This window comes from Neomicrococcus lactis (genome assembly GCF_014200305.1).
GTDB classification, from domain to species: domain Bacteria; phylum Actinomycetota; class Actinomycetes; order Actinomycetales; family Micrococcaceae; genus Neomicrococcus; species Neomicrococcus lactis.
Genome location: NZ_JACHBL010000001.1, coordinates 514140 through 571616 on the forward strand (window position 1 = coordinate 514140; position 57477 = coordinate 571616).

Sequence of the window (57477 nt, forward strand, 5' to 3'; positions counted from 1 at the left end):
AGGAACCGTCAGCGAAGCATCCATGTTGGTGGCGACTGCCTTGGCGACACCCTTGAGGACGGTGACTTCGTCAGTACCAGGATGTCCGGAAGCCTTGGCGTTCTTGTCAGGCAACTGTGCTGGGATTGGACGATTTGCAGAAGCTGCGGCGCTAGCGTTCTTGGCTGCAGGGGCCTGGGCTGGGGATGCCTGAGCCTTTACTTCTGCCTTAGCGCCGGTTTCACCGGAAATTGCGGATGGGGCTGGGTCGTTGACGCGAGCCTGCGTAGCAGCGCGAGGGCTTGGAGCGCTCTGCGTGGCTGAAGAAGCTTGCTGTGCAACGGAAGTCTGTGCGGCAGCGGATGCCGGAGGATTTGCAGGCTTTGCAGGTGCAGCAGAGGCGGCTGGGGACTGCGAAGAGGTGGCTGCAGCAGGCTTGCCGTCAGTAGAGTTAGCGGATTTCGAGTCACCCATGGACTCAAAAATGTTCCACCACTTCTTGTCTACCGAGTTCTTGTCCTGCAGAAATTGCTGATACAGCTCCTCAACTAGCCATTCGTTGCCGCCGAATTCTTCCGCGAGCCGGCTAAGTGATTGTTCTGGCACGGTAAAAACGCCTCTATTCCTCGGTGTGGTGCAGCTGGGGACGGATCCGTTCCACTCCAGCGACCATAACTGCATAGGCAGCGGTCCCAAGTGCAGAACGCAAGCGATCTCAAGTCTAGTGAGTTCGTCAACCTTTATGGCAAGTTTTAGGACGCGCGTCTCAGGTATCCTTCACGAAATTCTGTAGACTAACTCCGCACGTACTGATCGTTCTTAGTGCGATCCTAAACGAATGGCGAAGATTCGCCGGAAGGAACTACTGACACTTTGGAGTCCTCTAGACCCCGCTCACTTGTGTTTGTTGTCCATTTTTCTCGGGCCTGCATTGGCTTGAGCCTGCCTGTTGAAGGTGGTGTTCGCTAGTGGAATGGCTCTATCTCTTTATAGGTTTACTCCTCATCTTGGGCACAGGATTCTTCGTTGCCGTGGAGTTTTCGCTGCTGGCTGTTGATCAGGCCCAAGTTCAGCGATCCATAGATAACAAGGAACGTGGCGCTGAAGCGCTCATGAAGTGCTTGAAGTCGCTTTCAACGCAGCTCTCTTCCTGTCAGCTCGGCATCACGCTGACCACGTTGCTCACCGGTTTCGTCATGGAGCCGAGCGTCGGCAAGCTCTTGACGCCCATCTTGGAAGGCTGGGGCCTGGGTCCCGCATCGGCGCCCATTTCGCTCGTGGTGGCCATGGTGCTCGCCACGTTGCTTTCCATGGTGTTGGGTGAGCTGATCCCTAAGAACCTCGCCATCGCCGCCGGATTGCCACTTGGCCGCATGCTTGCAACTCCTCAGCTGATCTTCACCGCCGTCTTCAAGCCCTTTATTTTCATGTTGAATGGTTTCTCCAACCGAGTGCTGCATTTGTTTGGGATGGAAGCGAAGGAAGAAATTTCGGGTGCCCGCACCCCAGAGGAATTGAACTCTCTGCTTCGCCGGTCCGCAGAACTGGGCACGCTGGACCAAGACACTGCACGGTTCTTGTCCCGCACGCTCGTCTTCTCGGATCGCACGGCCGCAGACGTGATGACTCCACGCATTCGGATGGAAACCGTTCACGCGGATGACCCACTCGACGAGGTCATCGAAGCGTCTCGTCGCACTGGCTTCTCCCGTTTCCCTGTCATCGGAGATTCGCCGGATGACATCGTGGGTGTTTGCCACGTGAAGAAAGCTGTTGCGGTCCCGCGCAAGAAGCGAGAAGGCCTCGTCGCAGCGAACATCAAGTCGGACGTCGTGTCCGTCCCTGAGACAGTTCACCTCGATGACTTGATTACTGAGCTCCGCGAGGCGAACCTTCAGATGGCCGTGGTGCTGGATGAATACGGCGGAACCGCCGGCGTGGTGACCCTTGAGGACTTGGTTGAGGAAATCGTCGGCGAGGTGACGGACGAGCACGACCCCGTCAAGCCTGGCGTTCTTCAGTCGGCAACGGGCCAGTGGTACTTCCCGGCCATCATGCGCCCGGATGAAGTCAACGAGCAGGTTCCTGCTCTCAAGATTCCAGAAGATGGCTCCTATGAAACTGTCGGTGGGTTTGTGATGTTCGCACTTGGCCGCATTCCCGCCGTGAGTGACGAGGTAGCTATCGAAGGCGGTCGCGTTATCGTTTCCCGCATGGACGGACGTCGTGTTGACCGCGTGCGGTTTGTTCCGTTTGGAGAGGACGACGACGCCTCGGCCGAGTCTGAACGCTCAGGAGGTGCCCGATGAGTGATTGGACGGGCATTGTTTGGCTTGTAGTCCTGCTCTTCGCGAACGCCTTCTTTGTTGCGGGCGAATTCGCGGTCATGTCTGCACGTCGTAGCCAGATCGAACCGCTGGCAGAAGCCGGAAATAAGCGCGCCATGAACGCGCTGAAGGCGATGGAAAACGTCTCGATCATGCTGGCTATTTGTCAGCTGGGTATCACGGTCTGTTCCTTGCTGATCCTGAACGTGGCTGAGCCGGCTATTCACCACTTGTTCGAGGTTCCACTTCACATGGTGGGAATTCCGGACGCGTTCGTGGATACGGTGGCCTTCTTGCTGGCGCTGCTGATCGTCACGTTCTTGCACGTCACCTTTGGTGAAATGGTGCCGAAGAACATGGCTGTTTCTGTTGCAGATAAAGCTGTCTTGCTCTTGGCGACACCTCTGTTGTGGCTGTCCACGATCACGAAGCCGATTGTGTACTCGTTGAACTGGATCGCTAATCACGCACTGCGTCTCATGGGAATTGAGCCCAAGGACGAAGTCACCTCGAGCTACACCATTGAAGAAGTTCAGTCGATCGTGGAGGAATCCACGAAGCACGGAACGCTCGAAGACGACGCTGGCATTCTTTCGAGCGCGCTGGAGTTCTCTGACTACACGGCCGAGAACATCATGGTGAAACTGGATGAAGTGGTCACGCTGCCTGCTGACACCACTCCACGAAGCTTTGAAAAGGCCGTGGGCCGAACTGGCTTCTCGCGCTTCGTCATGCTTGATGAGGATGACGCCTTCGCTGGCTACCTCCACTTGAAGGACGTCCTGGCGATTCCGGATTCGCTCTACGGAGAACCCATCTCCGTCACTCGGTTGCGCTCTATGGCGAACCTGAAGGCGAACACTGAAGTTGAAGATGCGCTTGCGGTCATGCAGCGTACGGGCTCTCACGTTGCTCGTGTGCTGGGGGAGAACAACTCCACGATCGGCATCCTCTTCTTCGAAGACGTCTTGGAGCAGTTGGTTGGCGAAATTCATGACGCCACGCAGCAACAAGGTCTGCGTCGAAAGAATCTGGCCGAGCATGAAGAGGGCGCGAACGGGAACGCCACGGCGACCTCCTAAGTCGCTAATGCAAATCGTTCGCATTTGCGATACGATGGGACCTCGGCGACGCAAGCTAGCGTCGTCGTACTTTCTGAAAATCTAGTAGCGCATGCGCGCACTGACCGCGGCACTCGCCGCTTAGAAAGGTCCTTTTGTGATCTCTCAGCACACTTCAGCTTCCCGGCTGAAGCGACGCACCCTCATGACCCTCGCCGTTCCAGCAATGTTGACCCTGGCTGCTTGTGGCCAGCAAGGCGGCACTGCAGGCGCATCCTCAAGCGGTTCCTCGAATTCTGGAATCTCTGTGGTTGCCTCCACCAATGTGTACGGCGATATTGCCCAGCAGATTGGTGGAGACAAGGTCCAAGTTTCGTCCATCATCACGCGCGAATCTCAGGATCCGCACTCGTATGAGGCCAGCGCTCAGGACCGCTTGGCCGTGTCTAAGGCCAAGCTCGTGGTGGCAAACGGCGGTGGCTACGACGACTACATGGATCAGCTCGCTGGCAACGGCTCGGCGTCTGTCATTCATGCCGTGGATTTCTCCAAGGAAGACACCACGCATGACCATTCGGGCGAGGCCCACGCTGAACACGAACATGGCGCCGAGGGCAACGAGCACGTCTGGTACGACCTCCACGCCATGGAGGCCCTAGCGGAGGGGATTAAGGACGAGCTGATCAAGGTTGATGCTTCGAACGAAGCAACTTATGTGGCCAACGCCAAGAAGCTCGTGGAGTCGCTGAAGCCGCTCGCTGACCGTGCACACGCTTTGGCTTCGGCGAATGCGGGCAAGAAGTTCGCGATGACGGAACCTGTGCCGCAGTACCTTCTGTCGGAGACTGGCTTCGAGGATGCCACTCCTGCTGGTTTTAGCTCCGCGATTGAAGCCGGGAATGATGTCCCGCCGCTCGTTGTTCTGGACATGGAAAAGGCGCTCGAAGCTAAGTCTTTCTCCTTCCTCGCGTTCAACCCGCAGACGGCCACGCCACAGACGGATTCCATCAAGGCAACCGCCGAGAAGAACGGCGTTCCGGTGCTGAATTTTCTGGAGTTGTTGCCGGAAGGTAAGGATTTTCAGCAGTGGATGAGCGAGAACATCTCAAGTATTGAGGGCCTGAATGCCAAGTAGTACCTCCGCCCAGGAGCCAACGCAGTCTGCATCCGCAGCACCGCGGCCGGCTATCGATGTGCAGGACGCATGTCTGAGCTTTGGCAATCGCACGTTGTGGGACAACCTGAGTTTTTCAGTAAACCCCGGCGAGTTCGTGGCTGTGTTGGGTCCCAATGGCTGCGGTAAGACCACGCTCTTGCGAGTTCTTTTGGGACTTCAAGAACTGGACCGTGGCACCGTGCGTATCGCCGGAAAGCCAGCTACCCGCGGCTCGGCCGACGTCGGATACATTCCGCAACAGAAGATGCTGCCGGAAAACACCCCACTTCGCGGCCGTGACCTCGTGGCTCTTGGACTTGAGGGTTATCGCTGGGGACCGGGCTTGCCCTCTCGCAAGACCAAAGACCGCGTGCAAGAACTCATCTCGCTCGTGAAAGCGGAGAGCTTCGCGGACCGTCCCGTGGGACTGTTGTCCGGCGGCGAGCAGCAACGACTGCGCGCGGTGCAGGCTGTCGCATCCCACCCGCCGGTGCTGTTGTGCGATGAGCCATTGCTCTCACTCGATTTGAATCACCAGCGTGCCGTGACCTCTCTGATTCACCAGGAGACGGTGGACAATGACACCGCCGTCCTGTTCGTCACCCACGAAATCAACCCGGTGTTGCCGTACGTGGACAAAGTGTTGTTCTTGGCTGGCGGCCGTTTCAACGTGGGCCACCCGGATGAGGTGCTGACCTCGGAAGTCCTCTCAGATCTCTACGGTTCTCATATTGACGTGGTGCGCTCCGAGGACCGCGTGGCGATCATCGGCCTGCAGGACGGCATTGTGCACAAGCATCAGGAAGGAGCGCTCTAGACGTGAACTTCAGTGACATGTGGAGCACCATTTTCTCCTTCGAAAACTACGCCGAGCTGCTTCCACTGGTTTCTAACTCTTTGTTGGCCGGCGCCATTTTGGGCGTGGTCGGCGGCTTGATCGGCGTCTTCGTGATGACCCGCGACATGGCGTTTGCGGTGCACGGCATCGCCGAACTGAGCTTCGCCGGAGCAGCCTTCGCGCTGCTGATCGGTGCGAACGTGATTTGGGGATCCGTGGGGGGTTCCTTGATTGCAGCGCTCTTGCTAGGAGCGTTAGGCACCAAAGCAAGCGACCGAAATGCCGTCACTGGCGTCCTCATGCCCTTCGGGCTGGGCCTCGGCATTTTGTTCTTGTCCCTGTACGAGGGCCGAAGCGCCAACAAGTTTGGCCTCTTGACTGGTCAGATCGTGTCCGTCGATTCCGTGCAACTAGGACTTTTGGCTGGCGGAGCCGTCATCGTCATTGCCGCTCTGCTGGTGATGTGGCGTCCCCTCATGTTTGCCTCCGTGGATCCAGCTGTCGCGATGGCTAAGGGCGTGCCGGTGCGCGGTCTTTCGATTGCGTTCATGCTGGTGCTCGGCCTTGCCGTGGCGTTGTCCATCCAGGTGGTGGGCTCGCTTTTGGTGCTGGCGCTACTGATTACGCCGGCTGCCGCCGCATTGCTCGTGTCTTCACGCCCGCCGATTGTGGTGGGGTTGAGCGTGCTTTTTGCCATGACCAGCGTGGTGGGAGGCATTCTGCTCTCGCTCGCGGGCCGCTTGCCAATTAGCCCGTACGTGACCACGTTGAGCTTCTTGATTTACGCGATCTGCCGCACGCTCAATTGGGTACGACGCCGCAGCTACCGTGCGAGGGCACGTGCAGAACACTCCGCACACAGTCCGGAGATTTCCACGACGTGAGTGGCTTGCGTAAAGCCATATTTAGCAGCGATTGAGGCCGCCCACTCTTCGACGTGGGGGGCCTCAATTTCTACCGTCTTGCTGCAGTTGCGGCAGAGCAAGTGGTGATGGTGTTCGTCCATAGCGCAACGCCGGAACACGGACTCGCCGTCATTCGAACGCACGACGTCCACTGAACCTTCATCCGCCATGGATTGCAGGACGCGGTACACGGTGGCAAGGGAGACTTTGTCGCCACGATTTTGGAGCCACACAAAGAGCTCTTGAGCGCTCATGAAATCGGGTACTTCGCCGAGGGCTGCCTCGATCGAACGGCGTTGACGCGTATTGCGCACGGGGGCGCCGCGAAGTTCAGCGGAATTCGACTCTTGAGATGACGCCTGCGGGGTGGACATATTCCTCCTTGGACATGAACTTCCAGTTTACCCGTGGCTGGGAGTTTCCGCTGTGGAGGTTGTCACGATAAGCCACGGGCTTAGGGTGGAATCATGAAGCTTACGAAGTTTGGACACTCCTGCATTCGCCTCGAAAAAGACTCCGGAGTACTGGTTTTTGATCCCGGTACCGAAAGCGACGTCGAAGCCGCCCTTGCTGGCGCCACCGCTATTCTCATCACGCACGAGCACGCGGATCACTTTGACGCGGAGCGGGTCCTACCGTTTCTGGAGTCCAATGAGAAGCTGGAGATCTACGCGCCACCGAGTGTCGCAGCGAGCATTCATGAGAGCGCTTCTGAGCAGGTATCCGAGCGCGTACGCGTTCCTCATGTGGGGGAGCCGTTCGAAGTTGCCGGTTTCAATATTCAGGTCTTTGGCGGTCAGCATGCGCTGATCCATCCCTTGCTTTCGGTGGTAGCAAACTACGGCTATCTGGTGGACGGCGACGTTTTCCACCCGGGCGATTCATTCACTGTTCCTGAGACCGTGGCGAAGAGCCAGCTCAAAGTACTTTTGGTCCCGTTCCAAGCGCCGTGGTCTAAGACCTCTGAAGTCATTGACTTCGTCATTTCAGTGCGCCCCGCGCGGGCCCTTCCGATTCACGACGCCATGGTCAATGACAGTGGCCGCGGCGTGATCGAGAAGCACGTGAAGATGATTTCCTCTCGATTCGGCACCAGCTACGAGGTTCTTGAGAATGGAGTGACTCTTGACCTCGCATGAGACTTCTCACGCTGACGCACACCGCCGCCAACCAGCGCTGATTGATGCCGGTGAGCTTGCGGCCCGATTGCAGCGCGGTGACCGAATCGTGGTACTTGACGTTCGCTGGTCACTGGCTGCCGCCGCAGCGAAGGACCCGGCGTCCGACGTTCCCGTGGGCTTCGACGAGTACCGCGACGGCCACATCCCAGGTGCTCTCTTCGTTGACTTGGAAACGGAGCTAGCCGCCCACGCTTCACCCGATCACGGTCGCCACCCACTGCCATCCAAAACGGACTTTCAAGAGACCGTTCGCTCGCTCGGCCTCCAGAAGGACGACTTCGTGGTGGTCTACGACGACCTGGCGGGCATGTCAGCCGCACGCGCCTGGTGGCTCCTCGGGTTTGCAGGCTTCCGAACGGCCGTACTCGATGGAGGTCTCACAGCATGGGTCGCCTCCGGAAGAGAACTAGAAACCGGCAGTATCCCGCGTCCGCAAGCTAGCGGCGTCGTTATCGATTGGAACCGTAAGCCAGTTCTCAAGCACCGCGACGTTGATCACTTCGCGCAGTCAGGCTCACTCTTGGACGCGCGAGCGGGGGAGCGCTACCGCGGCGAGACGGAGCCAGTGGATCCGCGCGCGGGCCACGTTCCGGGTGCCATTAGCGCCCCCACCAGCGAGAACGTCAACGAGAGCGGTCACTTCAAGACCACCGAGGCGCTGCAAAAGCGATTTGAGTCTTTGCTCTCGGCCGATGTTCCAGTCGCTGTGTACTGCGGTTCCGGTGTGACTGCGGCCCATGAGATTTTGGCGCTGGATATCGCAGGCATCGATGCTGCGCTGTACCCGGGGTCGTGGTCTCAGTGGTCAAATGACGAGTCCCTACCACTGGAAACAGGTTCCCACAAGTCACTTTGAGACAGGGAGAACCGGCGCACGGATTCAAGTGGTAATTTCGAGACATGACTCCTCAATCAGGCCGACCAGTGCCTCCAGCTATGTCAGATATCGCTGCTTTGCGCGAGAGCGTCAACCAGCAAGCATCCGCCAACGCCTCCGCCGGACGTACCGCCCACGCTGTGGGTATGGTTCAGACGGGCGGCCAGCTCGAAAAGCTCGACATCGAACGCCGTGCCGTAGGCCCGCGCGACATCGACATTGAGATTGACTTCTGTGGACTGTGCCACTCAGACATTCACTCCGCTCGTGGCGAATGGGGTGCGAAAGAACTTCCTTTGGTCACCGGCCACGAGATCGTGGGTCGTGTGGTTGCTCTCGGTAGCGACGTCGAGGGCTTCGAGATCGGCGAGCGCGTGGGCGTTGGCTGCCTTGTTGACTCGTGCGGTCAGTGCGAATCCTGCGAGCAGGGCTTGGAGCAGTACTGCCTCAACGGCGCTGTGGGCACCTACGCCTCGACGAACCCGAAGACCGGCGAATACACGCAGGGTGGCTACTCCACCTCGATCGTGGTGGACCAGGACTTCGTGCTTCACGTTCCTGAGTCTTTGGACCCAGCCGCCGCTGCACCGCTCCTGTGCGCAGGCATCACCACCTACTCGCCGTTGAACCACTTGTTCGTGGATCAGGAAGACGCCGTGGGCGTTGTAGGCCTCGGCGGCTTGGGCCACATGGCCGTCAAGCTTGCCAAGGCCATGGGCGCGGTTGTCACTGTCTTCACCACGTCCCCCTCCAAGGTGGAGGCTGCCAAGGAACTCGGCGCCGATCACGTGGTGTTGTCAAAGGACGAGGACGCCATGAACGCTGTTCGCGGAACGCTTGATGTCATCATCGACACGGTCGCCGCGCCTCACGATCTCAACGATTACTTCAAGACCCTCAAGGTAGACGGAGCGCTGGTTCAGGTGGGTCTCCCATCTGAAGCTATGCCAGCCATCCGCCCGGGCTCGCTCATTTCCCGCCGCCTCACCTACATGGGTTCCAACATTGGCGGCATCGCCGAAACCCAGGAAGTCTTGGACTTCTGCGCCGAGCACGGCATCGTGAGCGACATCGAAATCGTCACGGGTGACCAGCTCAACGAGGCGTGGGAACGCATGGTTGCCGGAGACGTCAAGTACCGCTTCGTCCTGGACGTCAACAGCTTGCGTGAGGCTGAGACTGCGGGAGCGTCGGCATGAGCACGGTCTTTTCCAAGATCATCTCGGGCGAGTTCCCTGGCCGCTTTGTCTGGGCTGACGAGAAGGTTGTTGCCTTTCTTTCGATCGGTCCGCTGACCAAGGGACATACTCTGGTGGTTCCTCGCGAAGAGATCGACAAGTGGACGGAAGCTCCCGGTGACTTGGTGTCTCACGCGACGTCCGTGGCTCAGATCATCGGTCAGGCCCAGGTGGAAGCCTTCGGCGCCGAGCGCGCTGGTCTCATGATCGCCGGCTTCGAGGTCCCACACATGCACGTGCACGTGTGGCCCGTGAATTCCCTCGAGGATTTCAACCTTGCGAATGTGCGCAGTGACGTTCCAGACGCCGAGTTCGACGACGCAGCTCACCTCTTGCGGGTCGCCTTGCGTCAAGCGGGCCACGAGCAATTCGTTGCCGACGCTGGGCCGCTTCCGGCTTAGCGAGGGCTGAGGACTAGAACGAACGAAGTAGGCCACTCCGGTGTTGCAGTTACCTGCGGCCGGAGTGGCCTACTTTTGTGCCCTCTAGGTGTGGACTAGTTCTTGGCTACCGCTTGACGTCCTCTTGACTACTTCTTGAGTTCCGCGAGCGCTTCCCGGAGCGCGGTCCGAATGCGTTTCTCCGAGACCGGATGAGCGGTTCCGAGTTCTTGCGCAAAGACGCTCACGCGGAACTCTTCGATCATCCATTTGATGCGAGCAAGGGATGCTGGAGTGCTCTGGTTCGGCAATAGCTGATCCAAAGCGGCGTCGTAGTCGTCCTCGAGGGCTTGCACGATGCCGATATTCTGCGCCTCGCGAGGAGCCGCACCCGATGCCAGCTTTTCCAAACGCGTCTCCATGCCAACGAGGTATCTCGGCATATGCCGCAGCTGTGCGGATCCGGTGCGCGCAACGAACCCGGGGTACACCAGCAACTCCAACTGGCTACGAACGTCAGCGACGCTCGCGGCGACGGCTGGAGAGGTCAGCGAATTCAGTCGCTTCGTGAGGCGAAGTGACGCTGAGAGCGTCTTTTCCACCAGCGCGGTGATGGTGAAAACGCTGTCGATCAGCTCTGCACGGACGGCATCGAAGAGTTTCTGGAAGTCCTGACGCGTGTACGGCAGATTCGCAGGCACCAGCGAGTCGATCGCGGCAAGCGAGCTGTCGCGGATGAGCTCTTCGACAGAACCGTGCGGGTTCTGTGAAAACACCAGCTTCTCGTTGTTCTTCAGGTGATCCAACACGTAGCGGGCGGGCGAGGGGATAGTGAGTTGCAAGAGACGCACCACGCCGGTTCGGTGAGCAGCCTGCTGCTCTGCCGCGCTGCGGAAGACCGTCAAGCGAACACTGGAACCTTCGTCCACGAGGGCAGGGAAGGCGGTAATGGTCTTACCGGCAACCGTTGATTCGATCTTCTGGTGGATGGTGCCCTTGTCGCCCAGGTTCTCATCCCACGAGGTCAGCCCGGCACGCTCCCACGTTCCCGTGACCTGAGCGGATCCCGGTGCGCCAGCCTTCTTCTGAGCACCTCGAGCGTTTTGCTTCTGCGGTACTGCGGTTCCGGGCTTAGCGGGCACACTGGATCCGTTGCCTGATACTTTGCCGGACTGGCGTGGCTCAAGGCTAGAGGCGATCGCCTGACGGTTTTGGGTGGCCAAGGAGACCTGCAAGTACTTGAGGTCCTCGGAGCGTGCGAGCATCTTGTTCTGCTGCCCGATCACTTCAAACTTTGGCTTGAGGTGCGGCGGGATGGCATCCCAATTCCACGATCCCGGCGGAATGACAACGCCACGCAAACGGCGCAGGACGAGTTCTAGCGAGGGCTCGAGAGCATCAACAGTGGGGTCGAAATCGGCGTTCAGAGCGGCAGTCGCTTGGCGCGCTACGTCGGGTGCCGGCACAAAGTTCTTGCGGATGTTCTTCGGCAGTGACTTGATGAGCGCCGTGACAAGTTCTTCACGGAATCCAGGTACCTGCCATGCAAACCGGGCAGCGTCCAACTGGTTGAGGAAGAGCACGGGAACACGGACTGTCACTCCATCGGTCTCGTCGTCACGGGCCGCCGGGTTGAATTCGTAGCGAAGATCCAATTCCAGATCGCCATGCTGGATGGTGCGCGGGTAAGCGCTCTCATCAATGTTCTCAGCTTCGTCGCTGCGCAATGCGTCTGGATCAAAATCCAAGAGCTTTGGATCGTCCCGCTGAGCGACCTTCCACCAGGCATCGAAGTGGCGTTCGCTCGTGACGTCCGGCCCCAGACGAGCATCGTAGAAATCAAAGAGGTCTTGGTCAGAGACGCGGAGGTCACGGCGACGCGTACGAGTCTCAAGTTCCTCGATGTCCTCGAGTAGCTTGCGGTTGCGCGCGAAGAACGCGTGACGCGTCTTCCAATCACCCTCGACGAGGGCATGCTGGATGAACATTTCGCGGGCAAGCCGTAGGTTCACTGCACGGAACTGAATGCGACGTTGGGCCACAACCGGCAAGCCAAAGGCCGTGACTTTCTCGTATGCCATGACGGAGCCCAGTGAGGACGACCAATGCGGTTCTGAGTAGCTCTTCTTCACCAGATGCGGTGCGACAACTTCTACCCAGGCGGGGTCGAACTTCGCGTTGGTTCGTGCCCAGAGCCGTGAGGTTTCCACGAGCTCTGCGGCCATGACCCAGTCCGGGCGCTTCTTGAACAACGCCGAACCAGGGAAGATCGAGAAACGTCCGCCACGGGCGCCTTGGTAGTCGCGCTTGCGCTCGTCCCAAAGACCGATGTGGCTGACAAGACCTGACAACAAGCTCATGTGCACGTTGTCAGCCTTGGCGACGGGATCGATGGGTGCTGCTGCAATCTTGATGCCCACGGACTTCGCGAGCTGACGCAATTGCGTGAACAAGTCCTGCCACTCACGCACACGAAGGTAGTTGATGAACTCTTGCTTGCAGAGGCGGCGGAACGCTGAGGAGGACAACTCTTGCTGCTTCTCTTGCAAGTAACGCCACAAGTTCAGCAGGCTCAAGAAGTCCGAGTTCTCGTCTTCAAAACGCCGGTGAAGTTCCGTGGCGCGCTCGCGCTTGCCCGTCTCTTGAGAAGGCCGTTCGCGAGGGTCTTGGATACTCAGCGCAGCAGTGAGGACCATGACTTCTTTAGCGCAGTCTCGGCGTCCAGCTTCGAGGATCATGCGGCCCAAGCGCACGTCAACGGGAAGCTTGGCTAGCTGCCGGCCCGTGCGGGTAATGCCGCCGGAATTGCGTCCGCTACCGGAACCCCCGCCCATCGCGCCGAGTTCGCGAAGGAGGACGACGCCGTCGTTCACCGCTTTGTCATCTGGCTTCTCCACGAAGGGGAAGTCGCCAACGTCCTTGGGCGAGGCAATGATGCCCATGGCGCTCATGCTCAATATGACGGACGCGAGGTTGGTGCGCAGGATTTCGGGGTCCGTGAATTCGGGGCGGGATTCGAAGTCCTCTTCCGAATACAAGCGGATGGCGATGCCATCGCTGACACGACCACAACGGCCCGAGCGCTGGTTGGCGCTGGCCTGTGAAACGCGTTCGATCGGCAATCGCTGGACCTTAGTGCGGTGCGAATAGCGAGAGATGCGGGCGACGCCGGTGTCGATCACGTACTTGATACCGGGAACAGTCAAAGAAGTCTCAGCGACGTTCGTGGCCAGAATTATGCGGCGGTGCGGGCCGGGATTGAAAACCTGATGCTGCTCGGCAAGCGACAAACGCGCAAACAAAGGCAGAATCTGTGTTCCCGCGAGGCGTCGATTGCGCTCTACGAGTCCGCGCAAGGCATCGGCCGCATCGCGAATCTCGCGCTCGCCGGAGAGGAACACCAGAATGTCGCCAGGCGCCTCTTTGGAGAGTTCCACAACGGCATCGCAAATGCCGTCCACGGGATCCTTGTCCTCTTCAAGTACGGACTCAGGATCGAGCTCGTCCGCCTCAAGTTGCTCATTGGCGGCAAGCGGACGGTAACGAATTTCCACGGGGAAGGTACGGCCGGACACTTCGACGATCGGGGCCGGCTTCTCTTCGGAGCCAAAATGCTTAGCGAATCGCTCAGGGTCAATGGTGGCCGAGGTAATGACGATCTTGAGGTCTGGGCGCTGGGGGAGCAGGCGCTTGAGGTAGCCCATCAAGAAGTCGATGTTGAGGGAACGCTCGTGAGCTTCGTCGATGATGATGGCGCTGTAGCGCTCAAGCTTCCGGTCCTGCGGAATCTCGGCAAGCATGATGCCGTCCGTCATGAGCTTCACCTTGGTCTCCTTCGAGACCTCGCCGGTGAAGCGCACTTGGTAGCCGACTTCGTCGCCGATCTTCACGTCCAACTCTTCGGCCAGACGCTCTGCGACAGTTCGCGCCGCGAGTCGACGCGGCTGGGTATGACCAATGACGCCGCGGTCGCCGTACCCCAACTCCAAAAGCATCTTCGGCAGCTGAGTGGTCTTGCCGGAACCAGTCTCACCGGCAACGATCACCACTTGGTGCTCAGAAATAGCTTTCTTAATGTCCTCGCGCCGCGCGCTGACGGGCAAAGTTGGGGGATAAGTAATAGTCATTGACATCGCTCAAACAGCTTAGTTGAAAGCCCCGGCACTGTCGCAAAGGATCAGTGCCGGGGCTTTCAACAGACGTCGAAGCTTTCAACGGACGCCGCGGTGAACCGAACTAAACCAACCCGCGAAGGCGAGCGGCGTCGTCGTAGTTTCTAGTGTGAACTCGTTACTGCGAGTACTGAACGCGCTCCCACGAGAGCAGCTCAGCGCTCTTGGAGTTGGCTCTCGAGACCGTGACGCGCAACCACTCGTTGCTGGTCGCCGAGCCTTCAACCGTGACGCGATCGAGGTTGGACACCGGATCCACGCCGTACACATCCACCCATGGGGACCCTTCGGCCAGCGGCTGATCCGCCGTGTACACGTGGGAGTCACCATTGAAGAGGTACACCGGGCCGTCGAAGGACGCGGCTCCTGCAGCAATGGCTTCGACCGTCTCCTGGAAACCGGACACGATGGATGGGTTCTTATCGGCGCCAGAGGCGAGGATCGCACGATCAAACATGTCCGCCTGCGTCATGATGACGACGCCGCGGGCGTTGGTCTTGCTGGCCTTCTCGAAGGTCTTGTTGATCAACGCAACGTTAGCTTCCGTGCGGTGCGTTTCCTCAGCGAGCTGCTCTGGAGTAGCGACCTTATTGCCCAGGCCAGTCCACGGGAGCAAGCTGTTGTTAGAGCCCTGCACGTCGACCACCGCGAACTCCACGCGCTGCTCCGTGAAGCTGACGTTCTCAGGAAGGCCCAAGTTAGCCTGCGACTTCACCGGCATGTTGGCGCCCAAGGTCTTGCCTGCGACAGGGAAGAACACTTCGCGGATCTTGTCCAAGCGCTCGAGAGGGTTGTACTGACCGTTATTCACGCGGTGGCAGTCCACCCATTCGTTGTCGCCCGGCGTGTAGATCAACGGGGTCTGCAAACGGTCGAACTGTGTGCGGATCATCTGGAAGTACTCGTCCGTGCACTTGTCAGAGCCAGCCTTGATGTCACCCACGTGCGTGAGGAACTTCAGGTCCGTCTGGGTGTTTAACTCGGTAATCATCGAAGGGAACTGCGCGATCTTTGCCGCACCGTAAGGGACATCGCCGATCACACCGAAGGTGTAGGCGGAGCTGTTGTTGTCCTTTGCAGGTGCTGCGGAAGCGATAGGGGAAAGGGTCGCCGCAAGCGCGAGGGCTGCGAGTCCCGCGCCGACGCGGGTCTTGAAGGAGGTAGCCATGAGAGTCTCCTGAATTTTCGAGAGATGAAATGGCGCTGCAAAATGAGTGCCGCTCGTGAGACTAGGAGCTACGGGTGAATCGGAGGTTGCGAACAGGTGAAGTTTGCGCGCTCGCAGTCCTCCCTCGGTAATCGCGGAAACGATGAGCGTCAACGACAGGGCATCGCCGTCGTCATTGAAAGCAAAGAAAACAGAAACGGTGACCCCTCAAAGGTGTCACCGCGTCAGAAAATATTGGAAATGTTTGGTGCCCTCGAAAGGATTCGAACCTTCGACCTTCTGCTCCGGAGGCAGACGCTCTATCCCCTGAGCTACGAGGGCGGGGGTCCCGAAAGGACAGCTTTGAGCTTAGCAGTACTCAACCACTCAGCCCCAACTGCCCGTCCGCCGGTCATCGATTTCCGAGGCATGCGTGTTGGAAGCATGACCTGACGTGCGCGGAGTTCGAGTGGCAGGAGCATCGACGTGTCCCGGCAGGATTTTAAAGCGTGGTTTGCGCGGAGTGACAGCCTCACTGGCCGGCTCCGTCCGTGGCGATTCCTGGTTGGACACCGAATCGGCGCTAGCAGGGGATGGCTGAACGGATGGCACGGCGGCGGATTCGGCGGAAGCGTTCTGAGCTGAGCCCCGAGTAGGGAACGCAAACTCTCCGCGACCCTGCTCATAGCGGTACAGCGTCTCGTGAATGCGGTCTATGAATTCGTTGACCTCGCCCATGTCATAGCCTTCGCGATACCGCGTGGTGTTGAAACTAATGTCAGGAATCTCGGCAGACACCAAAACGCCGTCCGGCAACCGGTAGCGGGGGCCGCGTTCGTGAGCTTCGAGGGCTTCGCGAGCATGCGTCAGGAAGTTGTCCACTTCCGTGGTCTCGAAGCCTTCGTGGAAAGTGACAGCGGAAAACGTCACGCTATCGAGTTCCTCAACGGTGACAGAACCGGGCCAGGCGTTGGCCTTTCGGTGACGTTCCTCATAGTCGATTAGCTGGCGTGCAAGTTTCTTATGCGCGAGGTGGCGGCGGGTCTTGTCCGCGAGCACCACAAGGACGGCGAGCGCCGCAACGCTACCGCCAACCCACCAAACAATAGGGAGAAACGAGTCCACGGTGACCATTCTCTCCATGATTTGTGCCAATCTCGTTCCGAAACACCCGAATTCGCCACAAATTTCGGAATCTTGTCACAACCGTGACCTTCAGTAGGTACGGCACGAAAAGTCAAGGCCTGCGCGGGTATCCTTGACGGGTGACTCCAGAAGAACTCTCTCTTGCCATTCGTTCCGTCCTCGAAAAGCTTGTCTCACAGGGCACTATTGCCGTTGAGCTGCCGGAAGAGATTCGCGTAGAGCGACCTAAGAGCCGAGAGCACGGAGACTGGGCAACCAACATCGCCCTCCAGCTGGGCAAAAAAGCTGGCATGAACCCGCGCGCTTTCGCAGAGCTCGTGCAGGGCGAACTTACTAACGTTGCCGGCGTTGACTCGGTAGAAATCGCGGGCCCTGGCTTCTTGAACATTCGTCTTGCCGCTGGCGCTGCCGGTGAACTCGCAAAGACCATCCTCGAGGCCGGCGACGCTTACGGCACCGGCGAAACCCTCAAGGGTCAGCGCATCAACCTCGAATTCGTGTCCGCTAACCCCACCGGCCCCATCCACCTCGGCGGCACACGTTGGGCTGCCGTCGGCGATTCGCTGGCACGCATGCTCTCAGCACAGGGCGCAGACGTCACTCGCGAGTACTACTTCAACGACCACGGCAACCAGATTGACCGTTTCGCGCGCTCGCTGCTCGCTAGCGCCAAGGGTGAGCCAGCTCCAGAAGACGGCTACGGCGGACAGTACATTCATGACATTGCTGCTGCCGTGACGGAGCAGATGCCGAACATTCTCGAAGCCGAAGACCCGCAGGAAGAATTTCGTGCACGCGGCGTGGAGTTGATGTTCGGCGAGATCCGTAAGTCCCTCCACGAATTCGGTGTGGACTTTGACGTCTACTTCCACGAGAACTCCCTCTTCGAAGAGGGCGCTGTAGAAAAGGCACTCGAAGAGCTCAAGGGCTCCGAGAAGCTCTACTTCAACGACGGCGCTTGGTGGCTTCGTTCCACCGAATTCGGCGATGACAAGGACCGCGTGGTCATCAAGTCTGACGGAAACGCTGCCTACATCGGTGGCGATATCGCTTACGCGCGCAACAAGTTTGAGCGCGGCTTCACCACGAGCATCTACATGTTGGGTGCTGACCACCACGGATACGTCGCTCGTTTGAAGGCTGCCGCTGCGGCCCTTGGCTACAACCCGGACGGCATCGAAGTGCTGATCGGTCAGATGGTGAACCTCGTCAAGGACGGCACTCCCGTCCGTATGTCCAAGCGTGCCGGCAACGTGGTGACGCTTGAGGACTTGGTAGAAATCGTTGGCGTTGACGCGGCTCGCTACTCGCTATCGCGCTACTCCACGGACTCGAACATCGACATCGATCTTGACCTGCTTCAGCAACAGACCAACGAGAACCCGGTGTTCTATGTGCAGTACGCACATGCACGTTCCCGTCAGGCTGCTCGCAACGCTGAAGCCGCAGGCGTCAAGCGCGAAGAGCTCGATGCCACGCAGCTGAACACCGAGCATGACAACGACTTGTTGGCGGCGCTGGCTCAGTACCCTGCCGTCGTTGCCGCGGCCGCTGACTTCCGCGAACCGCACCGCGTGGCTCGCTACCTCGAGTCCCTCGCCGGCACCTACCACCGTTGGTACGGAAACAGCCGTATTGCACCGTTGGCTGGCGAAGAGATCACGAGCCAGAACGAAGCACGCTTGTGGCTCAATGACGCCACAGCCCAGGTTCTCAAGTCCGGCCTGTTCTTGCTGGGCGTTTCCGCTCCGGAAAGGATGTAATCATGCCAGCCTCACCTTTGGCTCCGGCCTGGTTGAGCTTCCCGGAGGACGTCAATGCTTTACGTCCCCTTGAGTGGGCCGCTGGGGTTTCCCGTTCTGAGAACGACGACGCTCTCTCGATTCAGGGAATCAGCGTGACGGACTTGGCGGCTGAGTTCGGGACGCCGCTCTACGTCATGGATGCCGATGACTTCCGTGCACGCGCACGCGCATTCAAGAACGCTTTCGACGCAGCCTTCCAGGACATTTGCGGCGGCGTCGACGTCTACTACGCAGGCAAAGCGTTCTTGAGCTTTGACGTGGCCCGCTGGGTCAAGGATGAAGGCCTGCGCTTGGACACGTGTTCCGGCGGAGAACTCGCTCTTGCATTGCGCGCAGGCCTCGATCCGGAAAACATTGGCCTCCACGGCAACAACAAGTCCAAGGCAGAGATCACCAAGGCGATCGAGGTTGGACTGGGCCGCATTGTGGTGGACTCCCTTGATGAGCTCGAGCGCGTCTCGCAGATCGCTGAGCAGCTGGGTAAGCAGGCCAACGTCATGTTGCGCTTGACCCCGGGCGTTCACGCTCACACGCACGAATTCATTGCCACCGCGCATGAAGACCAGAAGTTCGGCCTCTCCATGGTGGAAGGCGATCCGCTCCTTGATGGAGCTGGCGAAGTTGAGGGCAAGTCCCCGGCCGCCGTCGCCGTGAGCCGCGGCCTCAAGGACCCCAACATCAACTTGTTGGGTCTTCACAGCCACATCGGTTCGCAGATTTTCGACACGGACGGATTCGCCCTCGCAGCCGAGCGCATGGTCACGTTCCTCGGGGCAATGTCGCAAGACCACGGCGTCGTCCTCAAAGAATTGGACCTCGGCGGCGGTTTCGGCATCGCGTACACCGAACAGGATGAACCGCGCACTCCCGAGGAATTGGCAACCCAAATGGCGGAGATTGTGAAATCTACGTGCGCCAAAGTGGGAATCGAATCTCCACGGATTTCGATTGAGCCAGGCCGTTCCATCGCGGGCCCCAGCACCTTTACGCTTTACGAAATTGGTGTGCGCAAAACCGTGATTGTTGACAGCGAATTGGGCGATTCACCGCGCCACTATGTATCCGTCGACGGCGGCATGAGCGATAACGCCCGCCCGGTTCTGTACGACGCCGATTACTCGGCAGTGCTCGCGAGCCGAACGTCACAGGCCGACGCAATAATTTCGCGAGTTGTGGGCAAACACTGCGAAAGTGGAGACATCGTGGTCAAGGATGCATACTTGCCTGCCGATCTCACCGCCGGTGATTTGCTGGCCGTTCCAGCAACCGGAGCCTACTGTTGGGCGCTTGCGAGTAACTACAACTACTTGGGCCGTCCGGCCGTCGTGGCCGTCAGCGGGGGAGAAGCACAGCTGATGATCCGCCGCGAAACAGAAGACGACTTGTTCGATCGTGATTTGGGAGCGAAGTAAATACGTGAATACCCTCAAAGTCGCCCTCCTCGGTGCCGGAAATGTCGGCTCGGAAGTGGCTCGCATTCTGCTTGAAGATTCAGAGGTCCTTGCGTCACGAGCGGGTTCACACCTTGAGCTGATTGGTATCGCTGTCCGCGACACCGAGTCCAAGCGCGCTGAACACATCGGGCACGAGCTTCTCACCACCGACGCCGAGGCGTTGGTTGATCAGGCTGACATCGTCATTGAGCTGATCGGCGGCATTGAGCCTGCTGGGTCCCTCGTGGCCCGCGCATTGCGGCGCGGCTCTGTAGTGGTGACCGGTAATAAGGCTTTACTCGCCGAGCGTGGCGCAGAGTTGTTCCAGCTTGCTCGCGATAACGGTGGTCACTTGGGCTTCGAAGCAGCTGTTGCTGGCGCGATCCCGATCCTTCGCCCGATCAACGAATCGCTCTCCGGTGACCGCATTACTAAGGTCATGGGCATCGTCAACGGCACCACGAACTTCATCCTCGACGCGATGGATACCACCGGCGCCGACTTTGGAGACGTGCTCAAGCAGGCTCAGGATTTGGGTTACGCCGAGGCCGACCCTACCGCTGACATTGAGGGGTACGACGCCGCAGCTAAAGCCGCGATTCTAGCGATGCTTTCCTTCCACGCTGATTTCCGTATCGGCGATGTATTCCGTGAGGGCATCACCTCGATTACGGCCGAAGACGTTGACGCAGCCAAGGACGCCGGATTTGTCATCAAGCTCTTGGCGATCGCTGAACGCTTGGACAACGGCGTCGCGATGCGCGTCCACCCAACCCTTATTCCTCGTGAGCACCCGCTCGGTGCTGTTCATGGCGCGTTCAATGCTGTGTTCGTTGAGGCGGACAACGCGGGCGAGCTCATGTTCTACGGTCAGGGTGCTGGCGGACGTCCTACGGCTTCTGCAGTCATGGGTGACTTGGTCTCTGCCGTTCGCCGACTGACCCGAGGCATCGGCGCTGCAAAGGATGCGGACGCAGCCGTTGAAGTCAACCAGTCCAACATCAAGGCGCTCGGCATCGAGAACGTTCTCACCAGCTACTGCATTGGACTGACCGTGACGGACCGTCCAGGCGTGCTGTCTCGCATTGCCGCGATCTTCGCTGACAACGGCGTCTCTATTGAACAGATGCGCCAGACCCGCGGATTTGCTGAGGATGATCAGGCGTCGATCCTGCGCATCATCACGCACCGTGGCTCCGAGCAGGCTTTGGCCAAGACGGTAGAAAGCATTCGCGAACTCGACGTAGTTTCGCACGTAAATTCTGTCCTCCGAGTAGAAGGAAACTAAGCGCATGGCACATCAGTGGCGCGGCGTCATCAACGAATACGCGGAACGTCTTCCCGTTGATAGCGACACCAAAGTCATCACCTTGGGTGAAGGTGGCACTCCACTTGTATTCGCCCCAGCGTTGTCTGAACTGACCGGCAACAAGGTGTACCTCAAGGTTGAGGGCATGAACCCTACCGGTTCCTTCAAGGACCGTGGCATGACCATGGCTATGACGGCCGCCGTGCAGGCCGGTGCGCAGGCAGTTGTGTGTGCATCGACCGGAAACACCTCGGCTTCCGCCGCTGCATACGCAACGCAGGCTGGCCTGAAGTGCGCCGTGTTGGTTCCGGACGGACGCATTGCGATGGGCAAGCTGAGCCAGGCTATTGCGCACGGCGCCGAGATCTTGCAGGTTGAAGGCAACTTCGACGACTGCCTTGACATCGCCCGCAAGCTCTCCGAGTACTACCCGGTCTTCCTCGTAAACTCCGTCAACCCTGCTCGTATTCAGGGCCAGAAGACGGCCGCGTTTGAAATCGTGGACGCCCTCGGCGATGCCCCTGATTTCCACGTCCTTCCTGTCGGTAACGCAGGAAACATCACGGCTTACTGGAAGGGCTACACCGAGTACAGCCAGCCGTACGATTCTCCAACCAACGGCACTTTGCCAGCCGTTTCCACGAAGCGCCCCATCATGTGGGGCTTCCAGGCTGCAGGCGCTGCTCCTTTCGTTGCGGGTCACCCGATCACCGATCCTGAGACCATTGCTACCGCTATCCGCATTGGCAACCCTGCTTCGTGGGATTCGGCGATCGCAGCACGCGACGAGTCCGGCGGACTCATCGACGCTGTCACGGACGAAGAGATCTTGGAAGCACACCGTTGGTTGTCTTCGAAGGAAGGCGTCTTCGTGGAGCCTGGCTCCGCTGCGGGCGTTGCCGGCTTGATCAAGTACCACCGCGCGGGCAAGGCCCCAACGGGCGCAACCATCGCCATCACGGTAACGGGTCACGGCTTGAAGGATCCGCAGTGGGCACTCAAGGGTGCCGACGGCGAAGAGGTTCAGCCCACTAAGGTCGGCGCTGACGTGCTCTCCGCTGCCAAGGTGCTCGGCCTGGCCTAGGCCCAACATTCCATAGCGTGCCGGGCCTTCGGGGCTGGCACGCCCATTTTTCAACCTCACTCCGCCGAACCCTCGAAACGAAACTTTCATGCAAACTCAAGCGGCGTCGTCGTACGCCTTGCCAAGAATTGCCAGCGGGCAAACCGTCAGCGTCCGCGTACCCGCAACCAGCGCCAATTTGGGCCCTGGTTTCGATGTCTTGGGCCTTGCGCTGAATGTTCATGACGAGATTCGGTTGGAGACAAAGAACGACGACGCCGTTTCGGTTCTCGTTGAAGGCGAAGGTGCGGCTTCGCTTCCGAGTGATGAAACGCATTTGGTGGCGCGCACGATTCGCGAATTTTGGGCCGCTGAAGGGTGCGAACCCACCGGATTCGTTTTGACCGCGAAGAACGTGATTCCGCATGGTCGGGGAATGGGTTCCTCCGCCGCAGCCATTGTCTCCGCGCTGTGGGCTGCGAACGCCACACTGCCTGAAGACAAGCAATTGGAACCGGTGGAACTGTTCCAGCGCGCGGCCATTCTTGAAGGCCATCCTGACAACGTGGCACCAGCCGTTTTCGGTGGTTTGACCATATCTTGGCAAGACGATCTTGAGTCGTTCGGCACGGTTCGCGCCCAGTTGGATCCGCACTTGGTGCCCGTGCTTTTGGTGCCCGATGTGGAGCTTTCCACGCACCGCGCCCGCGGACTCTTGCCTGCATCCGTCCCTCATTCTGTCGCGGCAGCTAACGGTGGCCGCGTGGGACTCTTGGTGCACTCGCTGGCCGTGGACCTCTCGTTGCTGCACTTGGCGACGGAAGACGAACTCCACCAGAATTTCCGTGCCGAAGCGATGCCTGACTCAGCAGCAACCATTCGCGAACTCCGTGACGCCGGATACGCCGCAGTGGTGTCCGGTGCTGGCCCCACTGTCATGGTGCTGTGTTCTTCGCACTCCGTGGCTCAAGAGGTTGCAGATCGCGTTGCGGGCCGCGAAGGTTGGCGTGTCTTATTGACTTCAGTGGACGAAAACGGTGTTAGAGTAGAAGGGCATTAGCGATTTTCTGCTGCTATCCCTAGCTGGCACCGCTTTTGCTCACTCCCAGTGACTGGTTGAGATTTTCCTCAAGCCAACATTGACAAATTTGGATGACATCGCCGTGGAGCGACGTGCCAGAACTCAGGGGAGATGCGGGTGATGACCCGTTTTTAGAATGCTTCACATCTGACGTGGAGCAGCATCATTCATAAGCAAATTCATTCTGTCGAATTTGCCTGACGAGGGAGAAGGAACCTTCGTGACCGAAACCACGAGCCCCGAAGTGGGCGTGGACACCACAAACACCACCAAGAGCGCAGGATTGGCTGGCCTCAAGCTTGCACAGCTGCAGACTTTGGCATCCCAGTTGGGAATTTCCGGTGGCTCTCGTATGCGTAAAGGCGACCTCGTAGCTGTGATCTCTAGCCACCAGCGCGGCGAATCGCCAGCAAACTCGGGCGCTTCTTCTGCTCCAGCCGCCGCAGCTCCTGCAGCTGCTCCTGCCGTTGACGCACCTGCCGCTACGGAAGCTGCTCCAACTGAGACTTCCGCGCCGGCAGCAACTCGCTCGACGAGCACTCGCCGCCGCCGCGTAGCCGGTGCCGCAGCTGGTGCCCCAACCGCTCCAGCTGCATCTGAGGATGCAGCAACCTCAACTCCTGTAGAGGCAGCATCGGCTCCAGCTGAGAACCAGCCAGAAGCCAGCGCTCCTGCAGAGTCTGCTGAAACCAACGACGAATCGCGTGAATCGCGTTCCCGCGACTCACGTGGCCGCGGTCGTGGCCGCCGTGCATCTGCACCGACGAGCGCACCGCAGCAGGATCAGTCATCCGGCGAAGCTGGAAACGCTTCCGACGCCGCTGACTCTTCCGCCGCTACCGAAGCATCGGATAACTCCGAAGCAGCCGAGCAGCGTGGCGGATCTCGCGAAGACAACAACGACGATTCCCGTGGCGACAACCGCCGTTCGAGGAACCGCCGTGGACGCGGAAACCGCAACGATGAAGAAGGCCAGGGCGCCCAGGACGAGAACCGTCCGGACAGCCGCTTCGAACAGCGTAGCGACCGCACGAACGATCGTCAGGATCGCAACGAGCGCTCCGATCGCAACGAACGCCAGAACCGCAACGAGGGTCAGGATCGCGCTGAGCGCACCGACCGTTCGAATGGCTCTGACCGTAACAACGGCACGGACCGCGCTGAGCGCACCGATCGTGCTGACCGTAACGATCGTCAGGATCGCAACGACCGCTCTGACCGCAACAACGGTTCCGATCGCAACGACTCGCAGGGTCGCAACGATCGCCAGGATCGCGATGAGACCGATACCGAGACTCGTAACAACGATCGTCGCCAGAACAGCCGCAACAGCCGTGACAACGATGGCGAGAACTCGCGCAACAACCGTCGCGAGCGTACGCGTGACCGCAACAACAACCGCAATGATCGCAACGATCGTCGCAACCGTCGCGGCAACCGTAACCAGCCTGAGGTTGATGACACCGAGTTGTCAGAGGATGATGTCCTACTGCCAGTAGCGGGCATCCTCGACGTGCTCGAGAACTATGCATTCGTGCGTACGTCCGGCTACTTGCCAGGTCCAAACGACGTTTACGTTTCCTTGAACCAGGTCAAGCGTTACAACTTGCGCAAGGGCGACGCCGTCGTAGGTGCCATCCGCGCACCTCGCGAAGGCGAGAACCAGAGCCAGCGCCAGAAGTTCAACGCGCTCGTGAAGTTGCAGAACATCAACGGCAAGCCTGCTGAGGAAAACAAGGACCGCGTTGAATTCAACAAGCTGGTTCCTTTGTACCCTCAAGAGCGCTTGCGCCTCGAGACGGATCCAAAGATCATTGGCCCACGTGTCATTGACCTTGTGGCTCCTATTGGTAAGGGCCAGCGTGGCTTGATCGTTTCGCCTCCAAAGGCCGGTAAGACCATGGTCTTGCAGTCCATTGCGAACGCGATCACCAAGAACAACCCAGAAGTGCACCTCATGATGGTGCTCGTGGACGAACGTCCGGAAGAAGTGACGGACATGCAGCGCTCTGTGCGCGGCGAAGTCATCGCTTCCACGTTCGACCGTCCGGCAGATGACCACACCACCGTGGCCGAACTTGCCATCGAGCGCGCTAAGCGCCTCGTGGAGTTGGGCATGGACGTGGTTGTTCTCTTGGACTCCATGACCCGATTGGGCCGTGCTTACAACCAGTCCGCTCCTGCGTCTGGCCGTATCCTTTCCGGCGGTGTGGACGCAGCTGCGCTCTACCCACCAAAGCGTTTCTTCGGTGCTGCTCGCAACATCGAAAACGGTGGCTCGTTGACCATCTTGGCCACTGCTCTTGTTGAGACCGGCTCCAAGGCTGACGAAGTGATCTTCGAAGAGTTCAAGGGCACCGGCAACATGGAACTTCGTTTGTCTCGCTCGCTCGCGGACAAGCGCATCTTCCCAGCTGTCGATGTCAATGCTTCCGGCACGCGCCGCGAAGAGAACTTGCTCTCGCCTGAGGAAATCAAGATCATGTGGCGTCTGCGCCGCGTGCTCTCCGGCCTCGAGCAGCAGCAGGCTCTCGAGTTGTTGACCTCCAAGATCCGGGACACCGCGTCTAACGCTGAGTTCTTGATGCTCGTTTCCAAGACCACTTTGGGATCTAAGAACGAGTCTTAGCGCAATCACTGCCTGAGCCCGCGCACTTGCCGGGCTCAGGCAGTTTGCCGTTAACTCTTGGTAGTCCTTCGAACGAAAGAATTCCCCTCATGTTTGAGTCAGTGCAAAGCCTTCTTGATGAGCACGCAGAACTCCAAAGGCGCCTCAGCGAGCCCGAGGTGTATGCGGATCCCGCTTTGGCACGTAAGTTGGGTCGCCGCGGCGCCGAGCTGAACGCAATTGTTGATGCATACAACAACTGGAAGAACCTTGGCGATGACCTTGAGGCAGCCAGTGAAATGGCCGCTGAAGATCCAGAATTTGCCGCTGAAATGGAAGAGCTCAAAGTCAAGCTTCCAGCAGCGGAAGAAAAGCTTCGCCGTCTTCTGATCCCGCGCGATCCTAACGATGCGCGGGACGTCATCCTTGAAGTCAAGGGTGGCGAAGGTGGAGACGAAGCAGCACTCTTTGCTGCGGACTTGTTGCGCATGTACACCCGTTATGCGGAATCAAAAGGTTGGAAGACCGAAATGATTTCGTACAACGAGTCTGATCTTGGCGGCTACAAGGACGCGCAGATCGCTATCAAGGGCAACTCGAATGATCCGGCCCAGGGCGTCTACGCACACTTGAAGTATGAGGGCGGCGTGCACCGCGTCCAGCGCGTGCCAGTCACCGAATCTCAGGGCCGTATTCACACCTCCGCTGCTGGTGTTTTGGTGTTCCCTGAAGTGGATGAGCCTGAAGAGCTGGAGATCCACCAGAACGACCTAAAGATTGACGTGTACCGTTCGTCTGGCCCAGGTGGTCAGTCCGTGAACACCACTGACTCTGCTGTTCGTATCACTCACTTGCCTACGGGCATTGTGGTGGCGATGCAGAACGAGAAGTCGCAGATTCAGAACCGTGAAGCCGCCATGCGCGTGCTTCGTTCTCGCTTGCTCGCGTGGCAGCAGGAGCAGATCGACGCTGAAAACGCGGCGGTCCGTAACTCGCAGGTTCGTACCATGGACCGTTCCGAGCGCATCCGCACGTACAACTACCCGGAAAACCGCATTGCCGATCACCGCACGGGCTACAAGGCCTACAACCTTGATGCCGTAATGAACGGCGAGTTGGAGCCGGTGGTTCAGTCCTGCATCCAGATGGACGAGGCCGATCGCCTCGAAGCTCTCGGCGACAACACAGACAGCTAAGTACGTGCCTGAAACAGATCTTGCCGCCGCGCTTGCGTGGGCAGTTTCGTTGCTGGATTCAGTAGGAATTACGACGCCGCAGCCTGACGCCGAGCTTTTAGCGGCACATACGCTGGGGGAGAGCAGGGGACGCATTAATGCCCTCAAGCTCTCCGGTTTCCAGTTGGATTCCGAGCAAGTGAGCAGGTTTGAAGACTTGGTACGCGAGCGTGCCCAGCGCATCCCGTTGCAGCACTTGACGGGTAAAGCGCCGTTTCGGTTTCTTGAACTCGAAGTTGGACCTGGCGCGTTTGTGCCCCGTCCTGAAACTGAAGTAGTCGCTGGCATCGCCATTGACTACCTCATGGACGCTCCAGCCGGTTTCAAGGTTGTTGACCTAGGAACCGGATCTGGAGCGATCGCGGCGTCTATCGCCGACGAAGTTCCACATGCAGAAGTGACAGCGGTAGAACTATCGCCATACGCACTCGCGTGGGCTGAGCGGAACCTCAGCCCGCTGGGAGTGCGACTCATTGCCGGGGATTTCGGAACCGCATTAGAGGGCGAGGAGGCGAGCTTCGCCGTCGTCATCTCTAATCCGCCTTATATTCCTGTGGGAGCCGTGCCTCAAGACGAAGAAGTTCGTCTGCATGATCCCGAGATGGCGCTCTACGGCGGCAGCGAAGATGGGCTGAAGTTTCCGCGAATCGTTATGGAACGCGCTGCGGCACTCCTTGAAGACGATGGCTTTTTTGTCATGGAACACGCCGAAGTTCAGGCCGCAGGAGTTGCCCGAATTCTTGCGAGTACGGGGAACTGGCGCGATATTCAGACGCATCAGGATCTGACTGGACGCGACCGTGCCACGTCAGCGCGCAGAACTACGCGTGCGAGATGAAAGAATGAACTAGTGAGCCAATTTTTCGATTGTGAAGATCCGGAGCAGCGTACGGCGGGATTTGAAGCGGCACGGGCCGCAATTCTCGCAAAACAATGTGTGGTCATGCCGACCGACACCGTCTACGGTATTGCTGCCGACGCTTTTTCGCCGCAAGCAGTGGCAACGCTTTTGGCTGCAAAGGGACGCGGACGCAATATGCCGCCGCCAGTCCTCATTCCGCAGGTTTCTACCATGCAGGGACTCGCTCGCGATATCCCTGAAGCTGTCGAAAAAGTTGTTGGTGAGCTGTGGCCTGGCCCGCTTACCGTCATTTTGCATGCCCAGCCGTCCTTGACCTGGGATTTAGGGGAGACGAAGGGAACTGTAGCTCTGCGCGTTCCTGACGATGCCCTTGCGCTCGAACTTCTTGCCGTCACCGGACCGCTTGCCGTCTCTTCGGCGAACCGCTCAGGTCAGCCAGCGGGAACCACCGCCGCCGAAGCTCGAGACATGCTCGTGGAGTCCGTTGAGGTTTATCTCGAAGACGGAAAGCGTCCACTCACCACGGATCCTTTCGCCGGCGAAGCGCTGCCATCCACGATTGTTGACTACACCTCCGAGGTGCCTACAGTTGTGCGACTCGGCGCGGTTTCCCTCGAACTGCTCCAAGAGCTCGATCCGGCTATTCGGATGCCGGAGGCCGAGGTTGAAGAAGAGGCCGAAGCAGATGCTGAAGTTGAGGAAGAGACCCAAGCAGATGCTGAAGCTGTAGCCGAGGCTGGCACCGAAACCAAGCACCAGGAGAGCACTACCGGGACCTCATGAGGATCTACCTGCTACTCATCGCGATATCCTTCGTGCTCTCGTTTGTACTCACTCCGGTGATGCGAGCAGTTGGATCCCGCTTTGTGGTGCCCTCAGCCATTCGTGAGAGGGACGTTCACGAACGTCCCATTCCGAAACTTGGGGGAGTAGCGATGATCATCGCATTGCTTGCGGGCATTGCGATTAGCTCTCAACTTGAATTCCTTGAAGGAATCTTCGCTTCGCCAGAACCCATCAACGGCATAGTTCTTGCTTGCCTTGTGGTGCTAGTGGTGGGCGTCACGGATGACGTCTTTGATCTTCGCTGGTATTGGAAGATGTTGGGGCAAGCGACAGCCGCGTTGGCAATTGCCTTGAACGGTATTCGCCTCGAGGCAATGCCCGTGGGCTGGATTCACATCCGCAATGAACCGCTCCAGATTTTCCTGACGGTGTTCATCATTGTCCTCACCATGAATGCCATTAACTTCGTTGACGGACTCGATGGACTGGCTGCCGGCGTCGCCGCTATTGGTGCGGCGGCGTTCTTTATCTATTCCTATGTCTTGGCCCGGACCATTAATGAATTCGACCACTCGAACCTATCCGCGCTGTTGATGGCGCTTCTTTTAGGTGCGTCTCTAGGATTCTTGATCCACAATTTCTATCCGGCCTCCATCTTTATGGGTGAATCGGGTGCAATGCTGATTGGCCTCATCATGGCTACTGGTGCTCTCGCGGTCACGGCTGACGTTGACGCTTTGGACTCCTTCCGATTCCGCAATGTCCCAAGCTTCATGCCCATCATCTTGCCGATTGCAGTCATTATCCTTCCGTTGGTAGATCTCGCCACGGCGGTGGTTCGTAGGACTGCTAGTGGACGCTCACCGTTTTCCGCGGACCGGGGACACTTGCATCACAAACTGATTGATGGTGGTTGGACGCAGCGTCAGGCCGTGTTGTTGCTCTACTTATGGTCAAGCTTGATTGCGTTCGGCACTGTTGCTTTTAACTTTGTGGATTCAGTCATTCTGTTGCCATCGCTGGCTGTTCTGATCCTGATTGCCGTGTACATCACGAGTAATCCGTGGCAACGCCGACGAGTGCGCGATGAAAAGCGTGCGAACGCCCTCCGCAACGAAGAAAACAACAACTCCGGCGACGAGCTGGCAGGGGAGTAGCCTATGGCCGCCAACAATTCTTACTCAGCAACACCCGAGCGTATTCCGGAGTCATCTGGCGCAACGTCTCCGTGGCTCAACATCATGTGGCACTGCCTGGCATGGGTTTGGGGAGCGGCCGTACTGGCCGCCGTCGTCCTGTTCTTTATTGCAGGGTGGCCGGCAGTGACCAACGTCGTCATGGCAACCCTTCTCGTCACGGCGTTTTCCGGCATTAGCTTGGCGGTGGCGCACTTCGTGGGGCGTAAGAATCCCTCGGCCGTGATGGGTGCATTTCTTGCCGCGTATTTCGTCAAAGTCGTGGGATTTGGAGCGCTTATTTTTGCGCTGCCCCGCCCAGACTGGGTACTTCCGCAGGTCTTTATGTGGACCGCTGTCGCTGCTGTCATCCTGTGGCAGATTGCGGAAATGTTCACATTTGCCCGAACACGGTGGCTGCTTTATGGAGATGCTTAAACATTCCGTAGAATATGCAAGGAAAATCTAATCCGCTATCATCGATCCGCAGTAAGAGCAGGCCAGATTTGTCAGACAGTAAGCGAATGAAGAATGAGACTGAGGTCTCATTCAGAAAAGACCTTATTGCTTACCTACTTGGCGGGATGCTTGCGTGGGGTTTGATAGGCTGGGGACTGGATTACCTCTTACAACTGAGTTGGATGAAGTTCGCGGGCCTTGCCCTTGGCGCTGCTGGCGGATTCTATCTAGCCGTTATGCACCGCAAAGAACGCGCGCAAGGTCGCGACGCGGACCCACGGACGTAACCACCAAAACTTAATTCTCTCCACCACCACAGTGGTAGAGAGCCACGCCCATACGGACACTGACGAGAGGAATCGCGTTGATTGCGCTTGCGCTTCCGGCTTCTACTTCCCAGGACGGCGTTTTTCACGCCCCCAAACTCGAAGACCTCCATCTTCCAGAGATTTTGCCGTGGGGAGCTGAGTACGGAACCGGTTTCGGCAAGCAGATGCTGCTGGTTCTCATTTCCGTCGCACTGATCTCGTGGTTCTTCATGGCTTCCTCTAAGAAGGGCAAGCTGGTTCCAGGTAAGTTCCAGTTCCTCGGCGAGCAGGCTTACAGCTTCGTACGTAATGGCGTTGCTAAGGACGTGATTGGTGAGCGTGAGTTCAAGCGCTTCGTGCCGATCCTCGTCACCTTCTTCTTCTTCATCTTGGTCAACAACCTCTTCGGATCCATCCCGTTGCTGCAGTTGCCAACCACCTCCCACGTGGCAACCCCATACGCTTTGGCCGGCATCGTGTACTTGTACTGGATCTTCCTTGGCTTCCAGCGTCACGGTGGAAAGTTCTTCAAGGTCATGACGGTTCCATCCGGTGTGCCGAAGGTGATCCTCCCGTTGATCATCATCATCGAGATCATCTCGAACTTCTTCGTTCGTCCGATCACGCACAGCCTCCGTCTTTTCGCGACGATGCTTTCCGGTCACTTGATCATCGCTCTGGCTGGTGCCGGTTCATCCTTCCTCTTCTTGGAAGGCGACGGTCTCATGAAGGGCCTCGGCGTTCTCACCTTGGCCGGTGGCGTTGGAATGTACCTCTTTGAAATTTTGATCCAGGTTCTTCAGGCGTACGTGTTTACCCTGCTGACCGCGATCTACATCCAGGGCTCGATCTCCGACGCCCACTAGTAACTGTCCCTCTTGAACAAAGAGGGGAACCACCAAATCGCACAAATTGCCTCCGCCTATGGTGGCTCTTGAAAGGAATAACATGGAAATCCAAGGCTCCCTTAATCTCATTGGTTACGGCCTTTCCGCTATCGGCGGTGGTATCGGCGTTGGTTTGGTCTTCGCGGCCTACATCAACGGTGTTGCTCGCCAGCCTGAAGCACAGCGCGTTCTTCAGCCAATCGCCTTCCTTGGCCTTGCACTTACTGAAGCACTCGCTATCCTCGGCCTCGTTTTCTCCTTCGTTATCGGCGCCTAGTTACTGGTTTTCCAGTAACAACGTCGAACTAGTGAAAGACGGGTGAAAAATGAACGACGCAGTTATTTATGCAGCTGCTGAGGGTGCAAACCCATTGATTCCCAATGTTTGGGAAATCGTGGTCACCGTCATCGGTTTCGCAATTCTGCTCTTCATTGTGAGCAAGTACGTAGTCCCGATGTTCGAGAAGACGTACGAAGAGCGTACTGCTGCCATCGAAGGCGGCATTGAAAAGGCTGAAGCCGCACAGGCGGAAGCTAACGCAGCGCTCGAAGAGTACAAGAAGCAGCTCCAGGACGCTCGCACGGAAGCAAACCGCATCCGTGAAGAGGCCCGCGCAGAAGGTGCTCAGATCCTTGCCGATCTCAAGACCAAAGCTGCCGCTGAGTCCGCTCGTATCACTGAGCAGGCACACGTTCAGATCGAAGCTGAGCGCACTGCCGCTGTTGCTTCGCTGCGTAGCGAAGTTGGCACCTTGGCAACTGAGCTGGCCGGCAAGATCGTGGGCGAATCTCTCGCCGACGATGCGCGTGCATCCCGCGTGGTAGATCGCTTCTTGGCTGATCTTGATTCCCACCAGAATGCAGGTGCTTCCAACTGATGTCTCGCGTATCAAGTGAATCCCTCGCGCAAGCCCAGACGTTGCTCGAGTCCAAATTAGGCTCGAACCCAGCTGAGCTTGCAAAAGAATTGTTCGCGGTTTTGGGCATCGTGGACAGCAACGCCGGTCTTCGGCGTGCGCTGACTGATCCTTCCCGCGAGGGTCAGGACAAGGCAAACCTCTTTTCCTCTTTGCTTGATGGAAAAGTATCCGGAGCAACGAAAGAAATCGCTGCACAGCTTGCTGGCTCTCGTTGGGGCGACCCACGCGACATCGGGGATGCGCTTGAGACGCTTGGGGCAACGGCGGCTATTTCCTCCGCTGAAAAGAATGGTTCTGAAGGACTTGAGCGACTTGAAGATGAACTCTTCTCGTTCGTTCGGGTTGTCGCTTCTAGCCATGATGTTCAGCGCGCGCTGGATGCACCTCAAGCAACTGCAGAGTCGAAAGAGAAGCTTGCTTTCGCGCTCGTCCCAGATGCTTCTGAAGCCACGAAAACGCTTATCGGCCAGGCCGTTTCCACCCCGCGTGGACACAAGGCAACCGATTTGGTCCAGTCCTTCATCGGACTTGTTGCCAAGCGTCAGCAGCGTTGGATCGCAAACGTTTCCGTTACTCGTCCTTTGACGGATGAGCAGCTGCGCCGTTTGCAGAATGGTCTCAACAATCTGTACCAGCGTGACTTGAAGATCAATGTCAACGTCAACCCGGCGTTGATTGGCGGAATCCGAGTTGAGGTCGGTGACGAGGTAGTTGACGCTACTTCGGCTACGCGCCTCTCGGAATTGCGACGACGTCTGGCCAGCTAAGTGCCTCAGGGTACTTCTCAGCCACTAACGGACTAAAGACTTATTCATTTCCGATCAGGACTCTCACTGAGACATTCTGATCACCAATTAGGAGAGCAGGGACTGCAGATGGCCGAATTGACCATCAACGCCGATGACGTCCGCAATGCCTTGAATGACTTCGCGGCGTCCTACCAACCGGGCACCACGGAGCGCGTCGAGGTCGGACATGTCACGACCGCGAGCGACGGCATCGCCAAGGTAGAAGGACTTCCTTCCGTCATGGCAAACGAACTTCTTCGCTTTGAAGACGGAACGCTGGGCTTGGCTCAGAACCTCGATACCCGCGAAATCGGTGTCGTTGTTCTTGGCGATTTCACCGGTATTGAAGAAGGCCAGGAAGTGCACCGCACGGGCGAGATCCTCTCGGTTCCCGTTGGCGACAACTTCTTGGGCCGCGTTGTCGATCCACTGGGTAACCCAATGGACGACCTCGGAGAGATCGCAGCCGAAGGACGCCGCGCACTTGAGCTGCAGGCTCCAGGTGTGACGATGCGTAAGTCGGTTCACGAGCCGCTTCAGACCGGCCTCAAGGCAATCGACTCCATGATTCCAGTCGGCCGTGGCCAGCGTCAGCTGATCATTGGCGACCGCCAGACCGGTAAGACCGCTATCGCTGTCGATACGATCATCAACCAGAAGGCGAACTGGGAATCCGGTGACGTGACCAAGCAGGTTCGTTGCGTTTACGTCGCAATCGGCCAGAAGGCTTCCACGATCGCTGCTGTTCGTCAGACGCTTGAAGACCACGGAGCACTTGAGTACACGACCATCGTCGCGTCTCCTGCTTCCGACTCCGCAGGCTTCAAGTACTTGGCACCTTACGCAGGTTCCGCAATTGGCCAGCACTGGATGTACGGCGGCAAGCACGTTCTCATCGTGTTTGATGACCTCTCCAAGCAGGCTGAAGCCTACCGTGCAGTGTCCCTCTTGCTTCGCCGTCCGCCAGGACGTGAAGCCTACCCAGGTGACGTCTTCTACCTACACTCTCGTCTCCTCGAGCGTTGTGCAAAGCTCTCTGACGAGCTCGGCGCAGGTTCGATGACCGGCTTCCCGATCATCGAAACGAAGGCAAACGACGTCTCGGCTTACATTCCGACCAACGTTATTTCCATCACCGACGGTCAGATCTTCTTGCAGTCCGACCTCTTCAACGCCAACCAGCGTCCAGCTGTTGACGTGGGTATCTCCGTGTCCCGCGTGGGTGGCGCTGCTCAAATCAAGGCTATGAAGAAGGTCTCCGGTACCTTGAAGCTTGATTTGGCTCAGTACCGCGACATGCAGGCCTTCGCAATGTTCGCTTCGGACCTCGACGCTGCTTCACGTCAGCAGTTGACCCGTGGCGCTCGTTTGATGGAGCTCTTGAAGCAGGGTCAGTACCAGCCGTTCCCAGTTGAGGATCAGGTTGTGTCTGTTTGGGCCGGTACGAACGGTTACTTGGATGACGTTCCAGTTGAGGATGTCACCCGTTTCGAGCGCGAGTTCCTCGAGCACTTGAAGCACCGTTCTGACGTTCTGAACACGATCGCTCAGACCAAGCAGCTTGAAGACTCCACGGTGGACGCTTTGAAGGCGAACATCGAAGACTTCAAGAAGGGCTTCTTCGGCGAAGGTGACAACCACTTGGTTGGCGCCGGCCACGAAGAGCACCAGGCCATCGACGCTGAGTCTGTCGGCCAAGAACAAATCGTCCGCCAGAAGCGCTAGTTTTCGCGAAGTTAGGCGTCAGCGTCGAGTTGGCGCCTAACTTTCGGAAACGGAAAGGATCACTATGGGAGCCCAGATTAGGGTCTACCGTCAGAAGATCACTGCCACTTCGGCGATGCGAAAGATCTTCAAGGCGATGGAGCTGATCGCTACTTCCCGTATTGGAAAGGCACGTAGCCGTGTGGCTGCATCGTTGCCTTACTCCAATGCGATCACGCGCGCTGTGTCGGCCGTTGCCTCGCAACACGAGATTGACCACCCGCTGACCCGCGAGCACTCTGAAGCTCGTCGTTCGGCTGTTTTGGTCATGACCTCCGACCGCGGTTTGGCTGGTTCTTACTCGGCAAGCGTTTTGAAGCAGGCTGAGTCGCTGATCACCAAGCTACGCGACGAAAACAAGGAAGTTGCCACGTACATCATTGGCCGTAAGGGTCAGGCGTACTTCGACTTCCGTAACCGCGAGTACAAGCAGGTGTGGACGGGTAACACCGACGCCCCAGAATTCGAAGTGGCACGAGAGGTCGGCAACGTTCTTGTCGATTCGTTCAATGCCTCTTACGAAGAGGGTGGCGTGGACGAGATCCACATCGTGTTCACTCAGTTCAAGTCGATGGTGACGCAGGAGCCAACGGTTGTCCGTTTGCTTCCTCTCGAAGTTATCGACCAAGAGGTTACCGATCAAGCAGAGCTTCTTCCGCTCTACGAATTTGAGCCAGAGCCGGCTCAGGTACTTGACGCCCTTTTGCCGCGTTACATCGAGTCCCGCATCTTCACCGCGATGCTCCAGGCTGCAGCTTCCGAGCTTGCTGCCCGCCAGCGCGCGATGAAGTCCGCAGGTGACAACGCGAACGAACTGATCAAGAAGTACACGCGACTGCGTAACAACGCCCGACAGGCTGAAATTACTCAGGAACTGACGGAAATCGTGGCCGGCGCGGACGCGCTCTGACACATCGTCAATTGAAAAACGTATCCCGCCATCTGAATCAAATGAAGTGAGAGAGATGACTGCCCAACTTAATGAGCAGGGAACCGCACAGTCGGGCGCCGGTGCAACCGGTCGCATCGCTCGTGTAATCGGCCCCGTCGTCGACGTCGAGTTCCCAGCAGACGCCCTTCCTGCAATGTACAACGCGCTTACCGCTGAGATCACCCTCAACGGTGCGACCCGCACGATCACCTTCGAGACCTCCCAGCACTTGGGCGACAACATGGTCCGTGCAATTTCCCTTCAGGCAACCGACGGCTTGGTCCGCGGCGCCTCTGTGACCGACTCCGGAGCTCCTATCTCCGTTCCCGTCGGTGACGTTGTCAAGGGCCACATCTTCAACGTTTTGGGTGAACCACTCGACGTTGAGGCGTCTGAGCTTGACATCCAGGAGCGCTGGCCAATCCACCGCAAGGCACCTTCCTTCGCCTCCCTCGAGGGCTCCACGGAGATCCTCGAAACCGGCATCAAGGTGATCGACCTTCTTACCCCATACATCAAGGGTGGAAAGATCGGCCTCTTCGGTGGCGCTGGTGTTGGTAAGACCGTGTTGATCCAGGAAATGATCACCCGTGTTGCTCGTAACTTCGGTGGTACCTCGGTATTCGCCGGTGTTGGTGAGCGTACCCGTGAAGGTAACGACCTTTGGGTTGAAATGGAAGAGGCAGGCGTTCTTAAGGACACCGCCCTTGTATTCGGCCAGATGGACGAGCCACCAGGAACCCGTCTTCGCGTCGCATTGTCCGGCCTGACCATGGCTGAGTACTTCCGCGACGTTCAGAACCAGGACGTGTTGTTGTTCATCGACAACATCTTCCGCTTCACCCAGGCAGGTTCTGAAGTTTCCACGCTGCTCGGCCGTATGCCTTCTGCTGTGGGTTACCAGCCAAACCTTGCTGACGAAATGGGTCTCCTTCAGGAGCGCATTACGTCCACCAAGGGCCACTCGATTACGTCGATGCAGGCAATTTACGTGCCAGCTGATGACTACACCGACCCGGCTCCGGCAACCACCTTCGCCCACTTGGATGCAACCACGGAACTTTCCCGTGAAATTGCTTCCCGTGGTCTGTACCCAGCTGTGGATCCGCTGACCTCGACGTCTCGTATTCTTGACCCTCAGTACATCGGTCAGGATCACTACGACACCGCGATCCGCGTCAAGCAGATCCTCCAGAAGAACAAGGAACTTCAGGACATCATCGCCATCCTTGGTGTTGACGAACTTTCTGAAGAAGACAAGATCGTGGTTTCCCGCGCTCGTCGTATCCAGCAGTTCTTGTCCCAGAACACCTACACTGCTAAGCAGTTCACGGGTGTCGAGGGTTCTACGGTTTCCATCAAGGACACCATCGAAGGCTTCAAGGCTATCTGCGATGGCGATCTCGACCACGTTGCAGAACAGGCGTTCTTCAACATCGGTGGCCTCGAGGACGTAGAGCGTCAGTGGGCCAAGATCCAGGAAATGTCCAAGTAATATGGCTGAACTTCAGGTAGAAGTAGTCGCAGCGGATCACTTCGTGTGGTCCGGTGCGGCCACCTTGGTCAAGGCGCGTACCGCTGAAGGTGAGATTGGTGTTATGCCGGGTCACACTCCAGTACTCGCCGTGTTGGCCCCCGGCGAGCTCGCTATCGAGCCCGTCGAGGGTAACCGGATCACGCTGCACGCTGATGGTGGATTCTTCTCCGTTGACAGCAATCGAGTTGTCATCGTCGCCGATAATGCTGAAATGCAAGAATCGGCCTAGGTAGAAGCTCACATCACAGCATTGGGTGATTTCGGAATCGTCTTCGCTGTTCTAGCCGGCGCACTACTATTGGTTCTCCTCCTATTGGGGGCCATGGTGGTGCGCCGGTTTCAACTACGAAGAGAACTAGGTACTTTTGATGCGTCGATCTCGACGCGCCCAGGTCATTGGACCATGGGCATTTGCCGGTATCAGCAGGACTCCCTCGAGTTCTTGCGATTGTTTTCCGTCGCGTGGATACCGGATAAGACCTTTGTGCGCAGCGACCTGACCATCATGGGATGGCGTGAGCCAGAAGAGTCCGAGCGAGCACGCCTCGTTCCAGGTTCTGTTGTGGTGCAATTCAAGCACAAGGGCGAAGAACTACAGATCGCCATGAAGTACGGTGCATACAACGGTCTCTCCGCATGGATTGAGGCCGGGCCAGCAGTCGGTATCGGCGTCTGGCGCTAAAAACTTAAAACATGAAGGCCTGCCGTGATGTTCCGGCGGGCCTTCATGCGCAAAAGGACCTGATCCTCTAAAGGACTTGCTCTCCCGCACGGATCACGGTGGTTGGCTCGAAGTTCGAATCGATCACCACGAGGTCTGCTCGGAATCCACGGTGGATTCGTCCTAGCTCGTCTTCCAGCCCCAGAACTCCCGCTGGAATTCGGGTCATCGCTTCAAGCACACGCTCGAAAGCAACGCCTTCACGCGTGGTTGCCCGAAGTGAATCCAAGAGCGTCATGGCGCCACCGGCAAGAAGTTCTTGCCCCTCGTGCAATAGTCGAGCAGAGGAGTCTCCGGAGCCGTCACGTGTCACCCGAACCGTGGCCGTGCCGAGCGAGTATGTTCCGTCGGGCGCCTTCGTCCCCGCCATCGCGTCAGAGACGATCACGAGGTTTGAAGACTGCACAATGCCAAAGACGAAGTTCAAGACATCGTAGTCAACGTGCTGTCCATCAGCGATCAGCTCAATCACCACACCCTTGCGCGAGGCCGACTTCACGATGGCGCCAACGGCCCCCGAATCTCGGTGGTGGAATGGCGGCATCCCATTGAACAAGTGCGTAATGAGCGGTACTTCGGTGTATCCGGGGAAACCAGCACTCGCGAGCTGTTCTCGAGCGTGGACCAGGGCTTGCTGCATTTGTTCGTGGGTGGCGTCCGTATGGCCGAAGGCAGGCAAAACACCATGGCTGGCCAACAGCTGGACTAGGTCGTCGGCCTGAGGAAGCTCGGGCGCCAACGTCATGCAGCGGACCTGTCCTTGTCCCGCCAGCACTAGCTCCTCGGCTAGATCGAGATCCACGTCCAAGATGGCGGAGCGGTCTTGGGCGCCGGCGCGGGCGAGGGAGAGGAAGGGGCCTTCCAGATGGATGCCTGCAGAAAGCGCATCGTGGCAAGCTGCCGCACAATTCTCGATGGCTGCAATCATCTGATCCGCCGGAAGCGTCACGAGGGAAATCTGCGCGGTCGTGGTGCCAGCCTTATGCAGTTCATGGAGTCCGCGCGAGATCTCATCGGAGCTGGCCGTTGAGAAGTCCACACCGGCTATGCCGTGGACATGCAGATCAACGAGGCCGGGGATGAGCATCTCTGCCTCAGCGAGCACGGATTCGCTGGCACCCTCATCATTGCGGAATTCGCTGAAAGGTCCGGCGTAGACAATGCGGTCACCTTGGTAGGAGACAGCGGCGTCCTCTACCAGTGCACCATCAACGAATGCGGTCCCGCGAAAGTAACGGGCCGCGGGTTCTTGGGTCTGCGCGTTGGCGTCCATAAACCCATCTTAGGCGCGTGGCACCAACTAAGCGCTTAGAACAAACGCCCCTCGGCGTCGTCGTACCCTCTGAGCGCGTCATAATCGAGCGTGACGCACGTGATGCCGCGGTCTTCAGCGAGCGTGCGAGCTTGCGGCTTGATGGTCTGCGCGGCGAAGATGCCGCGGACCGGAGCCAGCAGAGGATCGCGATTCATCAGCTCGAGGTAACGGGTCAACTGCTCAACGCCGTCGATGTTGCCGTGGCGCTTGAGCTCTACCGCCACCGAGGCGCCGTCGGCATCGCGCGCCAAAATATCTACTGGGCCAATTGCGGTCATGTACTCGCGGCGCACCAAACGGAAACCGGATCCGAGGACCTCGATCTGATCCGCAAGGAGTCGCTGAAGATCCGCTTCGACGCCGTCCTTGATCAGCCCCGGATCAACGCCAAGCTCGTGGGTGAGGTCTTGGTGAATGGCGTGGATGTTGATGATGAGGCGATCGTCGCTCTTGGCGTGCTGCACGGTCCATACCTGCACGACGCCGCTGGCCTGCGTATCCTCGTCAGGCTCACTTTCGCGCAGGGTTGCGGGAGGAGACATCCAGTTGAGCGGTTTGTAGGAGCCGCCGTCGGAGTGAACCAGCACCGAACCATCGGCTTTGAGCACCAGCAAACGGGTGGCTAGTGGCAAGTGAGCGCGCAAACGGCCCTCGTAGTCAACGGAACAATCAGCTATCACCAAACGCACCCCGATAGCTTACCGGCACTACCGGACTCTTCGCGGACCCGTCAGCGGATTGAGCGTGTGATGAGGGAGAATAGACGAGTGCCTCGCTCCAACCGACCCCGCCGCTCATCCCAAGGCAAACGCCGAAGCGTGGATCCACGAGACATCAGCGAACGCCGAGAGTCACCACTGTTTACGGGAAACTACTCGGTGGAATCCGGCCGCGACGGCGAGTGGCACGTGGTGGACATTCCCGCATTCCGCGCCATGAAGAACTACATTTGCCCGGGCTGTCACCGTGACATCACTCCTGGCACGGCACACAAAGTGGCGTGGCGTAGCGATCACTGGAGCGGCGAGGAGAAGTCAGCAGCGGAGCGTCGGCACTGGCACCTCAAATGCTGGGCCTCTCACGGTACGCGCCACTAGAGCTCGTCTTGCCGGGCAATAAAGACTTCGCGCACAATCAACAGCGCTCCGGCAGCGAGTGGAATCGCCATCAGCGCGCCGGCAATGCCCATGAGTGAACCGCCGGCAATCACAGCAATCACGGCCACTGCGCCTGGGACGGCAACGGCACGCTGCATGATGCGTGGAGAGATGAAGTACGCCTCGAACTGCAGGTAAGCGAAGTAGCAAATGGCGTAAATGACTGCCGTCTGCCAGGTCACGGTCAACGCGATCAGCGAAACCACAATGCCAGCGATCACGGCTCCCACCAGCGGGATAAAGGCCAGAATCAAGACGACGAAGGCAAGCAAGAGGGCGTAGGGAACGCCCACGATCGACATGACGATGAACGCATACAACGCGTTGAGAGCGGCGACGACCGCTTGACCCATCACGTAGTTACCTACTGAGTTGGTGATCTCCTCAGACAGCGCTTGCACGCGGGGGCGCTTCGAACGAGGCGCCAAGCGGTAGGCCCACGCTTTCATGGCTGGCAAAGAAGACAAGAAGTAGATCGCCAGCACCAACACGGTAATGACGCCGAAGAAGCCTTGGAACACCATGCCGCTCACGCCGAGGACGCCGCCGAAGAGGCCGCCCACCGCGGAACCGTTAGTGAAGAACTTGTTGACTTCGTCCGTGATGCGAGTTGAAACGTGGAACTGGTTATCGATGGTGCGGAAGAAATCGGAATTCAGGAAGTCCGCAATGATGGTGGGAGCTTGGGCGATGAACTGCGTGGTCTGTTGAATGATCGTGGGGATGAGCGTTCCCATGATGCCGCCCACCAGCACAATCAAGAACAGGATCGAAGCCAAGACACCCACGGCGCGTGGCATTCCGCGGCCCTCAAACCAACGAACAATGGGATCCAGGCCCAGTGCAATGAAGAGCGCTACCGCGATCCACATGACGAGCTGGCCCACGTTGGTGATCATGAAATACAGGCCCAAAGCGATGCCGACGCCAACGGTGAGCAAGAAACCCGTTTGTACGGGGTGACGAGGAGTGACTGTTGTTGCGAGATCGGCCGTCGCAACGTGTTCGCCAGCTTCTGGCTCAGGTGGAACATCGTACTTCAGTCGGTGCGGTCGGGCACCAAAAGCTCCGCTGATGCGGCGAAGGATTCGTTGTCTGCGGGGTTCGTGATCAGGCCGCTCGGGCACTGCGTGGGGGACAACGGGAATCGGGTTGGTGGGAGGCTTGACTGCCGGTTGTGGCCCAATGACGTCCTCGAGGGTGGCATCAGAGGAGGCCGCCACTTCTTCCGGGGTGCGAACCGACGCAGCTGGTGGCACGGCGTTCGTTGATGCGCTTGGGGAAGCTTGCGCTCCGCCGGAACCTACGGATCGCTGATCATCGCTGACGGAGGAGTCCGCTTCGTCGTCGTATTGGGACCCTTGCGATGGAGGCAGTGGGTTGTTCACAAGCTGAGCCTACCTAAGAGTCTGAGTGTTTCTTGTTAACTAGAACACGCTCAGGAACACAAAATGTCATCGATTCGTTATGATTATGCGACTAGCACGCGTTTTTTGAGCGCCCGCGAATTCCGCTGGTCAAGACAATGTTCCCTTCCGATTGGTTTTTTTGTGCGTTATCTAGCTGCAGTGTTGGCCCTGGTCTTGGGAGGAGTCGCGTTGTTTGTTGGCATTGCCCAACAGACAATCTGGGCACCATCTCAGACGGCAACAGCCACGATCACCCAGTCGCTGGACAAGGCGCCTGTCACGTTAATCCGTCCTGATGTACAAGCCATCAGCAAAGAGCCCGTCGATTTCACCATCACCTCTGACAATCCCTTCGTAGCTGCGCTTGGCCGCACGGGCGATGTGGACGCTTGGGTGAAGGGCTCGGCATACAACGAGCTCACCGGAATTGAGAAGAACGGCAAGGACAACTCGATCACTGCCGCACATCACGACGGCGCCGCTTCCGTTCCTGCCCCAGCTTCTTCTGATCTGTGGGTTGCGCAGCAGGAATCGCAGGGCCAGATGGTCCACCAGTGGACCGTTCCGGATGACGGACCATGGACCCTCTTGCTTGCATCGAAGGACGGCAAGGGCGACGCTCCTGTCAACGTGCAGGTTTCGTGGGCAGATCCTCAAGAAACGCCATGGGCAGTTCCGCTCATCGTCATCGGTTCGATTTTGCTCTTGATCGGCTTGGGCCTTCTTGGCTGGGCCATTTCTAAGGCACGCGCCGTCAAGTCTGGCGCTACTAGCTCCAAGACGGTACTGAAGCGTACCCGCGCAAAGGTAGCTGCGACGTCGTCCGCTACCGCTGCGATTCTTGCTATGGCAGTGTCCGGTGCGGTTCCTGCAAACGCAAGCTCCACTTCGCCTTCACCATCTGAATCCGCCGCCCAGAGCAGTGGTGACAGCAAGGCATACCCCATCGTCATGCCCCAGCAGCTGGACACCATCTTGGAGAAGGTTGCTACCGCAGTCAATGACTCGGACAAGGCCAACGATGACAAGTTGCTCAAGACCCGCGCTGGCGGCGCAGCTCAGTCCTTGCGCGAATACGCAAACTCGCTCTCGCGTCGCCAGTACCAAACGGAAAAGCCAGCAGCAATTCAGGCTGGCCCTGTCCGCTCGGCCGTAGTTCCTACCGATGGTGCTTTCCCGCGCAAGATCATGGTGGTCACTCAGGCATCCACCAATGACACGCCACAGGTGTTGACCTTGCAGCAGGCAAATGCTCGCGCCCCATACCTGCTGATGAACGCCGTTCCCATGATCGGTGGCGCTGAATTCCCAGGTATCGCGATCGGTGACCAGAACGTTGCAGCGATCTCCAACGACGCCGACGGACTTGTTGCCAAGCCGAATGACGCCGTGAACGCTCTGGCGGCGCAGCTCAGTGTTGCTCGTGCAAACCGCGACAAGTTCGAATCTTCGACCTTCATCGATGAGACGCACTCTTACCAGGACGAGCTGTTCAAGGCCGGTAAGGATGCACGCTTCTTCATCAAGCGCACGGCGGATCCAAAGATCACCACGTCGTTCCGTACGCCTGACGGCGGTGCTGTGGTTTCTGCCTACATCTCGACCACCACGATGGTTCGCCCACGTGTTGCTGGATCCACGGTGACGTTGGATGCACAGACGGCACGCATGGCCGGCAAGTCCACCACGAAGGACGGACTGAACATCAATTCTGTGGAGCCGGTAGTGCTGTACATTCCCTCGGCTGAGGCCGGCGGAAAGATTCGGGTCATCGGTGGCAGCGTCTTGCAGTACGAGGCCAACATCGTGTCCCGCACCGCACCGACCGACTAGGTCTTCTCACCCAAGACTGACTAGCGAAACTTCTGAGGAGAATCCATGAGTGAAACCCCTGTGCCCAACCCGAACAATTCAACATCCGAACCCCACATCGCGTCAGCGCGGGGCGCGGTAGATTTGTCCGCCGCGGCGCAGGGGTCCGCTCCTTCTTCCCAGAACGACGCCGCTGGGCCCGGTCAGCGCGGCACTGCCGTTTCCGGACGCTGGCGGGTAGCCGTCAATGAAGCAAGCTTCGAGCAGGCCATCCAGCTGTCCAATCAGGTCCCAGTGGTGGTGTCCTTCGGAACGAACCGTCATCCTGGCTCTGCCGAACTCGACGCGTTGTTGGCGCGTTTGGTGGATGGCTACGAAGGCAAGTTGGTGCTCGCAACCGTAGACGCGGACACGAGCCCAGCCATCATGCAGGCGTTCCGCTTGCAGCAAGTGCCCGCCGTGGTCGCCGTTTTGGGCGGCCGCCCAGTTCCGTTGTTTCAAGGTGCTCCTGCCGAAGCTGAGATCAAGTCCTTGCTGGACGAATTGATGGCTCTGGCGTTGCAGAATGGCATCACCGGTACGGTGCCTCCCGTTGCAGCGGATCAGCCATCCGCTGCGCCCAAGAACCCATTGCTCGTAGCCGCTGAAGAAGCAGTTTCTTCTGGCGATTACGAAGGTGCCATCACGCACTTCAACAAGGCCTTGGCTGAAAAGCCAAACGATCACGAGGCCACGCAGGGCCTCAAGACCGCCGAACTCTTGCTGCGCGTATCCACGATGGATGCCACAGCCGTCCGCGCCGCCGGTGCTGAATCTCCGGACTCCCTGGAGGCTCAGCTCGCTGTTGCGGATCTAGACGTCGCTGGTGGTCATGTGGAAGACGGCTTCCGCCGAATCATTTCCTTCATCGCCACGCACTTCGATGACGAGCGCGAAACAGCGCGCGTGCGTCTCGTGGACTTGTTCACCGTGGTGGGCCAGTCTGATCCACGCGTCAGCGCGGCTCGTCAAAAGCTCGCGCGCACGCTGTACTAATCGATGTACTGAGTCGGATCGAGTCGCTGGACTTAGCCAGGCTTTGCTTGGCAAAGTGCTCAGTGCGAAGTGCGGAGCTGTCCGGGAATTCGTCATCCCTAAGTAGGATTTTCCGAAATTCATCATGTGGCAGGATTTTTTTCCGTGTGCCTGCGGGTAGCCTCAAAGCATGACCCAACCACACGAGGATCCAGCCTCGCCTTCATTTGCCGCGCCAGCCATCGCAATTCGAGGACTGGGCAAAGTCTTTGATCATGTTGTAGCCGTCAACGGCGTCAGCTTTGACGTGCCTGTTGGTTCGTTCTTTGGACTAGTGGGCCCCAACGGCGCTGGAAAGACCACCACGTTGTCCATGGTCACCGGGCTCTTGCGTCCGGACGCCGGCCAAGTCTGGATCAACGGCGTGGACATGTGGGCGGATTCCCTCGAAGCTAAGAAGAAGCTCGGCGTTCTTGCTGATGGCGTGCGCCTCTTCGACCGTCTATCTGGCCGACAACTCGTCACTTATGCCGGATTGCTCCGCGGTATGGACCGGGAGACCGTGGCGGAACGAACTGACGATCTCTTGAGGGCCCTGGACCTGGTCGACGCGGGGGAGAAGCTCGTGGTTGATTACAGCGCCGGCATGACCAAAAAGATCGCGCTCGCCACGGCCATGATTCACGCGCCGCGCACGCTGGTTCTGGACGAGCCCTTTGAAGCCGTGGACCCCGTATCGGCGGCAAATATTCGTAGCATCCTGAATGACTACGTGGCACATGGCGGCACCGTGGTGGTGTCGAGCCATGTGATGGATCTGGTCCAGCGCATGTGTTCTCACGTTGCCGTCATGGCTCGTGGCAACCTCTTGGCGATCGGTACGACGGACGAAGTTCGGCAGGGCGGCTCGCTGGAAGACCGTTTTGTGGATCTTGTGGGTGGACGCTCAAACGGCGAGGGGTTGTCATGGTTGCACACCTCCTGAGCCTCAAATGGCGCCTGCTGGTGAACGGATTCAAACGCAGCACATGGCAGCTCGTGGGCACCATCATCGGTGGCTTGTATGCCCTGTTCTGGGTAGTGATGTTGGGCATCGGATCTTTTTACCTCGCCGAACAGCCGTTGGATCTTCGTGGCTCCGTGGGCGTCTTGGTCACGTCGGTTGTCCTTCTCGGCTGGGCACTCATTCCGGTATTCCTGACCGGCGTTGACTTGACCCTTGACCCTGCGCGGTTCAATACCTTTGTCTTGACGCGACGTGATCTCAGCGTGGGTCTGCTGTTGAGTGGCTTCATTGGCATTCCAGCAACGCTCACGTTGCTCGTGTTTTTGTCGCAGACGCTGATGTGGCGCCCTAACCTCGCGGCGATGGCCGCCGCCATCATCAGCGCAATCTTGGCCGCACTCATGAGCCAAGTGCTCTCGCGACTTGTCTCCACGGCCGCGCTCTCCATTACCGCCAACCGGCGATTCCGTGACATTGCAGCCGTGTTGCTCTTTATCCCGTTGATGTTGCTGGGGCCGGCCATCTCGTCGCTTGCCGATAGCTTCGATCGAGCCCTCGAGTGGATTCCCACGGTCGCACAAGTGCTGTCGTGGACACCGCTAGGAATCTTTGCTGCTATTCCGTGGGACGTTGCGCAGTCCAATATGCTTCTGGCCGCGCTCCGCATGCTGATCTCGGTGATCTACCTCGCAGTCTTTGCATGGATCTGGTCATTCATGCTGATGAGGTCTATCGAGAACCCCAGCGTTGCCAAAGCTAGCCGCAAGGTAGACGGACTGGGCATCTTCTCTCGAGTCCCAGCCACCCCATGGGGTGCTGTGACGGCTCGAGCTCTCATCTATTGGCTCAAAGACCCCCGGTATGCAGGCAGCCTCGTTGTGGTGCCGCTCATGCTTGTTATTGCCTGGTTCATGTACAACCAATCCGGTAGTCCACTCATGGTGCTGTGGGCAGGGCCCGTGGTGTTCGCGCTGATGGGCTTCGGAATTTCAGCAGACGTCAGCTACGACTCCACGGCTTTTTCGCTTCATGCCCTCTCGGGGATGAAAGGCGCCGACGACCGTTGGGGTCGTGCGATCGCGTGCGCGTTGGTTGCCCTGCCGCTGTTTATGATCTTGTCCATCGGTGTGCCGTTGATCTTGGGCGACTCCACGTTGATACCTGCACTGGTCGGCATGAACGCTTGTGCTCTCTTGGCAAGTATCGGAATCTCTTCTATCGCTTCCGCGCGCTATACCTACGCCGTCCCGCTGCCGGGGGAGAGCCCCTTCAAATCGCACCCTGGTTCCGGTGTTCGCATGGCGGTCACGCAAATGGGCATCATGCTGGCCATGACGATCCTCAGCGCTCCGGCGATCGGATTGCTCATCGCCTACAGCGTGACAAACAACTCCATGTGGGCGTGGGTGCTTCTTTTGGTGGGTCTGGTGCTCGGTGCCATTTACCTTCTGGTGGGCGTCAGAGTTGGCGGAAAATGGCTTGAGTCGCGCTGGCCAGAGTTGATGCAGGCCACTGTTCGAAATCGTTAGGGAAGGACACTCGTCGGCGTTTCAGTTGCCGCGGGTTGCTAGGATTGAACACATGAGTATGCCTCCAGATCCCTTTGCAGATGATCCGCAGAACCCCGGTGTGGGTGGGGGAACCGCCACTCTTGAGCGGGAGGAACTCGCCCAAGAACTAGAGCCAGGCGATCGCGAACGCTTTGCGCATTACGTGCGCAAAGAGAAGATCATGGAGTCCGCTTTCACTGGTGACCCAGTCATCGCTTTGTGTGGCAAAGTATGGGTTCCTGGTCGCGATCCAAACAAGTTCCCCGTCTGCCCAGAGTGCAAGAGCATTTACGAATCCCTTAACGGTGGCGGTGGCGACGGCGAAAAATAACCTCGCCTCGCTGACCAATTCATCCACTGCTTTAAGGAGAACTCTTCATGTCTGATGCCCTTTTTACGTTGGGCGAAGACATGCCACCGGCGTACCCGGATCGTGCGGCGTGGGGAACTGCGCCAAAACTGCGTCAGTGGCAGGCGGAAGCGCTCGAGAAATACTTCGAGATGGCTCCGCAGGACTTTATGGCCGTCGCGACCCCGGGCGCCGGTAAGACCACCTTCGCGTTGCGCGTTGCCAAAATGCTGGTTGAGCAAGGCACGGTTCGTCGCATCATCGTGGTTGCCCCTACGGATCACCTCAAGCGCCAGTGGGCCGATGCTGCTGCCCGTGTGGGCTTGTCCATTGACCCCAACTTCAAGAACGCGGACATCTCCATTGGCTCCGGGTTCATTGGTATGGCTGTGACGTACGCGCAGGTGGCTTCCAAACCGCTCTTGCACCGAGCCAAAGTCGAAGCCGTCCCAAGCCTTGTCATCCTTGACGAGATTCACCACGGCGGTGACGCTCTCAGCTGGGGCGATGGCATCCGCGAAGCTTTTGAGCCCGCGAAACGCCGGTTGGCGTTGACGGGTACGCCGTTCCGTTCTGACACGGCAACCATTCCTTTTGTGGTCTACCAAGAGGACGAAGACGGTATCCGTCGTTCGAAGGCCGACTACACGTATGGCTACGCGAACGCGCTCAAAGACCACGTGGTCCGTCCGGTGCTGTTCATGGCGTACTCCGGCCGCATGCGTTTCCGCACGTCAGCTGGCGAAGAGATGGAAGCCATCCTCGGTGCCGGAGCCACCAAAGACATCACGCAGCACGCTTGGCGTACCGCGCTGGATCCTTCCGGAGAATGGATTCCGTCCGTCTTGCGCGCCGCGGACCAGCGACTGACTGAAGTTCGGCGAACGGTTCCGGACGCTGGCGGCTTGGTGATTGCTACTGACCACGCCGACGCCAAGGAATACGCGAAGCAGCTCAAGGCAATTACGGGTGAAAAGGTCTACGTCATCCTTTCCGATGATGCGAAGGCCTCTAACAACATTGAGGAATACTCGGCGGGAACCAGCCGCTGGATGGTTGCCGTCCGCATGGTGTCCGAAGGCGTGGACGTTCCGCGTCTCGCCGTCGGCGTGTATGCCACCTCAACGTCTACACCGCTGTTCTTCGCCCAGGCAGTTGGCCGCTTCGTGCGTGCCCGTAAGCGAGGCGAAGTGGCATCCGTCTTCCTGCCATCCGTGCCGGTGCTACTGGCACTGGCTAATGAGATGGAAGTCGAGCGAGATCACGCCCTGGACAAAGAAGGTTCAGGCGTTGACGATCTAGCGAACATTCCCGAAGAAGATCTCATGGCGGAAGCAAACCGCGAAGAGAAGGCAAGCTCGGATCTGGTCGGTGGAAAGTTTGAGGCCGTCCATTCGCAGGCCTCGTTTGACCGCGTGCTCTTTGATGGTGGCGAGTTCGGAACCGGCGGCGAGATCGGCTCGGAAGAGGAACTCGATTTCCTCGGTATCCCAGGCCTCTTGGATCCTGAGCAGGTCTCGATGCTTTTGCGGCAACGCCAGGCCGAACAGGTCTCGCGCCGTCGTAAGAACGCAAGCCAAGACGATTCGGCAGCCACGCAACATGACCAGCAATTCGCTGACGTGGTGGATCACCGCAGGCTCAAAGAACTACGAAGCCAGCTGCAAAAGAACGTCTCGGCATGGTCCGCGCGCACGGGAACCCCGCACGGCGTGATTCATTCGCGTTTGAGGACGGAGTGCGGAGGGCCGGCCGTTGCCCAAGCGAACGTGGAACAGCTCGAGCATCGCTTGAGCAAACTCCAGAACTGGTTTGTGGGCAGGACCTAGACTCGCGCTACAGGTCTCGAGTGCGGTAGCTATCGCAGAAGAAACTGTTTAGACGCAAAAGGGTCGGTACCTACGGACCGACCCTTTTGCGTTCAGCACCTAGTTCGCGGCGTCTTCATCCAAGTACGTCGTTGGAATCACTGGTTCGCCGGCGGTCATGCGCTTTGCCACGCCAGGAAGTTCCGTCACGGAATCGTGGTGGCGCTTGGCCGCACGTCGGACGCCTTCGGCGCCGGTCCACCCCTGATCGAAGACGCCGTCCTTGACGAACTGCACCAAGAGTTCGCGGTCGTTGCCATCATTTTCCGGAACTTCACCGATGCCGATCACTTCGGCCGTGGCGCGGCCACGCTCGTTGAGGCGGCGGAGAGCAAACTTACGTCCGCCGACGCTCGCCTTGTTTGCGGCAGCCTTCGCAACATTGACCCACTCGCCGTCGTCGCCCTGACGCGACACGAGCTTGTAAACCATAGACGCGGTTGGAGCACCGGAGCCGGTGACCACGCGCGTGCCCACGCCGTATGCGTCCACTGGCGCGGACTGCAATGCGGCGATGGCGTATTCGTCGAGGTCGGAGGTGACCATGATGCGGGTGTCCTTGTTGCCCAAGTCGTCGAGCAGGCGGCGCACCCACTGGGCCTGATCCACCAAGTCGCCGGAGTCCAAACGGACTGCACCCAGTTCGGGGCCAGCCACCTCAACGGCCGTGCGGACGCCTTGTTCGACGTCGTAGGTATCCACCAGCAGTGTGGTGTTCTTGCCCATCGAGGCCACCTGGGCTTCGAAGGCTTCGCGCTCAGAATCGTGCAGCAGCGTGAAGGAGTGCGCTGCCGTGCCCACCGTCAAGACGTCGTAGCGAATGCCGGCTTCCAGATTGGAGGTGGACGCGAAGCCCGCGATGATCGCGGCGCGAGCTGCGGCCACTGCGGACTCTTCCTGCGTGCGGCGCGAGCCCATCTCAACGCACGGACGGCCATTTGCAGCGGCAGTCATACGTGAGGCTGCGGAGGCTACGGCGGAATCGTGGTTCAGTACGGAGAGGATGTAGGTCTCGAGGATGCACGCTTCGGCGAACGTGGATTCCACAATGAGAATCGGCGAGCCGGGGAAGTAGAGATCACCTTCGGCATATCCGAAGATATTGCCGGAGAACTTGAAATTCGCGAGGTAGTCAAGCGTCTCCTCGTTCACGACCTTCTTTGCACGCAAGAACTCAATCTGCTCGGGAAGGAATCGGAACTCTTGAAGGCCTTCCAAGATGCGTCCGGTTCCGGCAACAACGCCGTAGCGACGCCCACTGGGCAAACGACGTGCAAATGCCTCAAACACGCTCTTGCGGTGAGCTGCTCCGGACTTGAGCGACGCTTGGAGCATCGTGAGTTCATAGTGGTCCGTGAGCAGGGATGTAGATGGAAGATGCATGCTTTCCTCGTTCGCAATCTTTTTGGCATGGCCGTGCCGACCAAGTGCTGTGCTATTCACACTTTAGCCATACGAACGCGTGCGTGCCGTCATAGCGCGAGTAGAATATTGGTATGGCTATGACGGACACAGTCACGCGTGAAGAGCTGGACACCCATGTTGATGAGGTATTCCAAGCGGCCGTTCCGTATGTCTTGATTGTCTGGAATGACCCCGTAAATCTCATGACCTACGTGAGCTATGTCTTCCAGAGCTACTTTGGTTATTCAAAGTCGAAGGCCAAGAAGCTCATGCTCGAAGTCCACCGCGATGGTAAGTCGGTCGTTGCGACCGGCTCGAAAGAGAAGATCGAAGCGGATACTTTTGCCATGCATGAGTTTGGTTTGTGGGCTACTTTTCAGAAGGCAGATGAAGCGTAATGGCCCGCGGATTCAAATCAACGTCCGGCGGGATCACGTGCGGTCTTGATAGCGCAGAACTTGGTTTGATCCGTGAGCTTCTGAGGGACGTCGCTCAATTATTAGAGGACGACGTCGCAGCTCCCGAAAGTGCCGAGACTCGCGATCCGCTGTGGGCTCTGACGGGCATGGTTCCAGATTCAGTGGCTGTGCATGATTCGGATGATGCCGTGGTGCAGCGCTTGATTCCCACGGTTGCTTCGTCCGATGAAGCGGAATCTGAAGAGTACCGTCGACTGACTGAGCAGAACCTCGTGTCCACGAAGATTGGTCACTTGAAGTTTTCGAGCCAAGTGCTGGAGCGTTTTCCTCTAGTGCTGGACACGGCCGAAGCCGTGGTCCTGTCTAAGGGTTTGAACTCGGCTCGGCTTGCGCTCGCAGAGCGTCTTGAAATCGCAGATGAGAAGGACGCCGAGAAGATCTACATGATGGTGGATTACACGGACGCCACCACGGATCGAGACCAGCTGGCATTGGTCTACAACTTCGTTTCGTGGGTGCAAGAATCCCTCATGAGCGCTCTGCTCAAGCGCGTGTAATACTCATCACGCCGCTCTGAGATTCCAGCATATTGGCGTGTTGGCGAGTATTCTCGACACATCATGCCAACACCAAATGATCGATTGACTTCCGCGCTCGCGGCATCCACTGGACGGCCGAACGCACCTGAACCTGACGCCCCGATTGGAATCTTTGACTCGGGTGTCGGGGGACTCACTGTGGCTCGTGCGGTCCTGGACCAGTTGCCCGCGGAATCTACGGTCTATGTAGGCGATACCAAGAACAGCCCGTACGGACCACTTCCTATCGCCCAAGTGCGCGCGAATGCCCTTGGCGTCATGGATGAGCTGGTTGAAGCGGGTGTGAAGTTGCTCGTGATCGCCTGCAATTCCGCGTCTGCTGCAGTGTTGCGCGATGCACGCGAGCGGTACACCGGCCGCTATGGAATTCCCGTGGTTGAAGTCATTCAGCCGGCTGTTCGACGCGCCGTGCAAGCCACCCGAAACGGCAAGATCGGCGTTATTGGCACCGAAGCGACCGTAGGTTCACGAGCCTATGAAGACGCCTTCGCCGCTGCGCCACACCTCGAGATCGTCTCGGCTGCGGCCCCTCGCTTTGTTGAGTTCGTGGAACGCGGCATCACGAGCGGCGACGAGCTCATCGAGACCGCAACCGAGTACTTGGCCCCCATCATGGAGGCGGGCGTCGACACATTGGTGCTTGGCTGCACGCATTACCCATTGCTAACAGGCGTAATTTCCTACGTCGTGGGGGATTCTGTCACGCTGGTATCTAGTGCTGAAGAAACGGCCAAAGACGTGTTCCGTGAACTGACGCGACACGGCTTGATGCGCAAAGAAAAGTTGCCGCCCACCCATGACTTCTTGGCCACGGGGGATGCGCAAAGCTTCGAAGTGCTGGCACGCCGCTTCTTAGGCCCCGAAGTGTTGGGCGTTACTCACGCCGATCACGTGTCGGCACGATTCCCTACGGGAGTCATTGCCCGCATCACTCCAGAGATGATTGAAGAAGCTCGCGTGAAGAGCCTTGCGAAGGGAACACAGTGAAACTGACCATTATTGGTAGCACCGGTTCATTCCCAGGCCCGAGCTCACCGGCGTCGTGCTATCTCGTCAGCGCCCACGACGGCGAACGCCCGTGGCGCATTCTGCTGGACCTCGGCAGCGGTTCGTTGGGCGTTCTCCAGCGCTACATGGACCTCAAAGACATCGACGGCGTGTTCTTGTCTCACTTGCACCCGGATCACTGCATGGACTTGTGCGGATTGCACGTCGCCGTGCGCTGGGATCCTGCAGGATGGGGTCGCGACCGCATCAAGGTCTGGGGGCCGGCAGATACAGCTACCCGTATGGCCACTGCCTACGGTTTGGAACTCGATCCGGGAATGAATGAAGAGTTCGATTTCATCAACTGGACGCCTCGCGAAGTCGTTGAACTTGGACCCTTCCGCATCACTGCTTATCCCGTTCGTCACCCGACCACCGAAGCGTATGCCATTCGTGTGGAAGCCACGGAGGACATCTTCGGTGGCATTCGTACGTCTGTTTTGACGTACTCGGGGGACACGGACTCTTGCGAGGGTCTCGTGGAAGCAGCCCAGGATGCCGACTTGTTCTTGTGCGAAGCGGCCTTCGAAGAGGGCCGCGATGACGCCATTGAAGGAATCCACCTGACTGGCAAGCGTGCTGGCGAAGCCGCAACCGAAGCAGGCGTTCGCCGTCTCTTGCTCACGCACATTCCTGTATGGACGGACACCAACACGGTGATCAACGAAGCCGCGGAAGTGTATTCCGGTGGTCTTGCAGCCGCAGTCTCCGGCGTGACGTATGGCGTGCTCTCGGGTGATCGCCTCGAGCCTCCGAAGACGAGTGCGATGTCTCGCATTCCGGCCCCAAAAACCACAACACGCCCTCTCCCGATACTCCCGCAACAGTAGACTGGACATCATGCCCCCAGAGAATGCCTCACAGGCCCCTGTCGTCGTGCGTGCGGACGGCCGCACACCACAACAACTTCGTCCCATCAGCATCACCCGTGGGTGGTCCAGCCAAGCCGAGGGTAGCGCCCTCATCGAATTCGGCAACACGCGAGTCCTTTGCACCGCGTCGTTTACCGCAGGCGTTCCACGCTGGCTCAAGGGCGAAGGCCGCGGTTGGGTCACGGCCGAATACGCCATGCTCCCGCGCGCTACGAATACTAGAAGCGACCGTGAGTCCGTCAAGGGCAAGATCGGCGGACGCACTCATGAGATTTCTCGACTGATCGGACGCTCGCTGCGTTCCATCATCGACACCAAGGCACTGGGCGAAAACACCATCGTGCTGGACTGCGATGTCCTGCAAGCTGACGGTGGAACCCGCACCGCCGCCATCACCGGCGCCTACGTGGCCTTGGTTGACGCTATTCGTTGGGCTAAGGCCAACAAGCTTATTGATCGCCGTGCCAGTGTCTTGACGGATTCCGTCGCTGCAGTGAGCGTGGGCATCATCGATGGCACGCCAATGCTCGATCTTCCGTACATCGAGGACGTTCGCGCCGAGACCGACATGAACGTGGTTGTCACTGGCTCCGGAACCTTCGTAGAGGTTCAGGGCACCGCCGAGGGCGCGCCATTTGATCGCGACGAGCTCAACCGCTTGCTCGATCTCGCCGTATCCGGAACCGCAGAGCTGGCCCAAATCCAGCGCGAAACCTTAGGCGACGATGACTGATAGCCCGCTGGAAACGGAAAGCCAAGCGCCTCAGTTGAGCTTCGGCGTCGTCCTCGCAACGCATAACCGCGGCAAACTACGGGAGTTCCGCCAACTCCTCTCTGCCGCAATGCCTGAATTCGACGCAGAGCACCACGTCTTTGACGCTGCCTCTGTGAACGCACCTGACGTCAAAGAGACCGGCGTGACGTTCGCGGAGAACGCCATCTTGAAAGCAGAAGCCGTCGCGAAGGCAACGGGCCTGCCGGCCGTCTCCGATGATTCGGGATTGTCCGTTGACGTTCTCAACGGGGCACCCGGAATTTTCAGCGCCCGCTGGTCAGGAGCGCACGGAGACGACGAAGCGAACCTGCAGCTATTGCTGAATCAGCTGGCGGATATCGATACCGAACACAGGGCAGCAAAGTTCGTCTGTGCGGCAGCGCTCGCAGTCCCCGGCCAGGAAACCGTGGTGACCTTCGGGGAACTGAAGGGCACGTTGTTGACTGCGCCTCGTGGCGATGGAGGATTCGGATACGACCCGGTCCTCTTGCCTGAAGGATACGAGCGCAGTGTCGCGGAGTTGTCTGCGGACGAGAAAAACGCCATTAGTCATCGCGGGCAAGCGTTTGCTGCGCTCGTCCCACATGTACAGCGCGCACTTGAAGGACAGCATTACACATCATGAATTTCTTTTCACTGTTTACAGCAGGCATCCTCGTAGCTCAGGCAGGTTCCACCGATGGTTCCTCGGGCGGCTGGCTCACCCAGCTTTCTGACTGGGCCGTGAGCCTCATGGACATCATTGGTCCAGCTGGCGCGGCACTAGCCATCGCGCTCGAGAACCTCTTCCCACCGTTACCTTCTGAAGTGATCTTGCCGCTGGCAGGTTTCGCTGCAGCACGTGGCTCTTTCACGCTGGCCGAGGCTCTGATCTGGACGACTGCCGGTTCCGTGGTGGGTGCGGTTGCGCTTTACTGGGTGGGCAAGCTGTTGGGTCGCGAGCGGACGCGCAAGATTTTCTCCAAGTTGCCGCTCGTGGATATGAACGACGTGGACCGTGTGGAAGCCTGGTTCGACAAGAACGGTCCCAAGACGGTCTTCTTCGGCCGTATGGTACCGATTTTCCGTTCGCTGATCTCCATTCCCGCCGGCATCACGGGTATGCCGTTCTGGCAGTTCGTTCTGCTGACTACCGCGGGCTCTGCGATCTGGAACAGCATCTTTGTCTTGGCAGGTTTCTACCTGGGCGATAACTGGCACATCGTTGAGCAGTACGCCAACACGTTCCAGCGCATCGTGATCGTCGTAGTCATCCTGGCAATCGTGGGCTGGGTGATCTACAAGATCTTGAAGCGTCGCCGTGAGAAGGTGACCTCTACCGATGAGCGTTGATTTCACCGCGATCGACTTTGAGACCGCTAATGGTTTTCGCGGTTCAGCTTGCTCAGTTGGCGTGGTGAAAGTTCGCAACTCGCGTGTTGTGGAAACGGCGAACTGGCTCATGCGCCCGCCGGAAGGTTTCGATCACTTCGATCCCCGCAACGTGCAGATTCACGGTATTACGCCGGACATGGTCAAGGACGCGCCGCGCTTCGGTGAGCTGTACACGCCGCTCATGAACTTTGTGGGTGACGATATTTTGGTTGCGCACAACGCCGCCTTCGATGTTGGCGTGATCCGTTCCGCGGCTGAAATGTCAGAGCTCAATGTGGACCCGCGAACCTTCGCGTGCACCGTGATCCTTTCCCGCAAGACGTATGACTTGCCGTCTTACTCTTTGCCGTTCGTCGCCGAAGCTGCTGGCGCTCCTCTCGAGAACCACCATGAGGCACTCGCGGACGCTACGGCATGCGCCAACATCATGATGGATATCGCGTACCGTCAAAACGCGGCCGACATTCCGGCAGTGCATCAGTCCCTGCGGGTCTCGTTGGGTCACGCTGAGGGCTACCACGTGGGCGATCCGCTATCCCGTGCGAGCGCCGATGGCCTGCGCTGGAAGTCCGAGCAGCGCGATATTCCGCAGCCTCCGGATTGGCAGATTTGGCCTCACGAAGGCAGCAATCCGCAGCCGAATCTCGACGCTGACCCCACACATCCGCTCTATGGCGAAAACGTGGTGTTCACCGGCAATCTCGCGATGAGCCGCCAGGACGCGAAGAACCGCGCGGCCGTCGTGGGTGCCACCACCGCAAGCCGCGTCACCCGTCAGACCACCGTCTTGGTGGTGGGCGATGGCTTCGTCGCGAGCGATCTACGCACGGGCCGCATCACGAACAAGGCCCGCCGTGCCCTCGAGCTGCGCGAGCGCGGCCAGCACATTGAAGTGGTCTCGGAAGGCGAATTCCTGCAGATGGTGGGCGGCCCGTGGCCGCTGAGCGTCTGACCGCTTAAGAGGTCGCTTTAGCCCAGCGCTGCGCCAGTCCGTTGCCCAATTCCAGCAACGCTTCTGTTGCGGAATTTTCAGGGCGTTCGACGCCGCCGCTCGGCTCCCGCACTTCACTCACAGCAGTCTTGACTTGCGTTTCGAAGGGACCGAGTTCTGGCGCTTCGGTGGTGTCCTCAGCAGCTGAATGAGCATCTGGCCACAACTGCGCGTTGGCCCAACGTCCCACGCTCTGCGCATAGAAGTAGCTGGCTTCGGCGCCGTGGGTGAGGGCGGCAGCATCGCGAGTCAAGCGATTCGTGAGAGTGCCGTCCGCATCCGGAAGGAGCCCCAAAATGAAGGATCGGAGCGCAAGCCGAGCGGCGTCGTCGTTCTGGTATTCGTGATCCGGCAAGCGTTTCTTCGCGAAGGGGCGTGACGGAGTGCCCATTTCGGGGCCCCTCAACGTCTGAATGTCAGCGTGCTCATTCACGATG

At 58.5% G+C, this 57477-nt stretch carries 54 protein-coding genes and 1 tRNA gene (2 of these 55 running past the window's edge); 44 read left to right on the forward strand and 11 right to left on the reverse strand.

Annotated features, from left to right (window positions below; all coding sequences use genetic code 11):
• Positions 1-585, reverse strand: the beginning of a protein-coding gene (locus tag BKA12_RS02440) for a multifunctional oxoglutarate decarboxylase/oxoglutarate dehydrogenase thiamine pyrophosphate-binding subunit/dihydrolipoyllysine-residue succinyltransferase subunit (RefSeq protein WP_183640401.1). Its footprint begins 3306 nt before the window's first position; only the first 585 of its 3891 coding nucleotides appear in the window; it begins with the start codon at positions 583-585; its stop codon lies off the left edge, out of view.
• Positions 586-947: 362 nt separating this feature from the next.
• On the opposite strand from BKA12_RS02440, the gene BKA12_RS02445 reads away from it, so the two are divergent.
• The 5 genes from BKA12_RS02445 (at position 948) to BKA12_RS02465 (ending at position 6245) form a co-directional block, all read left to right on the forward strand.
• A complete protein-coding gene (locus tag BKA12_RS02445; RefSeq protein WP_183640402.1) occupies positions 948-2288 on the forward strand; it encodes a CNNM domain-containing protein in 1341 nt (446 codons plus the stop codon).
• Entirely contained in the window at positions 2285-3388 is a 1104-nt protein-coding gene (locus BKA12_RS02450; RefSeq protein WP_183640404.1) for a hemolysin family protein, read from the forward strand. The genes BKA12_RS02445 and BKA12_RS02450 overlap by 4 nt, the downstream gene beginning before the upstream one ends.
• A 136-nt stretch (positions 3389-3524) precedes the next feature.
• On the forward strand, positions 3525-4502 hold the full coding sequence (locus BKA12_RS02455) for a metal ABC transporter solute-binding protein, Zn/Mn family (protein WP_338087400.1): 978 nt from the start codon (positions 3525-3527) through the stop codon (positions 4500-4502).
• Positions 4492-5340: a metal ABC transporter ATP-binding protein gene (locus BKA12_RS02460; RefSeq protein WP_183640405.1), complete on the forward strand. Its 849-nt coding sequence runs from the start codon at positions 4492-4494 to the stop codon at positions 5338-5340. The genes BKA12_RS02455 and BKA12_RS02460 overlap by 11 nt, the downstream gene beginning before the upstream one ends.
• Before the next feature lie 2 nt (positions 5341-5342).
• Positions 5343-6245: a metal ABC transporter permease gene (locus BKA12_RS02465; RefSeq protein ID WP_183640407.1), complete on the forward strand. Its 903-nt coding sequence runs from the start codon at positions 5343-5345 to the stop codon at positions 6243-6245.
• Here the strand turns inward: BKA12_RS02465 and BKA12_RS02470 are convergent.
• A complete protein-coding gene (locus BKA12_RS02470) occupies positions 6185-6640 on the reverse strand; it encodes a Fur family transcriptional regulator (protein WP_183640408.1) in 456 nt (151 codons plus the stop codon). The genes BKA12_RS02465 and BKA12_RS02470 overlap by 61 nt on opposite strands.
• Before the next feature lie 93 nt (positions 6641-6733).
• Between BKA12_RS02470 and BKA12_RS02475 the strand changes: the two genes are divergently transcribed.
• From BKA12_RS02475 to BKA12_RS02490, 4 genes are read left to right on the forward strand one after another with little or no spacing between them, the layout of a single operon-like run.
• The gene (locus BKA12_RS02475) at positions 6734-7405 is read left to right on the forward strand and encodes an MBL fold metallo-hydrolase (protein ID WP_183640410.1); all 672 of its coding nucleotides are present in this window, start codon (positions 6734-6736) and stop codon (positions 7403-7405) included.
• The gene (locus BKA12_RS02480; RefSeq protein ID WP_246361586.1) at positions 7392-8303 is read left to right on the forward strand and encodes a sulfurtransferase; all 912 of its coding nucleotides are present in this window, start codon (positions 7392-7394) and stop codon (positions 8301-8303) included. Before BKA12_RS02475 ends, BKA12_RS02480 begins: the two co-directional genes overlap by 14 nt.
• Positions 8304-8347: 44 nt before the next feature.
• A complete protein-coding gene (locus BKA12_RS02485) occupies positions 8348-9523 on the forward strand; it encodes an NAD(P)-dependent alcohol dehydrogenase (RefSeq protein ID WP_183640411.1) in 1176 nt (391 codons plus the stop codon).
• Positions 9520-9963, forward strand: a complete 444-nt coding sequence (locus tag BKA12_RS02490) for an HIT family protein (RefSeq protein ID WP_183640413.1) — start codon at positions 9520-9522, stop codon at positions 9961-9963. The genes BKA12_RS02485 and BKA12_RS02490 overlap by 4 nt, the downstream gene beginning before the upstream one ends.
• 128 nt (positions 9964-10091) lie before the next feature.
• Here the strand turns inward: BKA12_RS02490 and hrpA are convergent, their stop codons facing one another.
• The 4 genes from hrpA to BKA12_RS02510 all read right to left on the reverse strand — a co-directional run bounded on the left by hrpA (position 10092) and on the right by BKA12_RS02510 (position 16386).
• Positions 10092-14075 (reverse strand): ATP-dependent RNA helicase HrpA, encoded by a 3984-nt coding sequence (gene hrpA, locus BKA12_RS02495; RefSeq protein WP_183640415.1) that lies wholly within the window; start codon positions 14073-14075, stop codon positions 10092-10094.
• A gap of 157 nt (positions 14076-14232) precedes the next feature.
• Positions 14233-15282, reverse strand: a complete 1050-nt coding sequence (locus tag BKA12_RS02500) for a hypothetical protein (protein ID WP_183640416.1) — start codon at positions 15280-15282, stop codon at positions 14233-14235.
• Between the two features lie 245 nt (positions 15283-15527).
• A tRNA-Arg gene (locus BKA12_RS02505) sits at positions 15528-15603 on the reverse strand.
• A gap of 45 nt (positions 15604-15648) precedes the next feature.
• Complete coding sequence (locus BKA12_RS02510; RefSeq protein ID WP_183640418.1) at positions 15649-16386, reverse strand: DivIVA domain-containing protein; 738 nt, start codon at positions 16384-16386, stop codon at positions 15649-15651.
• 140 nt (positions 16387-16526) lie between these two features.
• On the opposite strand from BKA12_RS02510, the gene argS reads away from it, so the two are divergent.
• From argS to BKA12_RS02610, 20 genes are all read left to right on the forward strand, one after another.
• Positions 16527-18170 (forward strand): arginine--tRNA ligase, encoded by a 1644-nt coding sequence (gene argS, locus BKA12_RS02515; protein ID WP_183640419.1) that lies wholly within the window; start codon positions 16527-16529, stop codon positions 18168-18170.
• Positions 18171-18172: 2 nt separating this feature from the next.
• On the forward strand, positions 18173-19624 hold the full coding sequence (lysA, locus tag BKA12_RS02520; RefSeq protein WP_183640421.1) for a diaminopimelate decarboxylase: 1452 nt from the start codon (positions 18173-18175) through the stop codon (positions 19622-19624).
• Positions 19625-19628: 4 nt separating this feature from the next.
• Entirely contained in the window at positions 19629-20933 is a 1305-nt protein-coding gene (locus BKA12_RS02525; protein ID WP_183640423.1) for a homoserine dehydrogenase, read from the forward strand.
• A 4-nt stretch (positions 20934-20937) separates the two neighbouring features.
• Positions 20938-22038 (forward strand): threonine synthase, encoded by a 1101-nt coding sequence (gene thrC, locus BKA12_RS02530; protein ID WP_183640425.1) that lies wholly within the window; start codon positions 20938-20940, stop codon positions 22036-22038.
• Positions 22039-22126: 88 nt separating this feature from the next.
• A complete protein-coding gene (thrB, locus tag BKA12_RS02535) occupies positions 22127-23077 on the forward strand; it encodes a homoserine kinase (protein ID WP_183640426.1) in 951 nt (316 codons plus the stop codon).
• A gap of 241 nt (positions 23078-23318) precedes the next feature.
• Complete coding sequence (gene rho, locus BKA12_RS02540) at positions 23319-25727, forward strand: transcription termination factor Rho (protein WP_183640428.1); 2409 nt, start codon at positions 23319-23321, stop codon at positions 25725-25727.
• A gap of 89 nt (positions 25728-25816) precedes the next feature.
• Positions 25817-26902, forward strand: coding sequence for a peptide chain release factor 1 (gene prfA / locus BKA12_RS02545; protein WP_183640430.1), 1086 nt, complete (start codon positions 25817-25819; stop codon positions 26900-26902).
• Between the two features lie 4 nt (positions 26903-26906).
• The gene (prmC, locus tag BKA12_RS02550; protein ID WP_183640431.1) at positions 26907-27779 is read left to right on the forward strand and encodes a peptide chain release factor N(5)-glutamine methyltransferase; all 873 of its coding nucleotides are present in this window, start codon (positions 26907-26909) and stop codon (positions 27777-27779) included.
• A gap of 12 nt (positions 27780-27791) precedes the next feature.
• Positions 27792-28586 carry an L-threonylcarbamoyladenylate synthase gene (locus BKA12_RS02555; RefSeq protein ID WP_183640433.1) on the forward strand — a complete coding sequence of 265 codons (795 nt, stop codon included), beginning with the start codon at positions 27792-27794 and terminating at the stop codon, positions 28584-28586.
• Positions 28587-28738: 152 nt separating this feature from the next.
• Positions 28739-29746 carry an MraY family glycosyltransferase gene (locus BKA12_RS02560; RefSeq protein WP_246361587.1) on the forward strand — a complete coding sequence of 336 codons (1008 nt, stop codon included), beginning with the start codon at positions 28739-28741 and terminating at the stop codon, positions 29744-29746.
• 3 nt (positions 29747-29749) lie between these two features.
• On the forward strand, positions 29750-30202 hold the full coding sequence (locus BKA12_RS02565; protein WP_183640436.1) for a Cg1360 family ATP-synthase-associated protein: 453 nt from the start codon (positions 29750-29752) through the stop codon (positions 30200-30202).
• A gap of 385 nt (positions 30203-30587) precedes the next feature.
• On the forward strand, positions 30588-31397 hold the full coding sequence (atpB, locus tag BKA12_RS02570; protein WP_183640437.1) for a F0F1 ATP synthase subunit A: 810 nt from the start codon (positions 30588-30590) through the stop codon (positions 31395-31397).
• A gap of 82 nt (positions 31398-31479) precedes the next feature.
• Positions 31480-31695 (forward strand): ATP synthase F0 subunit C, encoded by a 216-nt coding sequence (locus BKA12_RS02575; RefSeq protein ID WP_183640439.1) that lies wholly within the window; start codon positions 31480-31482, stop codon positions 31693-31695.
• A 49-nt stretch (positions 31696-31744) separates the two neighbouring features.
• The gene (locus BKA12_RS02580) at positions 31745-32296 is read left to right on the forward strand and encodes a F0F1 ATP synthase subunit B (RefSeq protein ID WP_183640440.1); all 552 of its coding nucleotides are present in this window, start codon (positions 31745-31747) and stop codon (positions 32294-32296) included.
• Positions 32296-33105, forward strand: a complete 810-nt coding sequence (locus BKA12_RS02585; RefSeq protein ID WP_183640442.1) for a F0F1 ATP synthase subunit delta — start codon at positions 32296-32298, stop codon at positions 33103-33105. Before BKA12_RS02580 ends, BKA12_RS02585 begins: the two co-directional genes overlap by 1 nt.
• A 108-nt stretch (positions 33106-33213) precedes the next feature.
• On the forward strand, positions 33214-34851 hold the full coding sequence (gene atpA, locus BKA12_RS02590; protein ID WP_183640444.1) for a F0F1 ATP synthase subunit alpha: 1638 nt from the start codon (positions 33214-33216) through the stop codon (positions 34849-34851).
• Between the two features lie 64 nt (positions 34852-34915).
• Positions 34916-35800: a F0F1 ATP synthase subunit gamma gene (locus BKA12_RS02595; RefSeq protein WP_183640445.1), complete on the forward strand. Its 885-nt coding sequence runs from the start codon at positions 34916-34918 to the stop codon at positions 35798-35800.
• 55 nt (positions 35801-35855) lie between these two features.
• Positions 35856-37316, forward strand: coding sequence for a F0F1 ATP synthase subunit beta (gene atpD / locus BKA12_RS02600; protein WP_183640447.1), 1461 nt, complete (start codon positions 35856-35858; stop codon positions 37314-37316).
• 1 nt (position 37317) lies between these two features.
• Positions 37318-37587, forward strand: a complete 270-nt coding sequence (locus tag BKA12_RS02605) for a F0F1 ATP synthase subunit epsilon (protein WP_183640448.1) — start codon at positions 37318-37320, stop codon at positions 37585-37587.
• Between the two features lie 21 nt (positions 37588-37608).
• On the forward strand, positions 37609-38040 hold the full coding sequence (locus tag BKA12_RS02610; protein ID WP_246361588.1) for a DUF2550 domain-containing protein: 432 nt from the start codon (positions 37609-37611) through the stop codon (positions 38038-38040).
• 67 nt (positions 38041-38107) lie between these two features.
• Here BKA12_RS02610 and BKA12_RS02615 read toward each other — a convergent pair whose 3' ends face one another.
• Positions 38108-39352, reverse strand: a complete 1245-nt coding sequence (locus BKA12_RS02615; protein WP_183640450.1) for an N-acetylglucosamine-6-phosphate deacetylase — start codon at positions 39350-39352, stop codon at positions 38108-38110.
• Positions 39353-39387: 35 nt separating this feature from the next.
• Positions 39388-40083, reverse strand: a complete 696-nt coding sequence (gene nucS / locus BKA12_RS02620; RefSeq protein WP_183640451.1) for an endonuclease NucS — start codon at positions 40081-40083, stop codon at positions 39388-39390.
• Positions 40084-40212: 129 nt separating this feature from the next.
• Between nucS and BKA12_RS02625 the strand changes: the two genes are divergently transcribed.
• Complete coding sequence (locus BKA12_RS02625; protein ID WP_338087403.1) at positions 40213-40491, forward strand: hypothetical protein; 279 nt, start codon at positions 40213-40215, stop codon at positions 40489-40491.
• Here the strand turns inward: BKA12_RS02625 and BKA12_RS02630 are convergent.
• Complete coding sequence (locus BKA12_RS02630; protein WP_420826504.1) at positions 40488-41939, reverse strand: AI-2E family transporter; 1452 nt, start codon at positions 41937-41939, stop codon at positions 40488-40490. The two genes, BKA12_RS02625 and BKA12_RS02630, sit on opposite strands and share 4 nt — an antisense overlap.
• Before the next feature lie 162 nt (positions 41940-42101).
• Here BKA12_RS02630 and BKA12_RS02635 point away from each other — a divergent pair, with 162 nt between their 5' ends.
• The 6 genes from BKA12_RS02635 (at position 42102) to BKA12_RS02660 (ending at position 49520) form a co-directional block, all read left to right on the forward strand.
• Positions 42102-43793, forward strand: coding sequence for a DUF8094 domain-containing protein (locus BKA12_RS02635; RefSeq protein WP_183640453.1), 1692 nt, complete (start codon positions 42102-42104; stop codon positions 43791-43793).
• Between the two features lie 45 nt (positions 43794-43838).
• Positions 43839-44807: a tetratricopeptide repeat protein gene (locus tag BKA12_RS02640; protein ID WP_183640454.1), complete on the forward strand. Its 969-nt coding sequence runs from the start codon at positions 43839-43841 to the stop codon at positions 44805-44807.
• Positions 44808-44976: 169 nt separating this feature from the next.
• Positions 44977-45771: an ABC transporter ATP-binding protein gene (locus BKA12_RS02645; protein WP_183640455.1), complete on the forward strand. Its 795-nt coding sequence runs from the start codon at positions 44977-44979 to the stop codon at positions 45769-45771.
• Positions 45753-47321, forward strand: a complete 1569-nt coding sequence (locus BKA12_RS02650) for a transporter (RefSeq protein WP_183640456.1) — start codon at positions 45753-45755, stop codon at positions 47319-47321. The genes BKA12_RS02645 and BKA12_RS02650 overlap by 19 nt, the downstream gene beginning before the upstream one ends.
• 52 nt (positions 47322-47373) lie before the next feature.
• Positions 47374-47673: a DUF3039 domain-containing protein gene (locus BKA12_RS02655; protein WP_183640457.1), complete on the forward strand. Its 300-nt coding sequence runs from the start codon at positions 47374-47376 to the stop codon at positions 47671-47673.
• A gap of 47 nt (positions 47674-47720) precedes the next feature.
• Entirely contained in the window at positions 47721-49520 is a 1800-nt protein-coding gene (locus BKA12_RS02660; protein ID WP_183640459.1) for a DEAD/DEAH box helicase, read from the forward strand.
• A 99-nt stretch (positions 49521-49619) separates the two neighbouring features.
• On the opposite strand, the gene BKA12_RS02665 is transcribed toward BKA12_RS02660, so the two are convergent.
• Positions 49620-50942 (reverse strand): nicotinate phosphoribosyltransferase, encoded by a 1323-nt coding sequence (locus BKA12_RS02665; protein WP_183640460.1) that lies wholly within the window; start codon positions 50940-50942, stop codon positions 49620-49622.
• A 119-nt stretch (positions 50943-51061) separates the two neighbouring features.
• Here BKA12_RS02665 and clpS point away from each other — a divergent pair, with 119 nt between their 5' ends.
• The 8 genes from clpS to BKA12_RS02705 all read left to right on the forward strand — a co-directional run bounded on the left by clpS (position 51062) and on the right by BKA12_RS02705 (position 57001).
• Complete coding sequence (gene clpS / locus BKA12_RS02670) at positions 51062-51361, forward strand: ATP-dependent Clp protease adapter ClpS (RefSeq protein ID WP_420826518.1); 300 nt, start codon at positions 51062-51064, stop codon at positions 51359-51361.
• The gene (locus BKA12_RS02675; RefSeq protein WP_183640462.1) at positions 51361-51939 is read left to right on the forward strand and encodes a DUF2017 family protein; all 579 of its coding nucleotides are present in this window, start codon (positions 51361-51363) and stop codon (positions 51937-51939) included. The genes clpS and BKA12_RS02675 overlap by 1 nt, the downstream gene beginning before the upstream one ends.
• A gap of 63 nt (positions 51940-52002) precedes the next feature.
• Positions 52003-52968, forward strand: a complete 966-nt coding sequence (murI, locus tag BKA12_RS02680) for a glutamate racemase (protein WP_183640463.1) — start codon at positions 52003-52005, stop codon at positions 52966-52968.
• A complete protein-coding gene (locus BKA12_RS02685) occupies positions 52965-53858 on the forward strand; it encodes an MBL fold metallo-hydrolase (RefSeq protein WP_183640464.1) in 894 nt (297 codons plus the stop codon). The genes murI and BKA12_RS02685 overlap by 4 nt, the downstream gene beginning before the upstream one ends.
• Before the next feature lie 10 nt (positions 53859-53868).
• A complete protein-coding gene (gene rph, locus BKA12_RS02690) occupies positions 53869-54633 on the forward strand; it encodes a ribonuclease PH (RefSeq protein ID WP_221228038.1) in 765 nt (254 codons plus the stop codon).
• Positions 54626-55300 (forward strand): RdgB/HAM1 family non-canonical purine NTP pyrophosphatase, encoded by a 675-nt coding sequence (rdgB, locus tag BKA12_RS02695; protein WP_183640467.1) that lies wholly within the window; start codon positions 54626-54628, stop codon positions 55298-55300. Before rph ends, rdgB begins: the two co-directional genes overlap by 8 nt.
• Complete coding sequence (locus tag BKA12_RS02700; protein ID WP_183640468.1) at positions 55297-56007, forward strand: DedA family protein; 711 nt, start codon at positions 55297-55299, stop codon at positions 56005-56007. The genes rdgB and BKA12_RS02700 overlap by 4 nt, the downstream gene beginning before the upstream one ends.
• Entirely contained in the window at positions 55997-57001 is a 1005-nt protein-coding gene (locus BKA12_RS02705; protein WP_183640469.1) for an exonuclease domain-containing protein, read from the forward strand. Before BKA12_RS02700 ends, BKA12_RS02705 begins: the two co-directional genes overlap by 11 nt.
• Before the next feature lie 4 nt (positions 57002-57005).
• On the opposite strand, the gene BKA12_RS02710 is transcribed toward BKA12_RS02705, so the two are convergent.
• Positions 57006-57477, reverse strand: the 3' portion of a protein-coding gene (locus BKA12_RS02710) for a hypothetical protein (protein ID WP_183640470.1). The gene runs 305 nt beyond the window's last position; 472 of the gene's 777 nt are visible here — the last part of the coding sequence; its start codon lies off the right edge, out of view; its stop codon occupies positions 57006-57008.

What these genes read in the sequence shown, in the direction of transcription:
- BKA12_RS02450 (WP_183640404.1), top strand. Translation starts at nt 2,285, where the DNA reads ATGAGTGATTGGACGGGCATTGTTTGGCTTGTAGTCCTGCTCTTCGCG.
- BKA12_RS02460 (WP_183640405.1), top strand. Translation starts at nt 4,492, where the DNA reads ATGCCAAGTAGTACCTCCGCCCAGGAGCCAACGCAGTCTGCATCCGCA.
- BKA12_RS02470 (WP_183640408.1), bottom strand. Translation starts at nt 6,640, where the DNA reads ATGTCCACCCCGCAGGCGTCATCTCAAGAGTCGAATTCCGCTGAACTT.
- BKA12_RS02475 (WP_183640410.1), top strand. Translation starts at nt 6,734, where the DNA reads ATGAAGCTTACGAAGTTTGGACACTCCTGCATTCGCCTCGAAAAAGAC.
- BKA12_RS02485 (WP_183640411.1), top strand. Translation starts at nt 8,348, where the DNA reads ATGACTCCTCAATCAGGCCGACCAGTGCCTCCAGCTATGTCAGATATC.
- BKA12_RS02490 (WP_183640413.1), top strand. Translation starts at nt 9,520, where the DNA reads ATGAGCACGGTCTTTTCCAAGATCATCTCGGGCGAGTTCCCTGGCCGC.
- hrpA (WP_183640415.1), bottom strand. Translation starts at nt 14,075, where the DNA reads ATGTCAATGACTATTACTTATCCCCCAACTTTGCCCGTCAGCGCGCGG.
- BKA12_RS02500 (WP_183640416.1), bottom strand. Translation starts at nt 15,282, where the DNA reads ATGGCTACCTCCTTCAAGACCCGCGTCGGCGCGGGACTCGCAGCCCTC.
- lysA (WP_183640421.1), top strand. Translation starts at nt 18,173, where the DNA reads ATGCCAGCCTCACCTTTGGCTCCGGCCTGGTTGAGCTTCCCGGAGGAC.
- thrC (WP_183640425.1), top strand. Translation starts at nt 20,938, where the DNA reads ATGGCACATCAGTGGCGCGGCGTCATCAACGAATACGCGGAACGTCTT.
- thrB (WP_183640426.1), top strand. Translation starts at nt 22,127, where the DNA reads ATGCAAACTCAAGCGGCGTCGTCGTACGCCTTGCCAAGAATTGCCAGC.
- prfA (WP_183640430.1), top strand. Translation starts at nt 25,817, where the DNA reads ATGTTTGAGTCAGTGCAAAGCCTTCTTGATGAGCACGCAGAACTCCAA.
- BKA12_RS02560 (WP_246361587.1), top strand. Translation starts at nt 28,739, where the DNA reads ATGATCATCGCATTGCTTGCGGGCATTGCGATTAGCTCTCAACTTGAA.
- BKA12_RS02565 (WP_183640436.1), top strand. Translation starts at nt 29,750, where the DNA reads ATGGCCGCCAACAATTCTTACTCAGCAACACCCGAGCGTATTCCGGAG.
- BKA12_RS02575 (WP_183640439.1), top strand. Translation starts at nt 31,480, where the DNA reads ATGGAAATCCAAGGCTCCCTTAATCTCATTGGTTACGGCCTTTCCGCT.
- BKA12_RS02580 (WP_183640440.1), top strand. Translation starts at nt 31,745, where the DNA reads ATGAACGACGCAGTTATTTATGCAGCTGCTGAGGGTGCAAACCCATTG.
- BKA12_RS02585 (WP_183640442.1), top strand. Translation starts at nt 32,296, where the DNA reads ATGTCTCGCGTATCAAGTGAATCCCTCGCGCAAGCCCAGACGTTGCTC.
- atpA (WP_183640444.1), top strand. Translation starts at nt 33,214, where the DNA reads ATGGCCGAATTGACCATCAACGCCGATGACGTCCGCAATGCCTTGAAT.
- BKA12_RS02595 (WP_183640445.1), top strand. Translation starts at nt 34,916, where the DNA reads ATGGGAGCCCAGATTAGGGTCTACCGTCAGAAGATCACTGCCACTTCG.
- atpD (WP_183640447.1), top strand. Translation starts at nt 35,856, where the DNA reads ATGACTGCCCAACTTAATGAGCAGGGAACCGCACAGTCGGGCGCCGGT.
- BKA12_RS02605 (WP_183640448.1), top strand. Translation starts at nt 37,318, where the DNA reads ATGGCTGAACTTCAGGTAGAAGTAGTCGCAGCGGATCACTTCGTGTGG.
- BKA12_RS02615 (WP_183640450.1), bottom strand. Translation starts at nt 39,352, where the DNA reads ATGGACGCCAACGCGCAGACCCAAGAACCCGCGGCCCGTTACTTTCGC.
- BKA12_RS02640 (WP_183640454.1), top strand. Translation starts at nt 43,839, where the DNA reads ATGAGTGAAACCCCTGTGCCCAACCCGAACAATTCAACATCCGAACCC.
- BKA12_RS02645 (WP_183640455.1), top strand. Translation starts at nt 44,977, where the DNA reads ATGACCCAACCACACGAGGATCCAGCCTCGCCTTCATTTGCCGCGCCA.
- BKA12_RS02650 (WP_183640456.1), top strand. Translation starts at nt 45,753, where the DNA reads ATGGTTGCACACCTCCTGAGCCTCAAATGGCGCCTGCTGGTGAACGGA.
- BKA12_RS02655 (WP_183640457.1), top strand. Translation starts at nt 47,374, where the DNA reads ATGAGTATGCCTCCAGATCCCTTTGCAGATGATCCGCAGAACCCCGGT.
- BKA12_RS02660 (WP_183640459.1), top strand. Translation starts at nt 47,721, where the DNA reads ATGTCTGATGCCCTTTTTACGTTGGGCGAAGACATGCCACCGGCGTAC.
- BKA12_RS02665 (WP_183640460.1), bottom strand. Translation starts at nt 50,942, where the DNA reads ATGCATCTTCCATCTACATCCCTGCTCACGGACCACTATGAACTCACG.
- clpS (WP_420826518.1), top strand. Translation starts at nt 51,062, where the DNA reads ATGACGGACACAGTCACGCGTGAAGAGCTGGACACCCATGTTGATGAG.
- BKA12_RS02675 (WP_183640462.1), top strand. Translation starts at nt 51,361, where the DNA reads ATGGCCCGCGGATTCAAATCAACGTCCGGCGGGATCACGTGCGGTCTT.
- murI (WP_183640463.1), top strand. Translation starts at nt 52,003, where the DNA reads ATGCCAACACCAAATGATCGATTGACTTCCGCGCTCGCGGCATCCACT.
- rph (WP_221228038.1), top strand. Translation starts at nt 53,869, where the DNA reads ATGCCCCCAGAGAATGCCTCACAGGCCCCTGTCGTCGTGCGTGCGGAC.
- rdgB (WP_183640467.1), top strand. Translation starts at nt 54,626, where the DNA reads ATGACTGATAGCCCGCTGGAAACGGAAAGCCAAGCGCCTCAGTTGAGC.
- BKA12_RS02700 (WP_183640468.1), top strand. Translation starts at nt 55,297, where the DNA reads ATGAATTTCTTTTCACTGTTTACAGCAGGCATCCTCGTAGCTCAGGCA.
- BKA12_RS02705 (WP_183640469.1), top strand. Translation starts at nt 55,997, where the DNA reads ATGAGCGTTGATTTCACCGCGATCGACTTTGAGACCGCTAATGGTTTT.